Here is a 57,671-nt window from a genome sequence, read left to right on the forward strand (position 1 = left end):
CCTTGAGCTTCCTTCCGATTCCACGTCACCGTGGACACCGTTGCTTTTGGCTATGTGCTTACCGCTACTAGGTCGCACTCAGGACTTTCACCCGTTAGAGTTCGCCCATGCCGGGCGAACAAAAAGAAATAGACCATCTGGGTCTATTTCTTTTCTGTTAAACGATGAAGAATTAACAATTGATACGTATTACATAATATTAATGGTACGATCATTAACCAAGCGTAATCTCCATTTTCTGTACGCAATCCTGGAACCCACTCAATCGATGTAATCACAATCATAAAGAATAATGCTGGAATAAATGTTTTTTTGTTTGTTTCTTTTGCTTTAATACTTGCAACAAACCAGCTAAAAATAAATAAAGCAATTGCTGTTAACAAGAATGGTGTAATCGTGCCATCTTCCACACTTCTATAGCGGAAATAAACCAGATCGAAGAGGGCAAATACAATTAATACAACTTGAACTATTGGCCAGTAACTGCGAAAAACCCCTAAAGCAAATTGGTTAACCGTTAAATACGCAAAATAACCCATTTGACTTATTAAACTAAAAACAAAGCCTAACCCAATAAAGAAAATAAGCAACCCTAATATTTCAAACCAATTAATCGGATTAAAATTTTCAGCATAAACTCCTGCTTTTACAAAAAAGCTCGCAATAAGGGTAGAAAACCCTCCTAACAGTAAAGTAGAAAAAAACAATCGAACGACATTACGACTTTTCAAAATTAAATCCCCCTACATATATATATCGATAAATATTTTAACACGAACTTCAGTTTTTTTCGCTTGTCATACATATTAATTATAAATGACTCCATATTATAAATACAGGTTATTTTTTTATAAGAAAGGTAGCGGTAAAAATGAACCGATATATATATATATTGTTAATTAGCCTTCTATTGCTCACAAGTTGTGGCGGCGGTGGAGGCAATGCAGCTAACAAAGAAAGTGACGGCTATGAAGGAACCAAAAAAATGGTCGCAGATATTCTGAAAACTGATGAAGGAAAAAAAGCGATCACCGAAGTTTTAGCAAGTGATGATATGCAACAAACTTATGTGATCGATGCAAAAGTAGTAAAAGATGCTGTAAAAGAGACACTCTCTTCTGATAAAGGTAAAGAATTTTGGGAAAAAATGTTTCAAGATCCTAAATTCGTTAAATCCTTTGCCACTGCATTACAGGATAAACAAAAGGATGTAACAAAAAAACTAATGAGTGATCCAGAATATCAAAAGAAGCTTATGGAAGTACTCAGCAATCCAGAAATGGAAAAACAAACCTTGACACTGCTGACCAGCCAGCAATTCCGTAGCCATTTAGAAAAAGTGATGGAGGAAACCTTTAATTCCCCAATGTTCCAAGCAAAGATAACGGATCTGCTTTTAAAAGCAGCTAAAGAAATGAAACCATCAGGACAAGGCGGCGGTGGTTCAGGGTCTGGGTCTGGTTCAGGCTCAGGTGGTGAATCCTCTAGTGGCTCCGGTGAAAAACAGCAGGAGAAAGAACAAGAAGGACAAGGTCAGCAAGAACAAGGTAGCTAAAAAGAAGTGGAGCTTAAAAGGCTCCACTTCTTTATTAAAATTGGCTAATGATTTGTTTGGCAACCTCAAGATATTCTTTACCATTTGGATGGTCTTCTTGGTATACAGATGGTGCAAATACACCTTCTTCTTCGTATGGCTGGTTGAGTGACAGTCTACCAATTACTTTCGTATCCAGTACTTCCGCTAGCTTGTCTCCTCCACCTTTACCAAAAACATACTCTTTTTCACCGGTTACTTTACTCTCGAAATATGCCATATTTTCGATTACACCTAGAATTTCATGTTCTGTATTAATAGCCATTTGACCAGCACGGGCTGCAACAAATGCTGCCGTTGGGTGTGGTGTAGTGACAATTAATTCTTTAGATGAAGGAATCATGTTATGAACATCTAACGCTACATCTCCTGTACCTGGTGGTAAGTCTAATAAGAGATATTCGAGTTCTCCCCACTCCACTTCCTTGAAGAAGCTTGTCAGCATTTTACCCAATCTTGGTCCACGCCAAATAACAGGAGAATTATCTTCCACAAAAAAGCCCATGGATATAATTTTTACACCAAAACGTTCTACCGGGACTATTTTATTGCCTTTCAACTTCGGTCTTTCTTCAACACCCATCATATCCGGCACACTAAAGCCATAAATATCGGCATCAATAATTCCTACTTTTTTCCCTAGCCTAGCCAAAGCAACAGCAGTATTAACAGTAACAGTTGATTTTCCAACGCCACCTTTACCACTGGCAATTGCCAAGAATTTTGTTTTGGAATCTTTACTAAGTAAAGATGGATCTTTTTCTTTAGTTGGTTGGAATTTAGCGATCACTTCTTCAGGCAACTGACTAAAGCGCAGGCCAACCGTAGCCGCTCCTAACTGTTTCAACGCACCAACTAATTCTTGTTGTAATTGCATTTGCTCTGCTGTATTCGTCTTTGCAATCGCTAATTTGACACTAATATGATTCTTATCTTCCTTAATGGAGACCTCTTCAATACCATTAGTTTCTTTGAACGTTTTATGTAAGAAGGGGTCTTTCATTTTATGCAAAAGTTCGATTACACTTTGTTCTGTTAGCAAAATAGGTCACCTCAATTTAAACTATTTAATCCTATTTGCTAGTATAACACAAATTAACTATTATCTAAGTGAGATGCATCAAGGGCTGTCGGTTTGTTCTATAACATACTGCGAAGTTCCCTCATATATGCTCGCTGCCATTTTTTTCTGATAATTTTTAGATTTTAATAGCTCTTTTTCTTCTTCATTCGATAAAAAGCCGATTTCTACTAACGCACCTGTTGTTTCTGCGTATTTCAATATAAAGACCTGACTCATGGCTAATGCTTCTCGATTGGTATTCTCTAAATTACGACGGATTTCGGATTGAATGGCTTTTGCTAATAACTCATTTTGTTCTCTCCCAGGGTGATAAAAGGTTTGTGCCCCTTTCCATTGCTTCTCAGGTAAAGCGTTCAAGTGAATACTAAGAAAAAGGTCTGCTTCTTTCTCTTTGATAAAAGCTACCCGATTTTGAATGTCCTCTGTTTTTCTCCTAGATAAACCTTTTGTTCCATCCTGCGCCAAATCATAGTCGCCTTCTCGTGTAAGATATACAATTGCTCCTGCCTGCTGTAAATAATCTTTAAGCATATTTGATACATCTAGGGCAATGTCTTTCTCCTGTGTATCATCTGATGCTTCGGCACCTCCGTCAACACCGCCATGACCTGGATCTAGTACGATTGTTTTACCTGCTAATGGGAGTGACCATGTTTGCCATGAATCCAACGATCGCTGCATCGGGTATTGCATAAGAATAATTAATAAAAATAAACCTACTAACCACAGGACAACTTTAAATATCTTCGGCATCCGCTTTTCCCCCTATAATTCTCCTGTAACCACTATATGGGACAAGCGAGAAAGTTATGCCAGGTTATAAATATTTTATCATTTTGTTATAACCTCTAAATAAACAAAACCCTCTTCCGTAAAATGGAGAGAGGGTTTTTCATCATACAGTTTGCTCTTTATTTTTCTGATTCTTTGATAAAAATAACTGCAAGATGAAGATGATAGCAAGTGTCACTACTGCAATAATATCTGTCAGCAAATTATTTTGGATGAATAATAATGCAGTAATTAGAGCTAATATCCTTTCATACCAATGATATTTTCTAACTAACCAGTTTTGGATGAACGAAGCAAAGGCAACCATGCCAATTGTCGCTGTAATTATCGCCCAAATTATTTGATACCATGACGCATCGGTAAGCAAAAGAATAGTTGGGTTTAATGTAAAAACAAATGGCAATAACAATGCTGCTGAATCATATTTAAACCCTTGGATTCCAGTCGAAACTGGCCCCGCCTTGGCTATACCTGCTGTTGCGTAAGCAGGCAGATTGATCGGTGGCGTATCATCCGCTAACACCCCGTAATATAGTACAAACAGGTGAGCAATCAAAACATGAACACCCATATCTGTTAATACGGGAGCGACAATCGCTGCCAGGACAACATAGGTGGCCGTAGTCGGTAGACCTAAACCTAATAATAAACAAGCAAACACGGTTAATATTAATGCGAAATATAACTGTGTATTATCTGTTACTAAAAAGTTTGGCATCGCATTAGTCAGCGTTTCACTAAAGCCAATTACAATTCTGGTAAATTTAGTAGACAAGCCTGATGTTGTGATTATACCAATCAGAATACCTGCAGTCGCACATGCTACAATAATCGATAACGCATTTCGGGCAGCGGTTTCAAAGCCTGACAACATTTGCTTCCAACCAAAATGCACAGATGGTGAATCTATTTTCATTTTTTGCTGTGATAAAGCAAAGATAAATGCTATCCCTATACTAATAAGTAGTAATATTAAGATCTCTGACTTCCATCTGATCATCTCAGCACTAAAGAAATTAATATGAAAGATATCATTTAATGCGTGTAATCCTTGATTAATTGGGCCAATCAAAAATTGTAATAATACAGTTATCGCTATTACCGCCAGTGCAATGATAGAAGTACGACTAAGGTTATCTTTAAATCGCTGTACAAATAATGATAGAACCAATAACACAATAATCGAGAAAAAGGCAGAATTATTAACCGAAACCCGAACATAGACCAAATAATAGAGCAAAGCAATGATCGGTATTAATAAGTAGCCTTGTTGTACTAACAGTTGCCTACCTGATGCTAATTCACTTTTATCAATTCCGGTAATACCGTGTTTGGATGCTTCAAAATGCACCATAAATAAAATACCTACATATGCTAGTAGGGCTGGAATAATAGCACTTTGAATAATCTCATAATAGGGAATTCCCGTGAACTCCACCATAATAAAGGCAGCAGCCCCCATAATAGGAGGTAAGAATTGTCCACTTGAGGATGCCGCTACTTCTACTCCACCAGCTACATGCGGCTTGAAGCCAACTTTCTTCATTAATGGAATTGTGAAAGTACCAGTAGTGACCGCATTCGCTGTGGAACTCCCGGAAATACTCCCCATTAGCCCACTCGCTGCAACACTGGCCTTAGCTGGTCCTCCTTTAAAACGACCAAACATTCGCAATGCTAAGTCAATAAACATCTTTCCGGCACCTGTAGATTCGAGTATGGCACCAAAGAGAATAAATATAAATACAAATTGAGCAGAGGCATAAATCGGTGTTCCAAAGATACCATTGTTACGATACGTAATTTCGTACACAAACCGCTCAAAATCGCCTCGTGTATGATGAAATTGACCAGGCATATATTCACCTAAAAAGAAATAAGCAATAAAGATAAGAGCGATTATAACAAGCGGTTTTCCTACCACGCGGCGTGTTGCTTCTAGCACTAGAATTATTAAAGCTAAGCCAACCAATAAATCTAGATCTGTAGGACGCCCTGACATAATAGAAGTTGCCGTTTGTTTTTGGATAATATATGTACCAGCCGCTAAAGAGACAATAGCTAGTACAACATCATACCAAGGTATAGAGGTCTGACGGATACCTTTTTTGATCGGAAAAATACAAAAAACTAGTATTAATCCAATCGTTAAATGCAATATTAAAAATGTCTTAGAACCAATGCCTGGCAATCCAAATCCAGCCACATATAAATGGAACACTGATAAGAAAACACTAACAGCTAAAACAACACTACCCCAAAACTTGCGTAGTTCCCGATCACTTCCCTCTAATTCTTGCAGCATCTTCTTTTGGCGATCATCCATTTCCATCCCTCTCTTTATTCAGTCTCGAGCTTTCCCACCATGAAGAACGAATGACATCTATTTCAATCACACGGCCAACAAAAGGCTGTTTTGAAAGATAAATGGTCTGATTCTGAAATGAAAATGTATGCGGATATAAGTCAGAAGGCTTTATTCTTAATACATCTTCATGAATGGGACGATTTATATTTTTTAATACATAATAGCCATCCTGTAACGAAACCTCTCCTATCCTTTGATATGGCAGTCCCGCACCAAACGACTTTGTCCAACTTTCCATTGTCATCAATTTCCCAGCATCCGAAAATTCGAATACTTCTTTTACGGGAGACTTTTCTACTGAGTGAATATATCGATGAGAAAATCGATCTCCTTTTACAATTGTATCTGTCCATAAAATTCCCTTCGTTGTCATATCTCTAACAACCAATTGATAGTGAGACGGAACAAATAACAATAATCCAGCCACCAGCAAAAACACGACTGTAATGGTTGCAAGAAAGGCATTGCGACGTTGCAATGCCTTGTTTGTGCTATTATTGTTCATCAAAATAACGCTGTGCTCCCGGATGTAAGTCAATGGACATTCCGTCTAACGCTGAATCAATTGTTAAGTCTTTCCCGCGTTCATGTGCATTTTCCATCGCATCGATATTTTCAAATATTGCTTTTACCATTTCATAGACTTGGTCCTCTGGAAGATCATCACTAGCAATTAGCATGGATTGTGGCGCAATGGTAGTTGCAGTAGCATCAAAGTTTTCATACGTGTTCTCGTCTAATTCCACTTTGGTATAATACGGATATTCCTCAATTATCTGGTCAACTTTCTCTTCATTCATACTTACAATTCGAATATCTGCACTTGCAGCTAATTCCTGAATACTTCCAGTCGGCGTACCAGCGGTGACAAATGCAGCATCAATATTACCATCTTGTAGGTTAGTAGAAGCATCACCAAAGCCCATCCATTCAGCACTTAAATCATCAAATGTTAAATCGTGAGCCGCCAATATTTGACTTGCATTCGCTTCTGTACCAGATCCCACATCTCCAACTGCTACACGCTTCCCTTTCAAATCTTCAACTGTTTCAATACCACTGTCAGCCAATGTTACAATTTGAATAGTTTCCGGATAAATCGTAAAAACGCCACTAAATCCATCGACTACCTCTTCAAACATTTGCGAACCTTCATGAGCATAATAAGCAATATCATTTTGAATCAATGCCAACTGGGCTTGACCACCACTTACCTCATTTGCATTAACAACCGACGCGCCGCTAGTAATACCAGTTGCACTAACACCGTCGACATGCTCGTCGATAATTTCTGCCATTGCTACACCTAACGGAAAATAGACGCCTGCTTCACCGCCTGTTAAGACTGTAACATTCTCTATCCAGCCTTCTGTACTTGCTTCACTTCCCTTTCCTGAATCCTCTGATTCTCCCTCTCCAGTCTCCTCTGATGCTTCTGGCGATTCCTCACTTTCGCTTTCACCAGTATCCACCGCATCATCAGCAGCATCACCACATGCCATTAAAACCAATCCTAAAGTAAGTAATATGGCTAATAACCAAATCTTTTTCCCCATAAATGATCCCCCTGTTTTTCAAAAAATTCTTACTTTAAGATGTATGCATGAATTGAATGAAACATCCCTTTTTTGTAAAAAAATTTACACGAGAATATATTCCGAAATGAATATTTTACTTCCTTTCTGGTTATGGAAAGATAAAGCTAGTAATAGATCTGTTCACCCTTATTGGAATAGCGATTATCTTTGTTTATTCAACAAATCTTTGCTCTACCTTCTTGGATTTGTCGTTTATCTTGGTTTATTCAACAAATCTTCGCTCAATCTTGATGAAATTTCGTTTACCTCCATTTTGATGAAGCTAAGTCGCCTAGTTTTTGGGTGTTTTGAGCGAGGCTCCCGAGTAAGTTTTCTTGTCTTACAAGAAAAAACCCCTTCCCTCCAATAATGGAAGGAAAGGGCTATGCTATTGAGCTTCGCCTAAATCTTTTGTTTCAAAAAAAGATACAGATGGTCGATCCATTAAACAAGTGCAAATAGTAAAATAGGTTAAAGACAAACATCACCCTTTAGAGTTATCTAAAGAGGGTGTTTACTAAAAATCATATTTCGCTTCTTTTTCTGCTTGTATTTGCTTATACGTTTTCGTTAACGTCATGGTATCCTCAACTAGTCGCTCAATACGGAAGATAACATCATGATTGGTAATTTCCTTCCGATAGAAATCCACATCTTCAATGTAAACATAGCTTTGCACAACCTGCGCTTTCATATATCCCAAGATCGGTTTCAATTGCTGTTCCGGAATTAAATAATGCCGTTGAGATCCAGCCGTTACAATCATACTAGCCACTTTACCTTCTAGACCACCGACAGGCAATAGGTCAAAAATGTTTTTTAAAGTTCCAGGAATCGATGCTTGGAAAATGGGGGTCCCGATGATTAAAGCATCAGCCTCCATAATTGTTTCGGTTACTTTTTTTGTATCACCTTGATAATCTAGATAATTTCTTCCGTCACTAAACTGAAGATCATAATCTGCTAGGTCCAGTAACGTTACATCTGTATCCGGGTATTTATCTGATAGTTGATCTGTAGCATATTGAATGGCTGTCTTTGTTTTGGATCCGACAATCGAACCCGCTATTGCAACTACCTTCATCATAAACCTCCTTATTTTGCTGTGTACTTTCGAATCGCTGGTAGGACTTCTTTTCCGATTAATTCGATATTTTTTCGTAATTTGTCAAATGGAATACCACCAAAGTCCATTTGCGCAATATACCGTTGATGACCAAATGTCTCATGTTGATATAATATTTTTTCAATAACTTCCTGTGGGCTTCCGATGTTCATTACATCATGCGGATTGGCACCTTGGGCAAAGTGTTGTTTTGGATAACCTCTGCCATTCGTTTTTTGCATCCCTGCATTGATAAAAGGATAGGTTTCCCGTTGTGCTTGCTGCGTTGTTTCTGCCACATAGAAGAAACCAGCTGTGGATACCGGAAAATCTTTCGGATCATAACCTGCCTGCTCTAATGCATCTCGGTAGGAATCAACTGTTCGTTTAAAAAGTGTAGCCGGTCCACCTAACGTTGCTAGGAAAATAGGTACGCCAGCATATCCTGCCTTAACAGCGCTAGATGGATGCCCCCCAACCGCTCGCCAAATCGGTAAAGAACCGTTAAACGGTCTGGGCAAAACATGGGCATTTTTTAGTGGAGCACGAAACTGACCTTCCCAATCCACATATTCGTTTTGATTAATTTTTAATAAAAGGTCAAACTTCTCCTCATATAATTCTTCATAGTCATGCAAATCATAGCCTAACAAATCAAAATTTCCAACTCGAGAAGCTCTTCCCGCGATTATTTCTGTACGACCCTTTGAAATTAAATCAATAGTTGCAAAGTCTTCGTACACTCTGACAGGATCTAATGTACTGATAATAGTCGAAGAACTAGCGATCTTTATTTTCTCCGTCGCCTGCGCAATCGCTGCCAGAACGACAGAATGTGCCTGTGTCGTGAAATATTCCTGATGACTTTCCCCAACACTAAAGAAATCAAGTCCTGCATCTTCCGCTAATTTTGCCAACTCAATAATTTCATCTAGGCGCTGACTTGCCGGGATCCTTTCGCCTACTTCTGGATTTGGCAAATGGTCACCCAATGTATATAAACCAAACTCTAATCCCTTACCAGGATCAATACGATATTTCTCCATTTCAAACAACCTTTCTACATCAAAGTTTGCTATTTTATGTTATTATGAAGCATAGAAGCATAAAATGTAAGTACGCACTTAAAAGTAATATAGTATCCTAAAAGATACTGTTAGAAGATTTGATAGGGAAAAGAATGTGTTCAAAACAGAGGAGGTATCATTATGAAGTACGAACCTAATGCCTGTCGGGTAGAAGATGCTTTAAGTATTCTTGTCGGTAAGTGGAAACCAATTATTTTATTACACTTACTGAATCATGGAACACAACGTTTTAATGAACTTAAGAGAAGTATGCCCGGAATTACACAAAAAATGTTAACCAAACAATTACGTGAATTAGAAGCAGAAGATATTATCGAACGCGTCGTTTATCCAGAGGTACCTCCGAAAGTGGAATATTCAATGACGGAATATGGTAAGAGTCTTCAACCCATTTTGGAAGCCATGCACGAGTGGGGAGTAAAGCATACGTTGCATAAACAAGAGAAGTTAAAAGAGCAACATGAATAAGTGGCATTCATCTGATCAAAATGAATTTTGTATAGTAAAGGTGTGAAACCATTTGATAAATAATCTAAAAGTGCATCTGCAAGAACTCGAGGAAAGCCACCTTCAATTAGATGTTAGAAACGATAGTAAGAAATTAGCTCAAATACTTGCCGATGATTTTCACGAATTTGGAAGCTCAGGAATTTTGATTGATAAAAAGATGTGCCTGGAGCATGGAATTAACCTGGATGACATGACCCTCCACAACTATCAGATTGACCAATTGGCATCAGATGTTGTTCTGGCAACTTATTATGTTATTAATAAAACCAAAAACCGTAACACACTGCGGAGCTCCATTTGGAAGCATATTGACGGAAGATGGCAATTATCATTTCATCAAGGCACGATTACGAAACTAAGCTTAGAAAATTTAGAGTAGCTTAGGTTCCTTCATCATGACACCACCGTGATTAGTTTCAGTACATGAAATCATGTCTCCGAATCATACTAATGTTAGGAGGCTGGCCAACATATGAAAATTTCATGTTTAATGATTCTTTATTTATTTTTCAACCAAACCATTACACCTAGTGACTTAGTGGTGACATATAAAGGGGAACCAATTGCAAGTGTAAATCGAGCTGAATTTACGGCACCTATTTTGGGAGAACCATTACTTGATGAAGGCAAATATCTACAGTTTATAGAAGAACTTGATCAACAAATTTACCAAGAACCAAAAAATGCAACGATCGATAATAATGGAATGATTGTCTCTGGACAAGTTGGTTATAAATTACACCGTCAAAAATTCAAGGAATTGTTTTATACCTATTTTTTTGAAAAGGAAGCTTCACGAATAGAAGCTCCTATACTTAATATTCACCCAAATGTAGACAATGAATTACTGGCCAATATACGCACGCAACAAATTGGCTACTATACTACCTATTTTAATAAAAACAATGAAGAGCGATCCCATAATATTTCTCTTTCAGCTGAAGCAATTAATAATCATGTTGTATTTCCTGGTAAGACATTTTCATTTAACGAAGTTGTCGGAAAAAGGACAAAAGAGAAAGGGTATTTGCCTGCTCCTGAAATTGTAAAAGGAGAATTAACAGAAGGCATAGGTGGAGGCATTTGCCAGGTATCGTCCACTCTGTTTAATGCAGTTGACCGTGCTGGAGTAGAAATTTTAGAGCGATATTCACACAGTAAGAGGGTTCCTTATGTTCCACCTGGACGTGATGCAACAGTTAGTTGGTACGGACCTGACTTCACGTTTAAAAATAATTTTAATCAACCATTACTTATTCGGTCTAAAACAGTAGGTGGTAAAGTAATTGTAGAAATTTACTCTTCAGATATAGTTGATTACACTCCACGTAAAGTACCTGATGCTTCTGAGCAGCTACCTAAGGAAATACAGATATTCAATAATTAAAAAGAGGCGCTTATTAACAATCGCGCCTTTTTTATGCAAAAAAAGCAGTTTCTTACTTCGAATTCGCCTGTCCACGCATTCACTTACAAGTGGATTAAAATATTGATAAGTTTCCCGAACGGATCTCTAACATAAAATCGCCGCACACCCCATGGTTCCTTGGCTGGTCCATACTCAATTGGAATTCCCGCTTTTTTAATACGAGCTAGTGCATTATCAAGATCATCGACTTCAATTGACAAATCAGGTACTGGTGTTCCGGAGCCACCTTCTGAAAGGAAACTAATTTGAGTGTCCATTTTCTCATGTGATCCGTAGGTTGCAATAAATTCAAGATTCATTAATTGATCAAGTCCAAGTACATCCTCGTAGAAGTACCTTGCCTTGGTAATATCCTGTGTTTCCACATTGGCTACAATTCGTTTGACTTTCATTTCTTTCACCTCCTAGTTGCTATTAATTTCTACAATCACTATCGTTAATCCTTGTTAAATATCTATTTACCCAAATTATCCGATTGTTGAAAGATAGCACATGATAATCGAAGTTAAATTTATATCACTTGTATAATATTCAAATCAGACTGATAAACTAACAAGTAAAAATGGGTTGAAATATATGAACAATTTTGAAAAAGAATTAATTAATTTACAGAATGAGTATGCTTCTTTTATTTTTGATAATTGGATTAACTATGGACTATTTACTTGGAGCTGGTGGTTTCTCGCATTAGGTATATTCATACCATGGTTAATTTTCATAAAATATTTTGACCGAAATAGAGCCCTACCAATTTGGTGCGTTGGATTTATCGTAATAATTATTACAAGTTTTTTTGACGACCTTGGGAGTGAGTTAGGCATTTGGATTTACCCCGTAAAGTTTGTCCCGGTTGGACTAATAGCCTATCCATTCGATTTCTCTATAATTCCAGTGGGTTATATGTTAATTTATCAATTCTGTAATACATGGAAAAGCTTTGGTATTGCTCTTGTCAGTCTTGCTGCTTTTTTTGCTTTTATAGGAGAGCCTGTTTCGGTTTGGATAGGAACTGTTAAATATTTAAAATGGAACTACATATATTCTTTTATCTTTTATATTGTAACAGGTGTTATAGCTAAAGCTTTTATACAAAAAGTGTCTCCATAATTAGTAGTACACTTTAATTTAATATTGTAGAAGTCATACAGCCGGACATATGATTCGTTATTTGTATTAAAATAGCTATTTTCAAGGTGTAAGTGGACATCTAGTTCGTTATTTCCTTAAATTCCTAAGAAATCTACCTCTATTTTGCTAAATAGCGGAACAGATGTCCACGAACATCCCAATATCATTGTTTTCGTCAGTTATAACGGAATAAATGTCCGGTCAAAGTTATCTATGGGTTATGTGCACATTAAAGAAAAGGCAATAACCCATATGGATAGGTTACTGCCCTTATTTCGAACCCTAATTTTTCAATTCTTCGATAAATGATTCTGCATAATGGTTTAAATATGCACTTGCTAATGGGGTAATATTTTCTTCGTTTGTCTCTTTATTCAGTTGCTCTATATACTTCGATAAGAATTTTATTGCTTCTTGGGTTGAGCCTTTATCTAAATGATGATCTACTTGTTTTAAGGTGTTGGTTAGTTGAGACAGAACAGCACCTGTTAAATCTCCAGTTTGTTCATATTGCTGCATGTAGTTGGTTAAAACCGTCATTTGACCTGGTGTTACTTGTACTACATTTGATTTATCTGATTCTCCACTAGCATTTTCTGCTTTAATGTAATACGTATAAGAGACTCCTGGTTCTGCCGTACGGTCATAGTAAGTATCTACCTTAGCATATCCAAGATATTCAACTTCTCCTGCTGCTTCTCTATAAACATTGTACTGATTTGCACCACCATGTGCTGTCCAAGTCAAACCAACAAAATCTTTTCCTGTCAATGTAACTTTTAAATTGGATGGTGTTTCAGGCAGAGGCATGTCAATATTAAGCTCATCTGACAAATCTGACTCGCCCATTTCATTAACCGCCAGTATTTTGTAGCTGTAACCTGTACGACTGACACTTACAGTTTCATCGTTATAGCCAGGAGTATCTGTACTAGCTATTTTACTATAACCACTGTCTTCATTTGCCTTTCGATAGATATCATATCTCTCTGCATCTGCGACTGACTCCCATTGGATTTCAAATGCAGAAGTTGTTACGTCTCCAGCAGAAAGTCCTTGTGGCACCTCTGGAAGACTAATAGCCTCTTTAGTTGTTGTACTTACTTGATTCGACACTTCGGATTCTCCACCGATACCTGTTGCTGACACTTTATAGTAATAGGTTGTAGAAGGATCAACAGGTTTATCCGTAAAAGATGTCGTTGTAGTATTGGCTACTCTAGTAAATTCCCCTTCTGGATCGGTAGACCTGAAAATACCGTAACTTATCGCATCTTCTACTGGTTCCCATTCTAACTGAACCGTTATACTTTTTGTTTCGGTAATAGTTAGTCCGGTTGGTACAGCAGGTGCTGGTTCATCAGGATCATAGAAGAAGATTTCTGTTGGTTCTGACAGTCCAGATTCTCCCCCGCCATTTATAGCAGAAACCTTATACTGATAGTTAACACCTAATTCAACCGTATTATCCATGTAATTATTTGCTTCAGAGCTCGCAATCGCTCTAAAAGAAGGATCCTTTGATGAAGAACGATAGATTAAATATTCATCCGCTCCGTCAACAGTCGACCAAGTCAATGAAACCTGATCGTTTCCGACTTCTGCTTCTAAGTTTTCCGGACTTTCAGCAGGTGGTTCTTCCTGTTGATTTGTTGGTTTTATTAACACAAAATAATTCATCCGGCTACTGTTGTTATTTGGTCCCATAACAACAAAAGATCCCGCAGAATAATGCTTTTTATAAAGTTCAAACGTGACTGGTTGATCATCTTTCATTGTTTGACCTGTATTCTCATAGGCAGTTGATAACCATTCCGGTTTGGAACTTACTCTTGAATCATGAGCTACATAAACATCAGCATCGGCAGCTAAGTAAAAGGAAACTAAATCTTCACTCGTAGCACTTCTTGAATTCACAGCTGAACGAATCCATTCCACACCTTGTAATTCCTCTGGAATGGTGGTAAATCGATAGGAATCTCTATCTCCAGCTACCAAGTCTCCCACTTGTAGGTTATCTTCGACAGACCAATTACTTGCATTTTCTTTACCACCACTACTATTATCATTGATTACTACATTTTTCGTAATCTCTCCATCCATTACTGGTAATGGTTCCGGATCTGTGTCTGGTTCTGGCTCAGGTTCTACTACAGGTGGAACAAAAGGATCTTCCGTCCATACAGGCGGTTCCATTGGATAATTCTCTGGAAAAGTCGGAGCAGCTAATTCATTTAAATAATCCTCCAAATTGGTATAGCCGTTCCCACTTTTATCCCCATTTCTATCCTCTGGATTATTTGGATCAAGTCCTTTTGCTAACTCCCATTCATCAGGCATTCCATCCTGATCCGTATCTTGTGGAGCTGTTCCTTTTTCTAATACTGGAAAACCGCCAACATCATTTTCGTGTCCAATAATAGCTCCTGTTTGGTTTCTGACATCATGAATCACTCTTTGGTCCACACTGTCTCTTACTAAAGAAGATCCAGCATGTCCTAAAACGTGTTCATATGCCTCCTCAGGCTCCTCCGTATTAGTTAAAGGATATGCAAAACGTTCATCGACAATAACACTCGGTCTTTCCGCTTCCATCATATCTGTACCTGTGTCCGTTCCATCTAAAATGCCATTTTTGTTACTGTCAATCCGGTTGTTTTCAAGAAATAAGCTATAGTTTTCATTTCCACGTACTACGGCATATTCAGGATTGCCCGAATTAACACCTGCAATAAAGTAATTCCCCACAACATTTCCGTATCCTTTCGTACCTGATTCACCACCAGCGACATAAGGATACTGGCCCCAATTGTATACAACGTTATTTACAAAGTCGATTTGTCCTTTTGTTTTGGGATTTCTGTCATTATTATGGGCATAGAGATTATGGTGCATCGTTATGGTGTTCATTTCAATCAGTCCACCCATAGAATGTGTTAACAGACCTTCCGAGATGACCGACCATTGTACGGTAATATTTTTCGATTCTGGATTATCATAATCCTTACTTAATATAGATAAGTTTTCGTCCGTTCCCCAGGAAAAAGAGGAATGATCTATGATGACATTCTGACTATCTTCAAAATATAAGGCATCATCTTGGAAATCATTCTTCCCTAAACGAAAGCGCATATATCGGATAATTATGTCATTACTATCAATAAAACGAACATTATTCCCTTTTATGGTTACACCGTCTCCCGGAGCAGTTTGACCAGCTATGGTGATATTAGACTTATTTCTTACGATAATTTGCGGTATCGTAATATTCCCAGATATATCAAACACAATGGTACGGGGAGTATCTCCAGCAGTTGTCAGTGCATCATGAAAAGTGCCAGGACCTGTCAGCTCATAACTGGTCACATGATAGACTTCACCGCCACGGCCGCCTTTGGTATACTGCCCAAATCCTTCAGCACCCGGAAATGCTAGAAGCTGTGTATCCTCAGCAGCATTGACAATCGGATTAAAAATAGGCAGAATTGAAAAACAGATAACAAAACATAGCATGAAATAAAAAAGTCGCCTCATATTATACCTCCATTATTTAAATTGTCACTATTGGCAGCAGCTTCTATCGATATATAGTTTTGGAACTTTTGATAAGGAAAGCGACTCCTCCTCTCTATTTATTAGAGTGTTTAGATGGTTCTATTCCAGATTAAACGTTAATGTAAGCGGTAACAACTAACCGATCTTACAATTTATATACAAAAACAATTTAGATCGTTTGGAGGTACTGTTCATGGGTGTTGATTTTCTTTGAAGGAAGTGGAATTTTGGAGTTTACTAAAAAGAAAACCCGTAAGCCACATTTGACTCACGGGGAATGGTAATCTTTATGGCAATAGTTGAAGTGATTCTTCAATAAATGCCGGAAGATCATCTGGTTGTCTACTGGTAACCAATTGATCATCGCAAACTACGACTCTTTCATCGTGCACATTAGCGCCTGCATATTCTAAGTCAACTTGTATCGATTTAAAGCCTGTTACATCACGACCCTCCAATGCTTTGGCAGTAATTAATAACTGCGGACCGTGACAGATAGCAAATACAGGTTTCTTTTCATCCATGAAATCTTTAGCGAACTTCACAAAACGGTCATCCGCTCTCAGCATATCAGGAGAAAACCCTCCCGGTATAAACAGTGCATCAAAGTCCTCTGGTGACACATCATCGATTCCATAATCGATTGCCACAGTTGCATCACCTTGTTTACCTTTTACTGTCTTTCCTGCTTCTTTTTCTATCGTCAAAATTTTATGTCCTACACCCTCGAATTCTCGCGCTGGTGAAGTGTACTCGACATCTTCAAACATATCTGTAATTACTGTAGCTATTTTGGGCATTACCAAACACTCCTCCTTAGATAATAGAGTTAGTATTCTATTTGTATTGGATAATTCCACATGAAAGTTCATAGTAAACATTACAGATTTTTTACACACATATGGAAACTAACACATTACATATAAATGATGAAGTCATCACTGAATTTGGAGAACAGTCAGATTCAATCAAAAATTTACAATGAAATTTATAAGTCTAATTAGCTTATGTAAAAGTTTTGGTGTTAATAAACAATCGGCATTCAATAAACGTGCCATTTTGTTGAAGAAAAAGCCATTCCGTTTATGATAGAATCTAAATGGAATGATAATCATAAAATGCTTTAAAAAGTGAGGGTACACGATGATTGCAAAAACGGAAGAGGATTTTAATGGATTAAGAGAAATTGGTGAAATTTGTGGAGCGATACGAGATAAATTAGTCCAATGTACTAAACCTGGAATTACTACAAAGGAACTAGATGAAATGGCGAAACAGTTTTTTGAAAAAGCAGGAGCTCAATCTGCACCAAAAGGAGAATACGATTTCCCTGGATATACGTGCATTAGCATAAATGAAGAAGTAGCGCACGGGATTCCAAGGAATCGGATTATTCAAGAAGGGGACCTTGTAAATATTGATGTGTCAGGTTCTAAAAACGGTTATTTTGCTGATACTGGAATTTCCTTTGTTGTTGGGAAGGGTGAGATAATTTTACAGAAAATATGTGACGTTGCAAAAGAAGCATTCGAAGCTGGACTTGAGAAGGCAAAACCAGGTTCGAAAAAAAGCGCTCTTGGAAAAGCTGTACACAATGTGGCGAAACAGCATGGCTTAACTGTCATAAAAAATCTTACTGGACACGGTGTTGGACGCTCGATTCATGAAGCACCAGATCATATTTTCAATTACTTCTCTCGCTGGGATGATGAAATTTTAAAAGATGGTATGGTAATTGCCTTTGAGCCTTTTATCTCTACATTTGAAGAGGAAGTTTTCCAATCCAATGATGGATGGACCTTCCTAACCGATAAAAGCTTTGTAGCTCAATACGAACATACGATAATTCTTACAAAGGAAGGACCGATTATTACTACATTGTAAAAGAATTGTGGTGCAGGATGGGCTCTTGCGTTCTTTTAATCAAAGGATTTCATTGAGTTTCATCCATTTGAAAAAGGTTGTTGTTTCAAGATTTAAACATATTGTGAATTTAAAGTGATTTAATTGAATTCGAGTCGTTTTTTTAAATAAAAAAACCTCTCCATCATATAAAAATGAAGGGGAGGTTGAAATCTTGATATATATGGTTTTTAACGTTTTGAGAAATATACTTTTCAATTTAAATTATATTGAGTCCATTGAAATCCATTTATATCAACATTTTAGGAACCTTTATTTGAATAAAAATGTATGAAAAAGGATTTAAAATGATATTACTTGAACCAATTTGAACCAAAATGATAGATGTTAGTTGAATACAATACTAAGTATTATTTTATTTCTGACCATGACTTATACATTCTGATATTTCATATATTTCTCTACATAAACGATTAAGTCTTTCTTCTTCTCATGAAGAGGAAGAACACGCCACTTAAGAAGAGTAAAAACCCTGCTAATAAGTACTGATAGATTGTAGTGGCAGTTTCCGGTAGTTTTTGTCCGTCGTTCGTAACAGGCTGTTGTTCCATTGCTTCCTGTTCAAAAACGGTATAGGTGCTGAAATGATCGGTTTGTGCTGTCACGTTTCCAGCTTGCCATTCTCCGCCGATTGCTTCCCATTCTTCAAGTTCTGGATTCCAATAGAACAGTTGCACCTGATCTTTATCATTTACTTTGTCGCTATCAACAGAAAAAGTCAGTGTCACTTTTTCGTCGAAGGTATCCAATCGTTTTTCGCCTTGTTTGATTTCAAAGTCATAGACCACACTCAATGCTTGATCAATGTCAGCTAAACGCTCTAACTGGATTGTTGCAGCCTCGGATGCATTAGTGAAATTGGAGGAAACTAGTTGCAAGCTAACATTTTTTAACTGAATGATGATCGTTATACGATGCTCCTTCAGCCATTTTATTTGGTCAGAAGTAAATGCTAGGTTAACAGAATCATTATGATCATGTAAATCTATCCATAATTCACCTTGATCAGCCAGCTGATGGAGCGAGTCTGTTTCGATCGTTGCTTCGCCATTGGTAACGTCAGGTGTTAAGGTAACACTGGTTTGTTTCTCCGGGTCTTTTGAGTCCTCAGGATCTTCTGGATCAACAGAGTCTTTTGGATCTTCAGGATCTGGTGAAACTGGATCAGAACTATCGATTGCTTGGATATGTGCAACGACACTATTATTGTTATAAGTGACAGTTACCTCGTAATCATCTGCAGTTACAATATCGAATTTACCTTCCACCTTGTCGGCGGTCATTAAAGTAATATTTGCTGCCTTGTCTATTTTATAATTAGAAAGATCCAAATTCAGATCCCCACCATCAAGGTATAACAGTCCATCTACATTTAGTTGAGTTTTGTCATTATCCATTGCAATTTCTAGGTTTCCAGCTTCCATTGTTAAGTTACCATTTACATTCAAAGGTTCATCTACATTAACTAAAGCTGTACCATTTTCTACATAAAGATCGCCTTCACCAAAAGCAGTTTCAGAAGTAGCTTCTAACGTTCCTCCTTGTAGCAATGTGCCTCCTGAATAACTATTATTTCCTGTCAATGTAAGTGTTCCTGTCCCTTGCTTGGTAAGCATACCACTGCCAGTTATATCATTTCTCCACCAATCATGGGCATTAAATCTTCCTTTTGAAGCATCCATATTCACTGTTACATTACTTAAAAACGCACCATATCCATCAGATGCTGTTACCAAATCAAGTCTTCCCCAACCATTTGATTCGTCTATTACAGGGTAGCCTGATTCAATTTCTGTTGTATACAATACTTCTCTACGTTGTTTATCGGTCAAATAAGGCTGACGAGTTTCCAATAAAGCTTCAGCCCCTTTAGGTACTACAGGGTCTAAACCTTTTGTGCCTGTTTGCGGTAATCCGTATGTAAGTTTTTCCCGATAGAATGCTTTGTTTGCTTCATGATCTTCCCACTTTTCTTCATCGTACGCACTTTCAAACGTATAATCCTCTGTCACTGTATGTGCATATTCGTACAAGCTCATTTCTTTTGATGCAGCTAATTCACCGAATACTTCTCCAGCATTTTGATAAGCCTTATCCAATACCTCTTGGTTTTCTGAAAGATTGTATGCGTAGGCAATCATTGCTGTAGCTTGTATTCTTGCTCCTATAACATCAAGTGGAGAGTGCATGCCGGTCACTATTCTATTTTCTCCCATTTGAGCTGCTCTAGTTAAAAATTCAGCATATCTTTCCGGTGTTGCGTATGCAAATCCGAATGTTGATAAATATGATGCACTTGTATGCCCGCTTGGAAAAGCTCCGTCTTTACCTCTCCCGTCTTCCGCTTTTCTTTTTACATATTCTAATGCAGGAATTACTTCCACATTCGTTTCATATTGCTGGTAATGTCGTTCTCCCGTTTCTTTCTTACCACCTGAAGGTAATTCTTCTACTGTACTTTCACCACTGCCGATTGTGTCCCAAATAGGTAAACCGTTCTCATCAACAACTTCGTTCACTTCTCCATTTGAATTCATTCTGTAAGGTCTTGGAGAAGAAAAAAAGTATTTAGAAGGATTAGACGAAGAAGGATTCCTAAATCTAATTAAATGAACTAAATCCATTGCATCTTCTAGTGCAGATCCCTCCCATTGCCCCATCCCTTGGGCTTGGTCTTCAACAGTTGATTCTTCCAATACTTTATCCATGTCCTCTGCTGATCTGACAACACTTGTGATCGGGTTAACGATCTCTACGTAGGCATTAGCTAAAGGCCCATAAGCTTCCATCATACTATATATCTTATCTCTTTGATCATCATAATAGGCCGCTAACGCCTCTTCATCCGTTCTGTTTTTAGTAACCTCTTCTACATATTTGATATTAGCTTCCCAAGTCTCTGGATCTCTGATTTCTTCGTTTGCATATGTCTTCTTATATGTTACTACCTTTGTCTTATCATTTTTATATCCATCAAAATAAACGGTAGGTCCGTCACCATATTTTGCAACCTCACCATTTGCACCTGGTATAGTTAACGCTGTTCCGTCTCTCCAATCTGGTTGATTCATAGACCATATTTGATCAAAACCATCTAAAATATTTATAAAAGGATTAGTTCCAGCTATATTCTTTAAGATAGGATCGTTAGCATTTCCGCCATTATCCACTGCTGGTAAAGGTTGCTCAACTTCAGGAGCATCTGCATTTATTTCTTCAGTAGTCCCTTGTGGCTTTGAAGGTTTTAAATGCTCCTTTTCAGAATATTGACTAGCTGCCTGAACAGGAAACTCAAAAGATGCCATAGTTAGCACTGCAAGTAGTATTATTATCGATATTTTTTTCATGAATTTCATAACTTTTTTTCATTTCTCCTTTTCTGCTGCAGATTTGTAAATCACTTAACCACACTACTTTCACTTTAAGGACTGTATGTTAAATGAATGCAGGAAAAATGTTAAAATTATGTAATTTTTATGTAGAAGGGAAGAGACTTATTACGAAAATAAACGAGTTTGGAGAACCTTTCTTTCGGAATCTTTCGGATAGCTCTTTGAATATTATTTTCTCTGCTGATAAGTCATAAGGATTGCTGTTGTATTCAGCGAATATCTCTCATTAATAACCATGAATATGCCAAAATGAGTTATTACAACTACTACCATGAAAATGGAAGAAAGCGATGGAACAGCCATGTGATCGATGAAGCGAAGGAGAAAACAGGTGAGTTGTTTCAGAAATACATAAAAAAGCCCTCTCTGCTCCATAAGAGCAAAGAGGGTAAACCCCTGGTATATAAGATTTCCTAACGTTTTGAGAATTGTGGTGTCTTGTGAAATCAAGGATTTCAAACATCATAAAACACCTTTCATGGCATCTACCAGTACATTTAAGATCAATGCGGGCATCATTTCAGATTGTATGGATTCTGCAGCAAATACTTTTGGTGCTGATATTACAGAAACTGCAGCTAATGGGATTAACGACATGGTAAGGACTGAACACAATGAGAGGGGGAATGTATTTTGAAATTATGATATTTTGCAGGAATTTTGTTGGAATTTCTGTTATTAAATTTATAAGAAACAAGGCTTACATCTATACCAATATCCAATCTATACATAAATTGTTATTGTTATCGAATTTTTTCTGAATAGGAGTGTATGTATGGGAAAAAAAATGGATTGCAATAATGATGTAGGCGGTGTAGTCAGTAATGAAAATGGATGTGTCTGCGATGTTGTCCGCGCGATTGCGGATGCACAAGATAACGTTGCAGACCAACTATGTGATGTAAGCTGTTCACGTTCTATCCAAAATTTAGTATCACCTGTAGGAGGTAACGGCTTAGATACAGTACCATTTATTTTATATAATAAAAAAGGTAAACCGTTCAAAGGATTCGGAGCCGAAGTTAATGCTAATGGTGGGCCAGCTCGATTCGATTGCTTTAACAGCTTTATTTTCCGTGTAACTGAAGTGGATGATGACTGCTGTGCAGTATTAGAACTTTTAGTATTTAACAACGATGACACAACTTGTGGTGATCCTTGTGAGCAATTGGACAACGAGCAAGTTAATGATTTAGAACGTACTGGTATCTGTATTACAGTAGACTTAAATTGCTTCTGTGCTATTACTTGCTTACCTGCTGTTTCTGTACTTTAATGTTTTTTACTCTTCATGCAATAAAAACTAAGAATTTAAAAGCACCGGTTTTCCACGCCGGTGCTTTTAAAACTAGAGATAATTATTGCATTGATGACAAAGTCTCTTTTTATGCCTTTTTCCGCATTTTTGATGACAATGCTCTTTCTTCTTGTGACAACCACATGAATGCCTGTGTTTCTTTTTAAAGGAAGAAATAACATTCCCCTCCCTTCATATTTATTTTACGTATTGAAGAAAGGAGAAGATTGGACTAGTTTCGTAGTCATCAACATCATTTTTAAACCTGAGCACAGAGCTTTTTTAGGTGATCACATTACAACGGACCTTCGTTTAATCTACAACCACTAAAGCACTTCAAAAATACTAGTGTGATAAGTAATCATTATGAGGAAGCAAACAGGTTGCCTCTGTCTTCAAATTCGGTGGTTGTTGGTAATAATACTTTATCTGTAGAAAATCGTACATAAAGCCCAACCGAAGTAACATCTAAATCAAACATTAATTTAACTGATCCATCGGATGTGCCTAAATAATGAATAAATTAATACCCGCATTACTAGTATTAATGTATGAGTCTAAAGGGTCTAAATCGTCCCTTCCTCCATAAAAATTCATTCGGGCAGTTGAATAAGATGAAGTAGTCAAAATATAGTCACAAACGAATTTCAAGCATAGGAAAAGCACCTAAACCAAAACGGTAAAGGTGCTTTAATCGTTGATATATTAACGCTTTGAGAACTGTGGTGCACGACGAGCTTTTTTAAGACCGTATTTCTTACGTTCTTTAGCACGCGCGTCACGAGTTAAGAATCCAGCACGTTTAAGTGTTGTGCGGTATTCTGGATCAGCTTCTAATAATGCACGAGCAACGCCGTGACGGATTGCACCAGCTTGACCAGTGTATCCTCCACCATCAACGTTTACTAATACATCATAGCTACCTTCAGTTTCAGTAGCTGCTAATGGTTGCTTAATGATTGTACGAAGAGTTTCATATGGGAAGTAATCTTCCGCATCACGACTATTTACAACGATACGTCCAGTACCTGGAACTAAACGTACACGTGCAGTTGAAGTTTTACGGCGTCCGGTACCGTAGTATTGTACTTGTGCCACTATGTTAACCTCCTTTTAATTATCCGCGAAGTTCGTAAACTTCTGGTTGTTGTGCTTCATGTTTATGTTCTGCTCCACGATAAACATGTAGTTTTTTACCCATTTGGCGTCCTAATTTACCTTTAGGTAGCATCCCTTTAATTGTTAGTTCTAACATTTGTTCAGGATATTTTTCACGCATTTCACCAGCAGTACGTGATTTTAAACCACCTGGGTGATTAGAGTGACGGTGATATAACTTATCGCTAAGTTTTTTACCTGTAAGTTCAATTTTTTCCGCGTTGATAATGATCACATGATCACCAGTGTCAACATGCGGTGTATATGTTGGTTTATGCTTACCGCGAAGGACTGCAGCAACTTCACTTGCTAAACGACCTAACGTTTGACCTTCTGCGTCGACAACAAACCATTTGCGTTCAATATTATTTTCATTTGCCATGAAAGTTGTGCGCATGATCGTTACCTCCTAAATCAATCATTCTAAAAAATTTTCATTTTGTCTGGCTCTGAGCGCCCAAAAAACTAGTACCATAAAGCCTTCGTTTCTAACGGGCGCTTACGTTTTTCTATGTCCGAATTTATATTCTAACACGAGTAACTTTCCGGGGCTATTCGTGGTTTAGAAAATAAAATGCCATAGACCATAATATAATATACAACCCTAAATGTCAATAGATTGCACGCAAGGATTCGTTGTTTTTATCAACTTTTTTTATTATAAGTAACTTCCCATAAGTATAATCCTTGTGGAGGGGCGGTTTTGCCTGCTTTTGATCGATCTTGGGCAGCTATGATCTGTGTGATTTCCTCTGGTTCTCTGTTACCTAAGCCTATATCAATCAATGTACCAACAATAATCCGTACCATATTATATAAAAAGCCAGTACCTTTTACACGAACGATAATGTCTTTCCCCTCTTGCTCGATAGCAATATCCGTAATTGTGCGTGTCTTATCTCCTTTAACATTGCTGTTTGCTGCACAGAAGGAAGAAAAGTCATGGCTGCCAAGAAAAAATTGACTTGCTTTGTGCATGGCCACAAGATCCAAATCCTCTTGCACAAAATGGGTATAATATCGACGGAACAAATCCTTTTCCTTAGCATTCAAAATATAATAACGATATTCTTTCTCACTGACGTCATACCGAGCATGAAAGTCAGCTGGAACATCTGTAATCGACATAACTTCTACATCATCCGGGAGCATTGTATTTAATGCCCGTAACCAGTTTTCAAGTGGAATCTCTAATTCCGAATCAAAATGAATCACCTGACCTACCGCATGCACCCCCTGATCAGTTCTGCCCGAGGCCGTGACGCGCACATGATTGCCTTTATGCATTTTCGTCAAAACTTTTTCGATTACTCCTTGTATTGTCCGGCCCTTTGGCTGAACTTGATAGCCAGCAAAAAACGTACCATCATATCGTATGATTGCTTTTAATCTCATTTTACTTGCCCCTTACTGTCGTAAACTGAAAAAGATAAGTATGATTAATAAATAGATTGTCATCGCCATGTAATCTAACTTCTTAAACTGTAATTGTCTTAATTTCGTTCGTCCTTCACTTCCACGGTATCCTCTTGCTTCCATCGCCATCGCTAACTCCTCAGCACGTTTAAAAGCACTAATAAATAATGGGACTAGTAACGGAACAATGGCATATATACGATCTTTGATTGATCCCGTCCGTAAGTCAACACCTCGTGATGCTTGTGCTTTGGAGATTTTTTCTGTTTCATCCAGCAATGTCGGAATAAAACGGAGTGAGATCGACATCATGAGTGCTAATTCATGGACAGGTACCTTCATCTTCTTTAATGGCGCCAGCAGCTCTTCAATCGCATCCGTGATTTCCATCGGGGAAGTCGTTAAGGTTAACAGAGAAGTCACTAACACGAGCAAGAAAAAACGCAATGAGATCGTCAACCCTTGTTGAATTCCACCCTCATGTATTGAAAATCCACCTATTTCTATTATAACAGGTCCTTCCTTCGTAATCATGAGGTGAAGGATAAAGGTAAATATAATCAAAAACCAAACAGGTGTAATCCCTTTTAAAATATAACCGATACGCATCTTTGTTAATAATACTAATATAAGTGCAAAAAAAGTTAACCAGCCATAGCTCACACTATTGTTTGCAAAGAATACAATCATCACAAATGTAAAAATAACCATCAATTTTGTTCTGGGATCTAAGCGATGAATCACTGAATTACCTGGTACAAATTGCCCTATTATCATGAATGACTTCATAACCGCTTGTTCTCCCTTAATTTTTCCGCTATTTCTTTTGCTAATACAGCTGGTTCTTGACGTTTATACGTAATATCGGTATCAAACTTTTGATTGAAACGATTGATCAATGAAAGGATATCTGGCATATCAAGATTTGCTTTTTTTAATACATTCGCTTGCGAAAAAATTTGCTCAGGAGTTCCTTCCATATGAACACTGCCATCTGCAAGCACAAAGATATGATCTGCATACTTCAGAGCCTGGTTCATCTGATGTGTTACTAAAATCGTTGTCATATGTTTCGTTTTATGTAAATGATAAAACATATTCATGATATCTTGTTGTCCTTTAGGATCAAGTCCTGCTGTTGGCTCATCTAATATTAATACTTCCGGATTCATCGCAAGCACACCAGCAATCGCAACCCTTCGCATCTGTCCTCCGCTTAATTCAAAAGGAGACTTTTCTAAAATATCTTGCGAGAGATGGACTTTTTCCAAAGCACTGATGACTCTTGATTGTATTTCATCTTCTGGTACTTGAAAATTCTTCAAGCCAAAGCTTATGTCCCGTTCAACCGTCTCCTCAAACAATTGATGTTCTGGATATTGGAAAACAACGCCTACTTTTTCGCGCAACTTTTTCAAATCTTGCCTTTTGTTTTCTCTTGAGAGATAGAAATCTCCTACTTGTACTTGGCCTTCAGTAGGGAGAAGCAATCCATTGATATGCTGCAGGAGTGTTGATTTTCCAGAACCTGTATGGCCGACAATTGCTACATACTCACCGGTTTTAATATCGAGGTTAATATCTTTAAGCGCCTGATAGGAAAAAGGTGTATTCACTTGATAGGTATAGCTCACTTTTTCAAATTGAATGTCCATAATGCTTCCAAAAACTCCTCATTATCTAATGGATATGTTGCAAACTGATAGTCATATTGCTCTAATTCGACTGCAAGCTCAACAGTTAATGGTAATGATAAACCAATGGACTGCAACCCTTGGTGATCATTGTATAATTGGTCTGCTGTAGTATCTTTATAAATCTGACCTTCATTCATTACAATAACACGATCAGCTAACGTAATCTCGTGTAAATCATGGGTTATCATTACCATGGTAATCTCTAATTTTCCTTTCAGGTCATGAATGGTTGAAAGAATTTCCTTCCTGCCTCTTGGATCTAACATAGAAGTCGCTTCATCTAATAAAAGGATTTCCGGATATGTCGCCATAACACTTGCAATCGCAACCCGTTGTTTCTGCCCACCCGAAAGGTTGTGTGGTTCATGGTTTTGATAATTCTCCATTCCGACTTGGGTTAAAGCAGTATGAATTCGCTCGATCATTTCCTTGCGAGGTATACCACGGTTTTCTAAGCCAAAAGCTACATCGTCTCTCACCGTTGTTCCAACAAATTGGTTTTCAGGATTTTGAAACACCATCCCGATTTTTTGTCGTATTTCCCAAACATTTGTAGTCGTCAGTTTTCTATCATTGACCAAAATTTCTCCAGCTTGTGGAACTAGCAAACCATTTGCTAATTTAGCTATTGTCGATTTACCAGAACCATTATGACCAATAATAGCAACAGTCTCATTTACTTCCAATTTTAAGTTGAACTTTTTTAATACCCATGGGGCATCTTCATTATATCGAAAATATACATCACGAAATTCTATTGCAGGCATCATTGCTTCTCCTTAAAATCATTATTTCCCGGGTAATACTCATCAACTTCTATTGTATCATAATAGACCCTTTAGCTAACTCATCTAATCTGGTTAGATAAGATTTTTATAGTTAGTAGAAATATTCACTTAGTTACAGGCATATTCCTAGACTCATCGATAAAAGCAAGTCTATTCCAACACGTAAAAAAGGAGCCGACTCATGCCAACCCCTTTCCAGTTTTTTATTATGAGGAGGTTTGTTCTTTTAATTGGCGCATTTCCTCTACCCATTCATCTACTTCTTTTCTAATTTTTTTTGCTTCGTTATCTACTAGTGTTCTCTTCTCATCTCGTAATGTTTCATTTAGATCTTCAAGCATCTGTTTACGTTCGTCTAACATTTCATTCAACTGGTTCACTTTTTCTTCTGATAACCATTCTTCATTTTCTAGCAAGCTAACAATAGATCGGAAACGATGATCTTCTCTTGAGATAACAGCTGACCAGTCATTGCTTATATTATTTACTTCTTCTAATTTCCGTGTGATCTCCCAACCAACTGGTGCTAAGTTTACCGGCGCCCAGGCTAACTCTATCAGCGAAGGTAGCCATTCATACTCGATCGTGGATTTTAGCTCCTCACTATTATCTGCTGCGTAATACTCGCCATTCCCTGCATCAGCTACTGCTGTCAACTGTTCTTCAGCTTCTCGATCGACCTGAAAACCGATAATATTAACAGTACGCACACCATTGCTATTTTCGACAAAGCTCTTGGCAGCCTTAACCGGTTCTCCGTCACATGTTTCTACCCCATCACTAACAATATAAACGGTAACGTTCCCTTCTTGTTCCTTGCTTAACTCCATTACTTTCTCTATTCCAGCTGCCAATGGAGTCCAGCCTTTTGCTTCAATGGACGAAACCGCCTGATGGAACTTTTCGCCTTCATATTTTCCTAAAGGGTAAACCTCTTCTATACCTGAACAGGATTTTTCTTTGCCTGCTTCACTTTGGTCCCCCTTATGACCAAAAGCTACCAAAGATACTTTGCTAGATTCACCAATTGTTTTGGCAAAGCTTTCGACAGCTTCTTTGGCAATAGCCATTCGTTGTCTAGAATCACCATCAGATTCTAATAACATACTAGAACTGGCGTCTAACAGAATATAAGCATAATCACTTGCTTCGTTGCCCTTATCTTTTGATTTTTCTGGTCGAGGAAGTAATGGCTCCTGATAATTGGGTTGATAGCCTTCTAAATCAGCTAATAATTGACTGTGATACGGGGATCCCGCATAATAAATCAACGCCTTTAAAAGTGTTTCTGGATTATCTGACGCTGTAACAGTGGACTGAATTGCTTCCTTATATTCGTCTAGAAAGGCTTGGTCTAAATCGTCAATCCCCCATAATACACCTTCTGTTTCTTCTTCATAACTGAGGTCATCTGTTAATACCCCTGCCGATAACTGCTTGATCACCTCTGGATCACTTGCAATAGATATTTCCGATAGGCCGGGATATACCTCATCATTTGATTCCGATTTTTGCTCGTCTTTATTTACATTTACTTGTTCCTCTTTAGGTTCGTCTTCTACTATTTCTGATTGCTTAGCTTCTTCGTTACTACATCCCATTGTAATAACAACGAGTAGAAGCATCATATACTTTTTCATCTACTCACTTCCTTAATCCTTTATAAAACTATAACGTTTGAATAAGCTAAAATGTTCCACCTCTAGCCAAAATGAGTAAATAGTAACAGAAAACTAACTAAAGAAATGAACAAAAATTATTAACATAAGAACACAGTTCCATGCGTTCTTTTCTTATCATAAACAGAACCCCTAAAATAAGCGTAGTATTCTACCGTAGCGGTGACTTAACACTCTCTACAAAAAGATTGGAAGAAAGCAAAACTATGTTCACGTTTACTTCTCAGTTTATGTATTCCAGTTTATTGTTTTAATAGTACGAGAACATATTTTTTCACAAAACAAAAAAGGGCTTGGATGCACCTCTTAAAGAGATTTGCTCCTGCCCCTTGCTTTGTTTAGTATTTAATTATACTAACTCAATGACTGCCATTTCAGCCCCATCACCGCGACGAGGTCCTAATTTAAGCACTCGTGTATATCCACCTTGGCGATCTTCATAACGGCTTGCAATGTCACTGAAAAGTTTCTGAACAGCATCTTCATTTTCGTTCGCTTCTGCATTGTATAAGTATGATGCAGCTTGACGACGAGCATGAAGATCACCGCGCTTACCAAGTGTAACCATTTTATCAACAACTGAGCGTAGTTCTTTAGCCTTTGCTTCAGTTGTTTCCAAACGTTCATGAATGATAAGATCAGTTGCTAAACCGCGAAGCAAAGCCATACGTTGATCCGTTGTACGTCCTAGTTTTCTAGCCATGGAATATCCCTCCTTCGTTCCGAAATCTCTAAAAGGTGTCGTGATTAATCTTCGTTTCGTAGCCCTAGACCTAGATCTTCTAATTTATGTTTCACTTCTTCTAGTGATTTACGACCTAAGTTTCGAACCTTCATCATATCTTCTTCTGATTTATGAGCTAATTCCTGTACGGTATTAATTCCTGCTCGCTTCAAGCAGTTATAAGACCTAACAGATAGATCAAGTTCTTCGATCGTCATTTCAAGAACTTTTTCTTTTTGATCTTCTTCTTTTTCGATCATAATTTCAGCATTTTTCGCTTCGTCTGTTAAACCAACAAAAATATTCATATGCTCCGTGAAGATTTTAGCTCCTAGAGAAACTGCTTCTTCAGGACGAATACTTCCATCTGTTAATACATCAAAAGTAAGCTTATCATAATTGGCGTCTTCACCAACACGGGTATTTTCTACTTGATAGGTTACTTTTGACACTGGAGTAAAGATAGAATCCACCGGAATAACACCAATCGGACGATCCTCATGGTTATTAGAGTCAGCTGGACGGTATCCTCGGCCACTTTGTGCTGAAATTTTCATTTTTAAATGGCCATTACTACCAACTGTAGCAATACGAAGATCCGGATTTAAAATTTCGACATCACTATCAAAAATGATATCTGCAGCCGTAACTTCCCCTTCTCCCTGCACATCTACTTCTAGGGTTTTTTCTTCATCTGAATAGATTTTAAGAGCAAGTTTCTTTAAGTTTAAGATAATAGTTGTCACATCTTCGGCAATACCTTCAACCGTCGAAAACTCATGTAATGCTCCATCTATTTGAACAGATGTAACAGCAGCGCCAGGAAGTGAAGATAATAGGATACGACGCAAGGAGTTACCAAGTGTAGTACCATATCCACGTTCTAGTGGTTCTACAACGAATTTCCCATAAGTAGCATCATCACTGATTTCTACTGTTTCTATTTTTGGCTTTTCAATTTCGATCATCTATTAAACCCTCCTCTAAAACGTCGAAACCCCGGTTAGACTAAGGGTCTAACCGAAATTCCCCAGGTAGGCAGTTCCCGTTTCTGCACTATGCAATTGTGATTTTGTGTCTGTCGAAAGCAATGGTGTCATTAATAAACATTTAAAAAACTTTATTAAGCTATCATAAACCATTATAGACAGATTAACAAATAATATACTGTGATTATACTCGACGACGTTTTGGCGGGCGACAACCATTGTGAGGAACTGGTGTTACATCACGAATGGCAGTTACTTCAATACCTGCTGCTTGAAGTGAACGGATTGCTGCTTCACGTCCAGCACCAGGTCCTTTCACTGTAACCTCTAAAGATTTCACACCATGATCCTGAGCCCCTTTTGCTGCAGCTTCAGCAGCCATTTGCGCTGCGAAAGGAGTAGATTTACGAGAACCTCTAAAACCTAACGCTCCTGCACTGCTCCAGCTAACCGCATTTCCTTGGACATCAGTAATCGTTACGATAGTGTTATTGAATGTAGAACGAATATGTGCAATACCCGTGTCTATATTCTTTTTCACTCGACGTTTACGTGTATTAGTTTTACGAGCCATAAGTAAGCAAACCTCCTTTTTATCTTATTTCTTTTTGTTAGCCATCGTTTTTCTTGGGCCTTTACGAGTACGTGAGTTGTTTTTCGTTTTTTGTCCTCGAACAGGTAAACCACGGCGATGACGTACACCACGATAGGAACCAATTTCAATTAGACGTTTAATGTTTAAGGATACTTCACGACGAAGATCACCTTCTACAGAATAGCTGTCAATTTTTTGACGGATTTGTCCTAATTCTTCTTCTGTTAAATCGCGAACACGAGTGTTCTCATTAACACCAGCTTCTTCCAATACTTTCTTAGCAGTTGTTTTTCCAATACCGTAAATATAGGTTAAAGCAATCACTACGCGTTTATCACGCGGAACATCTACACCAGCAATACGTGCCATAGACTGATTACACCTCCTTATCCTTGTTTTTGTTTATGCTTAGGGTTTTCGCAAATTACCATTACTTTTCCTTTACGACGAATAACCTTGCATTTTTCACAGATTGGTTTTACAGATGGTCTTACCTTCATCTTCCATACCTCCTCTTGTGTCGGAGCATTTTATTTATAACGGTACGTAATACGACCTCTTGTTAAATCATATGGAGAAAGCTCAACCGTTACTTTGTCACCAGGTAAAATACGAATGAAGTGCATTCTAATTTTACCAGAAACATGCGCCAATACGGTGTGGCCATTCTCTAATTCTACTTTAAACATTGCATTCGGTAATGTATCAATTACAGTACCTTCGACTTCAATTGCATCGTCTTTCGCCATCGAGTTGATCTCCCTTCTTCAAATCTGTCTGAAATTCTTCGACAAATTTATTAATAGCATAACGCAACTTCCCATTGGTTACGCGCCCTGTTTCGAGAAGGCTTCTTTGAACTTCAGGAGATATAAAGCTTGTAAACGCAATATGTTGAAGATTTTTCTTCTTTGGTCGATCATATTTGCGCTTATCTCCATCCGCCAACAACACAAAACGACTGTCTACTTTTCCAATTACAATTGCAAACTGACCTGCTTCGCGCCCTTGTAGGATTTGAACAATCTGACCTAATTCCGGACAACTCTCCGATTCGCTCAACCATCATCACCTTCATTTAGGTTTTACGTTATACCTATTTTCGTTGTTAGTAACATTATACCAACTTTGATGATATTTTAATTAAGAAATTGTTTTTAATTTCTCATCAATATCGTTAAATACTGTGTCAATTTCTTGAGAGCCATTAATTGTCACTAAGTCACCTTTATTAGAATAAAAGTCTAACATTGGTTGTGTTTGTTCAAGATTAACCTCTAAACGATTTTTTACTGTACTAGGTTGATCATCTTCACGTTGAATAAGTGTTGCACCATCTTTGTCACATATCCCTTCAACCTTAGGAGGATTGAATAGTACATGATAAGCAGTGCCACATTCCGGACAAATGCGTCGTCCTGTAAGACGTTCTACTAATTCATCCTTATCAACATCTACGTGTAAAACATAATCAATCGAACGATTCATGCTAGAGAGTAGATCATCTAACGCTTCAGCTTGTGCTAAAGTACGTGGGAAACCATCTAACAAGAAACCTTTTTGACAGTCATTTTTACTTAATCTTTCTTTTACGATACCAATTGTTACTTCGTCTGGAACAAGAGCACCTTCATCCATGTAGCTCTTTGCTTTTTGTCCAAGCTCTGTTCCTTCTTTAATAGCTAACCGAAACATATCTCCAGTTGAAATATGAGGGATGTCATATTTTTCTACAATTTTCTCTGCCTGTGTACCTTTTCCAGCACCAGGTAGTCCCATAAGGATTAGATTCAACGATTTTCCCCTCGCTCTCTGTCTGATCCGATCTATAAAAACTTTACTTAATAAAGCCTTTATAGTTACGTTTTACTAGCTGCCCTTCTAGTTGTTTCATTGTTTGTAATGCTACACCAACAACAATTAGAAGTCCTGTTCCACCAATTTGGACGGATTGTGGTAAACCTGCCACATCACCCAAAATTAACGGTAAGACAGCTACCGCAGCTAAGAATAATGATCCAACAAATGTTAGTCGATACATAACACGTGTTAAATAAGTCTCCGTTGTTTTACCTGGACGTATACCAGGAATATAGCCACCTTGCTTCTTCAAGTTATCAGCCATTTGTTCTGGGTTAACTTGAACAAATGTATAGAAATACGTAAATGCGATGATTAGTACAACGTAAATAATCATACCAGATACGTTTGAATAATCGAATACATTGGCGATTGTCATCGCAATTTCATTATTTTCAAAGAAGCCTGCTATCGTACGTGGTGCAATGATAAATGAAATCGCAAAAATGACTGGAATTACCCCAGCAGCATTCACTTTTAACGGTAAATGTGTAGAGTGTCCTCCTACTGGTGAACGATTCACTAAGCGCTTCGCATATTGTACTGGAATTTTACGTAAAGCTTGTTGGATAAAGATAACACCTACTGTTACTGCAAGTACGAGCAATACAATTAACAGAACAATTACGATATTTAGGAATAGATCATCTTCTACACCAGATCCAAAGTATTGTGCGTAAATTTGATTAATGCCATTTGGAATGGCTGCTGCGATACCGGCAAAAATAAGGATGGAGATACCATTACCTACACCATTTGCAGTAATTTGTTCCCCTAACCACATTAAAAACGCAGTACCACTTGTTAATACAATGGCGATTACTAGAAATTTGCCTACACCAGGGTCGCTAATTAACAACCCTTCTGACATAGCATTAAAACCTACTGACATTGCACAAGCCTGAACAAATGCTAACCCGATTGTTGCATAACGTGTAACCTGTGCTAACTTTTTACGTCCCATTTCACCTTGCTTTTTCCATTCGGAGAATTTCTGAACGACATCCATTTGCAACAATTGCATAATGATTGATGCCGTGATGTAAGGCATAATCCCCATCGCGAAGATGGAGAAGTTTTTTAATGCTCCACCACCAAATGTATTAAGTAAACCAAATACATTTTGTTCATTCATAAAGTCAATAGCAGTTCGATCTGTGAATGGAACTGGAATAAACGTTCCGATACGAAATACTACTAACATGAGAAGTGTAAAAATAATCTTTTGTCTAATATCAGCCACACGCACAAAATTGGAGATTGTACGAAACATTAAATCACCTCAGTTTGACCGCCCGCTGCTTCAATTTCATTTTTAGCTGAAGCAGAAAACTTATGAGCTTTTACGGTTAATTTCTTTTCTAACTTGCCGTTTCCAAGAATCTTAACGCCTGATTTGACTTTGCTAATGGTACCTGTCTCAAGTAAAAGCTCAGGTGTCACTTCAGTACCTTCGTCAAAACTATTCAATGTTTCAAGGTTAACAATTGCGAAATCTTTACGGTTAATGTTTGTAAAACCACGCTTTGGTAAACGTTGGAAAAGTGGCATTTGTCCACCTTCAAATCCTGGACGTACACCTCCACCAGAACGTGCTTTTTGACCTTTATGGCCACGTCCAGATGTTTTACCATTACCTGATGACATACCACGACCAACGCGGTTACGTTCTTTCTTCGCTTGTGATGGTTTTAATTCATGAAGTTTCATGCGAGCACCTCCTCTTAAAACTAATTTTATTAAACTTCTTTCACGTCAACTAAATGTGATACTTTGTTAATCATGCCTCGCACGACAGGAGTATCTTCACGGACTACTGATTGATGAATCTTTTTAAGACCTAGTGTTTGAACAGTAGCTTTTTGTACTTCTGATCTACCGATGACACTGCGCTTGAGGGTAATTTCTAATTGATTAGACATTTGTTTTCCCTCCTTATCCTAACAATTCTTCTACAGACTTGCCACGAAGTTTTGCTACTTCTTCAGCACGTTTTAATTCGCTAAGTCCATTGATTGTTGCACGAACCATGTTGATTGGTGTGTTAGAACCTAATGATTTAGATAAGATATCTCCTACACCTGCAAGTTCTAATACGGCACGTACGGGTCCACCAGCGATAACTCCGGTACCTTCAACAGCAGGTTTCATTAAGATGTTACCAGCTCCGAATTGTCCGTGAATTTCGTGTGGAATTGTAGTACCAACGATCGGTACATTGACTAAGTTTTTCTTTGCATCATCAATTGCTTTTTTAATAGCATCTGGTACCTCTTGAGCTTTACCTGTACCAAATCCGACATGACCATTTTTATCTCCGACTACGACCAATGCAGCAAAGCGAAAACGACGTCCACCTTTTACTACTTTTGCTACACGGTTAATTGTTACAACGCGTTCTTCTAAATCTAATTTGTTTGGGTCGATGTTAGTACGCAACATATGTCCCTCCTTTTTTGATTAAAATTCAAGACCTGCTTCACGAGCAGCATCTGCTAGAGATTTAACTCGACCATGATATAAATATCCACCACGATCAAAAACAACATTTGTAAATCCTTTATCGACAGCACGTTTAGCAATAAGCTCGCCAACTTGCTTTGCAGACTCTACATTTCCAGTTGCTTCTAAGTTTAAATCCTTATCTACTGTAGATGCACTAACTAAAGTTACGTTGTTCACGTCATCGATTAGTTGTGCGTAGATGTGTTTATTTGAACGAAATACGTTAAGACGTGGGCGCTCCTGTGTTCCGAATAGGTTCTTACGGACACGCTGATGTCTTTTTTTACGTACACTATTTTTATCAGGCTTTGTGATCATCTAGGTCACTCCTTTCTGCTTGTTACCTATCCTTACTTAGCAGTCTTACCTTCTTTACGACGTACATATTCACCTTCATAACGGATACCTTTACCTTTATATGGCTCAGGTGGGCGAATAGCGCGGATGTTTGCTGCAACAGCACCAACTAGTTCTTTGTCGATACCTTTTACAACTACTTTTGTATTAGATGGAACTTCAATTTCAATTCCGTCAATTGGTTCTACTTCTACAGGGTGAGAATAACCAGCATTAACAACAAGTTTGTTTCCTTGTTTTTGTGCACGGTAACCTACACCTTGGATCTCAAGACCTCTTTCGAAACCTTTATGGACACCTTCAACCATATTACCGATTAGGCTTCTAGTTGTACCATGTAATGCTTTGTGCTGTTTAGAGTCACTTGGACGCTCAACAGTTAGTACATTATCCTCAATATTTACTTTCATTTCACTGTGGAAAGAACGGCTTAATTCACCTTTTGGTCCTTTAACAGTAATGTCATTTCCATCTACTTTGATTTCCACACCTTGTGGAATTTCTAGTAATTTTAAACCTATACGAGACATGCTACTACACCTCCTGTCTTCTAAGAATATCTTACCAAATATATGCTAGCACTTCGCCACCGATTGCTTGTGCACGTGCTTCTTTATCAGATAATACCCCTTTTGAAGTAGAAACGATCGCAATACCTAAACCATTTAATACTTTAGGAAGCTCATCTGCTTTTGCATAAACACGTAAACCTGGTTTACTGATTCGTTTTAAACCTGTGATTACACGCTCTTCGTTTGTACCATACTTCAAAAAGATACGAAGGATTCCTTGTTTGTTATCTTCTACATATTCATAGTCACGGATAAAACCTTCACGCTTTAAAATATCTGCAACTTCTTTCTTTAGATTCGACGCTGGGAACTCCAATTTTTCATGGCGTACCATGTTAGCGTTACGAATACGAGTAAGCATATCTGCAATTGGATCTGTCATAACCATTTCTCATTACCTCCTTCCCTATTCGGGGATTTACCAGCTTGCTTTTTTAACACCAGGAATTTGACCTTTATACGCAAGTTCACGGAAACAAATACGGCAAAGCTTGAATTTGCGGATTACAGAATGTGGTCGTCCACAACGTTCACATCTAGTGTATTCTTGCACTTTGAATTTCGCTTTGCGTTGTTGCTTTGCGATCATTGATTTTTTAGCCACTCTTTTCCCTCCTTATTTTAGCTTTTCGCTTATTTTTGGAAAGGCATGCCAAGTTGTGTTAAGAGTTCCGCAGCTTCTTCGTCAGAATTAGCTGTTGTTACGATAACAACGTCCATCCCTCTCACTTTGTTTACTTGGTCATAATTAATTTCTGGGAAAATTAATTGCTCTTTTACACCTAAAGTGTAGTTACCACGGCCATCAAATGCTTTATTAGAGATACCACGGAAGTCACGTACACGTGGTAGTGATACATCAATAAGCTTTTGAAGGAAGTCATACATACGCTCACCGCGTAATGTTACTTTCGCACCGATTGGCATTCCTTCACGTAAGCGGAAGCCAGCGATTGATTTTTTTGCTTTTGTTATTACAGGTTTTTGACCAGTGATTTGAGACAATTCCTCTACTGCAGCATCAAGTGCTTTAGAGTTCTGTACTGCATCACCCACACCCATGTTCACAACAATTTTTTCGACCTTAGGTACTTCCATTACAGAATCATAATTAAATTTCTCAACTAATGAAGAAACAATTTCATCATTGTATTTTTCCTTTAAAGTGTTCATCACGTAAACCTCCTTTCACCGCTAAGACTATTTATCTAAAGATTCACCAGATTTTTTAGCGATTCGAACTTTCTTTCCATCACGTACTTCATACCCAACGCGAGTTGGTTCGCCAGACTTAGGATCTAATGGCATTACATTTGATACATGAATCGCTGCTTCTTGATTCAAGATACCACCTTGTGGGTTTTCTTGAGAAGGTTTAGCGTGTTTTTTTACAACATTAACACCTTCTACAAGCACACGATCTTTTTTCGGAAATGCAGCTAAAACTGAACCCTGCTTTCCTTTATCTTTACCTGAGATTATTTGTACTTTATCACCTTTTTTGACATGCATGCTATCCGCACCTCCTTACACGGTTTTTCCGTAACGTGCTTATAATACTTCTGGAGCTAGAGATACGATTTTCATGAATTTCGCATCACGCAATTCACGTGCAACTGGTCCAAAAATACGAGTACCTCTTGGACTTTGGTCATCACGAACGATGACAGCTGCATTTTCATCAAATCGAATATAAGAACCGTCTTTACGTCTTACTCCGCTCTTAGAACGTACGATTACTGCTTTTACTACTTCACCTTTTTTAACAACGCCTCCAGGTGTTGCTTGTTTCACCGAGCAAACAATTACATCACCAATATTCGCTGTTTTGCGACCAGAACCACCTAGTACTTTAATCGCTTGTACCTCACGAGCACCAGAGTTATCTGCTACTTTTAAACGAGATTCTTGTTGGATCATATTCGTGTACCCTCCCTTCGGAACTTATCCGAGCGAACTTTAATTAAATAATTACTGCTTCTTCCACAACTTCAACTAGACGGAAACGTTTTGTTTTAGATTGTGGTTTAGTTTCCATGATTCGAACAACATCGCCGATTTTTGCTTGATTGTTTTCATCATGTGCTTTGAATTTTTTAGAGTATCTAACACGTTTGCCATATAAATTGTGAAATTTATACGTCTCAACTACTACAGTGATAGTCTTATCCATCTTGTCAGATACGACACGTCCGGTATAGACCTTACGATTATTACGCTCACTCATCTGAGGCTAACCTCCTTTATTATCAGTTATTTACGCTTAGCTCTCTTTCGCGAACAACAGTCTTCATACGTGCGATTGATTTGCGTACTTCACGTAGACGTGCTGTGTTTTCCAATTGACCAGTTGCAAGTTGGAAACGCAAATTGAAAAGCTCTTCTTTTAATGACTTGATCTTTTGTTCAATTTCGGCAGTGGTTAGTTCTCTAATTTCATTAGCCTTCATTGATTTCACCACCAATTTCTTCTCGTTTTACGAATTTCGTTTTGATTGGCAATTTATGAGATGCAAGACGAAGTGCTTCACGCGCTACCTCTTCTGATACACCCGCAATCTCAAACATTATCTTACCAGGTTTAACAACTGCTACCCATCCTTCAGGAGCACCTTTACCAGAACCCATACGAACCTCTAGAGGCTTAGCTGTATAAGGTTTATCTGGGAAAATTTTAATCCAAACTTTACCACCACGCTTCATATAACGAGTCATCGCTATACGAGCTGCTTCGATTTGACGGCTAGTAATCCAAGCGGAATCAACAGCCTGTAGGCCGTATTCACCGAATGCTACTGACGTACCGCCTTTCGCTTTACCTTTCATATTACCACGATGTTGCTTACGATGTTTTACACGTTTTGGCATTAACATAATGCTTTGCCCCCTTCCTTATTTATTGTTTTTAGTTGGAAGGACTTCTCCACGATAAATCCATACTTTAACACCTAGTTTACCGTAAGTTGTGTCTGCTTCTGCAGTTCCATAATCGATATCTGCACGCAAAGTATGAAGTGGAACAGTTCCTTCGCTATAGCTTTCCGCTCTTGCCATATCTGCACCGCCAAGACGACCTGATACTTGTGTACGAATACCTTTCGCACCTGCACGCATTGCGCGTTGGATCGTTTGTTTTTGTGCACGACGGAATGATACACGGTTTTCTAATTGACGAGCAATGTTTTCAGCTACTAATTTAGCATCTAAATCAGCTTTTTTCACTTCAACAATGTTGATGTGTACTCTCTTACCAGTTAGTTGGTTAAGTGATTTACGTAGTGCTTCTACTTCAGAACCACCTTTACCAATTACCATACCTGGTTTAGCTGTAGAAATAGAAATATTCACACGATTAGCTGCTCTTTCGATTTCAACTTTAGATACAGCTCCATCTTTCAAACGTTCTTCGATATATTCACGAATTCTAATATCTTCATGTAAAAGATCCGCATAATCTTTACCTGCGTACCATTTTGATTCCCAATCACGGATAACTCCGACACGAAGACCAGTTGGATTTACTTTTTGACCCATAGATTATCCCTCCTTCTTCTCAGATAGAACCACTGTGATGTGGCTAGTTCGTTTATTAATTTGTGTTGCACGACCTTGTGCACGTGGACGGAAACGTTTCAAAGTAACACCTTCGTTTACAAACGCTTCTGACACTACTAAGTTATCAGGGTTCATTTCATAATTGTGCTCTGCATTTGCGATCGCAGAGTTTATTAACTTCTCCACAACTGGTGAAGCACCGCGTTGTGTATGTTTTAAAATCGCAATTGCTTCTCCTGCCTCTTTGCCACGGATTAAATCGATCACTAGGCGGACTTTACGAGGAGCAATACGAACTGATTTTGCAACAGCTTTTGCTTGCATTAGGAGTACCTCCTCTCAATTAACGTTTTGTTTTTCTGTCGTCTCCAGCATGCCCTCTATACGTGCGAGATGGAGCGAATTCACCTAATTTGTGTCCAACCATATCTTCTGTTACGTATACTGGCACATGCTTGCGACCATCATATACCGCAATCGTATGACCAACAAAGCTTGGGAAAATAGTAGAGCGACGAGACCAAGTCTTCACCACTGTCTTTTTATTATCTTCGTTCAATTTGTCGATCTTTTTTAATAAATGGTCATCTGCGAAAGGTCCTTTTTTTAAGCTACGACCCATGGATAAGCCTCCCTTCGCGATTGTCGGACGGGTATTAATGCCCGTCGTTCAACCCCGTTATTTTTTGCGTTTACGTACAATAAATTTATCAGATTGCTTGTTACGCTGACGTGTTTTGTAACCAAGTGTTGGTTTGCCCCAAGGTGACATTGGTGATTTACGTCCGATTGGCGCACGTCCTTCACCACCACCGTGTGGGTGATCGTTAGGGTTCATTACAGAACCACGAACTGTTGGGCGCTTGCCTTGCCAACGAGAACGTCCAGCTTTACCTACGCTGATTAATTCGTGCTCTAAGTTACCTACTTGACCGATTGTTGCACGACAAGTCGCTAAGACTAAGCGTACTTCACCTGAAGCCAAACGTACTAATACGTATTTACCTTCACGACCTAGGATTTGTGCTTGAGCACCTGCGGATCTTGCTAATTGTGCTCCACGACCTGGTTTTAATTCGATGTTATGAATGATTGTACCTACTGGGATATCTCCAAGTGGTAATGCATTACCTAGTTTAATATCTGCGTCTGAACCAGATACGATTTCTTGACCTACTTGAATACCTTTTGGTGCAATGATATAACGTTTTTCTCCATCTGCATAATGGATTAGTGCGATGTTTGCAGAACGGTTTGGATCGTATTCGATTGTAGCAACTTTGCCTGGTATTCCATCTTTGTCACGTTTGAAATCGATAATACGATACTTACGCTTGTGTCCACCGCCTTGATGACGAACTGTTAATTTACCTTGATTATTACGTCCACCACGTTTGCTCAATGGTGCAAGTAGTGTTTTTTCCGGTTCATTAGTAGTGATTTCTGCAAAATCAGATACTGACATACCTCTACGACCATTGGAAGTTGGTTTATACTTTTTAATCGCCATCTGTTTTCCCTCCTTTTTTATTCAAATTATAACGTTTCAAAGAAATCTAATTCTTTACTGTCTTCAGATAACTGAACAATTGCTTTCTTACGGTTAGAGCGGTATCCGCCATAACGTCCCATACGCTTGAACTTACCTTTTTTGTTCAATGTATTTACATTCTCAACTTTCACAGCAAAGATCTCTTCTATCGCATCTTTGATTTGAGTTTTGTTCGCTTCTTTACTCACTTCAAAAGTGTATTTCTTTTCTGCCATTAAATCTGCAGAGTGTTCTGTAATGATAGGGCGCTTAATAATATCACGTGCATCTGCCATTATGCAAGCACCTCCCCTACTTTTTCAGCTGCTTCTTTCGTTAAGATCAGCTTGTCATGCGTAAGCAAGTCTAATACATTCACTTCGCTTACTGTTAATACTTTTACGTTTTGAAGATTATTAGCTGATTTTGCTAATACATCGTCTTTGTCTGCTGTAACGATCAATGCTTTTGCATCTACATTTAATGAGGAAAGCATAGAAACAACTTCTTTTGTTTTTGGTGTTTCGATAGCGATTCCTTCTAATACTACCAAGCTATCTTCTTTTACCTTAGAAGAAAGAGCAGATTTAAGCGCTAATCTACGAACTTTCTTAGGTAGTTTGTAGCTATAGCTTCTTGGAGTAGGTCCGAATACTGTTCCACCACCTACCCATTGTGGTGAGCGAATTGAACCTTGACGTGCACGGCCTGTTCCTTTTTGGCGCCATGGTTTACGTCCACCACCACGAACGTCAGAACGGTTTTTCACCGCATGTGTACCTTGGCGTAAAGATGCGCGTTGCATCAAAACAGCGTCGTGTAGTACATGTTCGTTTGGCTCGATTCCGAATACCGCATCGTTGATTTCTACATCACCAACTTGTGATCCACTTTGATTATATAGTGCTACTTTAGGCATGACATATCCTCCCTTCGATTAATAATTAGTTAGCCTTTATTGCACTCGTAACTTTCACGAATGATTTTTTTGCACCTGGAACGTTACCTTTGATTAATAGAAGGTTACGCTCTGCGTCAACTTTTACTACTTCTAAGTTTTGGATTGTAATTTGCTCTCCACCCATTTGTCCTGGTAGGTTTTTACCTTTAAATACGCGCATTGGGTCAATTACACCCATCGCACCAGGGCTTCTATGATAGTGAGAACCGTGTGACATTGGTCCACGGGATTGGTTGTGACGCTTGATAGCACCTTGGAAACCTTTCCCTTTAGAAGTACCTGTTACATCAATTTTATCTCCCGCTTCAAAAACCTCTACGCTTATCTCTTGACCTAAATCATATTCATCAAGATTTACGTCACGGACTTCACGAACGAAGCGCTTAGGAGTAGTATTTGCTTTTTCAGCATGTCCTTGTTCTGGTTTATTAGTACGATTTTTCTTTTCATCGGCAAAACCAATTTGGATTGCTTCATAGCCATCATTTTCTTCTGTTCGCTTTTGCAGCACAACGTTTGGTTCAGCTTCAATTACAGTTACAGGGATTAATTCGCCTTCTTCTGAGAATAGCTGAGTCATGCCGATTTTGCGACCTAAGATTCCTTTCGTCATCCGTTACACCTCCTAGATTGTTAAATTTATATTATAGTTTAATTTCAATATCTACACCTGACGGTAAATCAAGACGCATTAATGCATCAACCGTTTTTGGTGTCGGACTTACAATATCAATTAGACGTTTATGTGTGCGCATTTCGAATTGCTCACGAGCATCTTTATATTTGTGAGTCGCACGTAAGACTGTGTATACCGATTTTTCCGTTGGTAACGGAATCGGACCTGAAACTCCTGCACCAGATCTTTTTGCAGTATCTACAATTTTATCTGCAGATTGATCTAAAATACGGTGATCATACGCTTTTAAACGAATTCTGATTTTTTCTTTTGCCATTATTTTCCCTCCTTTACGCCCATTTAGATAATAGACTTTCTCCGCGAAAATTCCTTGGTGCACCCGCCATGGCAAAGGGGCCGGGTGTGCCAACAACCTTCCGCATCATCGCCTGTTTTATGACCAACATTGTTTATTATATAGAAAACAGCAGGCAAATGCAACATTTTATGCATATTTTTTAAGATTTTTTTAATCATCTAATCCGGAGCCATTTTAACACTGATAATTCAAACAGAACCCAACACACATTTCCAAATAAAATGCTACATGTTATACCAATAATAAGGATTATGTTCAGTAGACTTTAACGTTGTAGTAATCTTGAAATGTATGTTCTGCTTAAAATCCGCTCCGGTTGCCCGCTTCCCTTTCCGCGGGGTTTTCTCTTCAGCTAACTTTTCCAAGCAAAAAACGCTTGGAAAAGTGGATCTTCAGAGAAAACAGTCCCGCAGGAGTTGAAGCGGGCGGCCTCCACTATTATAAGTTCTACATTTCGTGTAAGGATTAGAATATTGATTTAATTATCAGTGTATATAAAAGACTTCCGTGCAATCATTGTGCATAATATTCAAAGTATTAACTGTCATAATCTGTGTATAGCAATTTATAGCGGAGGCCGATTGCGTAGACTCCGCATGCGTTCAGGGCGAGCTGAAGATCCATTTTAAAAAATAAATAACATTTATTTTTTAAAATTAGCTGAGGCTGTCCCCACGGAAAGCGAAGCAATCGACCGAAGCGGTAATAAAAATCTATCCTCACAATATTAATACATAGAAAAATAGTAGTCTACTGAACATAATCCTTACTATGGTCAGTAAATAACTTTGGTATAACATGAGTGAGGTAAGGTTTCAAATATCTTTTTAACTAAAAAGCAGGTAGCGCTTGGCTACCTGCTTTTTTATATGTCATTGATTACTCAATGATTTCTGCTACGACACCTGCACCTACTGTACGTCCACCTTCACGGATTGAGAATTTAGTTCCATCCTCGATCGCGATAGGAGAAATAAGAGATACTGTCATTTCAATGTTATCACCAGGCATTACCATTTCCACGCCTTCTGGTAACTCGATTACACCAGTTACGTCAGTTGTACGGAAATAGAATTGCGGACGATAGTTTGAGAAGAATGGAGTATGACGTCCACCTTCGTCTTTAGATAGTACATAAACTTCTGCACGGAACTTAGTATGTGGCGTGATAGTACCTGGCTTAGCTAGTACTTGACCACGGTTGATGTCTTCACGTGCAACACCACGAAGTAATGCACCAATGTTATCCCCAGCTTCTGCATAGTCAAGAAGCTTACGGAACATTTCCACACCAGTGATTGTTGTTTTAGATGGTTCTTCAGCAAGACCGATGATTTCGATATCGTCACCTACTTTTACAACACCACGCTCTACACGTCCTGTTGCAACAGTACCACGACCAGTGATTGAGAATACGTCCTCAACTGGCATCATGAATGGTTTTTCAGTATCACGGTCTGGACGAGGAATATAATCGTCAACTGCTTCCATAAGTTCAAGGATAGCGTTAACGTATTGCTCTTCACCTTCAAGTGCTTGAAGTGCAGAACCTTTGATTACTGGTACATCATCACCAGGGAAGTCATATTCACTTAATAGATCACGTACTTCCATTTCAACTAGTTCTAGAAGTTCTTCGTCATCTACCATATCACATTTGTTTAAGAATACAACGATCGCTGGTACACCTACTTGACGAGAAAGTAAGATGTGCTCACGAGTTTGTGGCATTGGACCATCAGCAGCAGATACTACAAGGATAGCGCCGTCCATTTGTGCAGCACCAGTGATCATGTTTTTAACATAGTCAGCGTGACCTGGGCAGTCAACGTGCGCATAGTGACGGTTGTCTGTTTCATACTCAACGTGTGCTGTTGAGATTGTGATTCCACGTTCTTTCTCTTCTGGAGCACCATCGATTTGGTCGTATGCACGAGCTTCCCCGCTACCATATTTGTTGAAAAGAACGTTTGTAATTGCTGCAGTTAAAGTTGTTTTACCATGGTCAACGTGTCCAATTGTACCAATATTAACGTGGTCTTTGGAACGGTCAAATTTTTCTTTAGCCATGTATATTTCCTCCTTTAAGTAAGTAAAAAGTTTTTTTATATTTTCATGTATCATGGCTTAGAAATTTGTTATCTAAGCCTATAATACAAGTTATACTTTAGATTAAGAAAAAAATCAATTATTCACCAGCATTTTTCTTAATAATTTCTTCTGAGATGCTCTTAGGAACTTCTTCGTAGTGATCGAAGTGCATTGTATAAGTACCACGACCCTGTGTATTAGAACGAAGTGCAGTTGCATAACCAAACATTTCTGCAAGTGGAACAAATGCTTTAACTACTTGAGCAGGTCCACGTGCTTCCATTCCTTCTACACGTCCACGACGGGAAGTTACATCACCCATAATGTCACCCATATATTCTTCTGGGATAACAACTTCAACCTTCATCATAGGTTCAAGGATTACTGGGTTACATTTGTTTTTCGCTGCTTTAAGCGCCATAGATGCTGCTACTTTAAATGCTGTTTCGTTAGAGTCAACATCATGGTAGCTTCCATCATAAAGTGTCGCTTTTACATCAATTAGTGGATATCCCGCTACTACACCATTTTCCAATGATTCTTTAATACCAGCTTCAACGGAAGGGATGTATTCACGTGGTACTACACCACCAACGATTTTATTTACGAATTCAAATCCTGCACCTTCTTCGTTAGGTTCAAATTTAACCCAAACGTGACCATATTGACCACGACCACCAGATTGGCGAACGAATTTACCTTCTACTTCCGCAGAGCCACGGAATGTTTCACGGTAAGATACTTGTGGAGCACCAACGTTAGCTTCTACTTTAAACTCACGCTTTAGACGATCCACGATGATATCAAGGTGTAACTCACCCATACCAGAGATGATCGTTTGACCAGTCTCTTGGTTTGTCTCTGTTCTGAAAGTAGGGTCTTCCTCTGCAAGCTTACCTAACGCAATAGCCATTTTATCTTGATCAGCTTTTGATTTAGGCTCGATTGCTACAGAGATAACTGGTTCAGGGAATTCCATTGATTCTAGGATTACTAGACTTTTCTCATCACATAATGTGTCACCAGTACTAGTATCTTTCAAACCAACAGCTCCCGCAATATCCCCAGCGTAAACTTCATCAATTTCCTCACGAGAGTTTGCGTGCATTTGTAGGATACGTCCTACACGCTCACGTTTATCTTTCGTAGAGTTTTTCACGTATGAACCTGATTTCAATGAACCAGAGTATACACGGAAGAATGTAAGTTTACCAACAAATGGGTCTGTTGCTACTTTAAATGCTAAAGCAGAGAATGGTTCTTTATCGTCTGCTTTACGAACTACTTCCTCTTCTGTTTGAGGTACATGACCTTCAATTGGAGGAATATCTAATGGTGATGGTAGGTAATCTACTACACCATCAATTAGTAGTTGTACACCTTTGTTTTTGAAGGCAGATCCACAGAATACCGGGTAGAACTCAACACTTAAAGTTGCTTTACGGATAGCACTTCTTAACTCATCGTTAGAGAACTCTTCACCTTCTAAGTATCGTTCCATTAGATCTTCATCTAATTCAGCAACTGCTTCAACTAGATTTGTACGATATTCTTCAGCTTGCTCTTTGTACTCATCAGGAATAGGCTTCGCTTCTGCACGAGTACCTAGATCATCAAGGTAGTAGTAAGCTTCCATTGAGATAAGATCAATGATTCCTTCAAATTCATCTTCAGCACCGATTGGAAGTTGTACCGGGTGAGCATTTGCTCCCAAGCGATCTCCCAATGTTCCTACTGAATAAAGGAAATCTGCACCGACTTTATCCATTTTGTTTACAAAAACGATACGTGGTACACCATATGTTGTTGCTTGGCGCCACACTGTTTCTGTTTGTGGTTCTACACCAGACTGTGCATCTAGAACAGCTACTGCACCATCAAGTACACGTAATGAACGTTCAACTTCCACTGTGAAGTCTACGTGTCCAGGTGTATCGATGATGTTGATGCGGTGACCTTTCCACTGAGCAGTTGTTGCTGCAGAAGTGATGGTAATACCACGTTCTTGTTCCTGCTCCATCCAGTCCATTTGAGAAGCACCTTCATGTGTTTCCCCAATTTTGTGGATACGTCCCGTATAAAACAAGATACGTTCTGTTGCAGTTGTTTTACCAGCATCGATGTGTGCCATGATACCGATATTACGTGTTTTCTCCAAGGAGAACTCTCTAGGCATGAATCTTTCTCCTTCCTAAATAAAAGATTGTTTTTTGGATGATTACCAGCGATAGTGAGCAAATGCTTTGTTTGCTTCTGCCATCTTGTGCATATCTTCTCGTTTTTTAACAGATGCACCTGTATTATTTGAAGCATCTAGAATTTCATTCGCTAAACGCTCTTCCATTGTTTTTTCGCCGCGAAGACGAGAATAATTTACAATGTAACGTAAACCTAGTGCTTGACGACGTTCTGGTCTTACCTCTACTGGTACTTGGTAGTTAGAACCACCAACACGACGAGCGCGTACCTCAAGTACTGGCATAACATTTTTCATTGCCTGTTCAAATACTTCCATAGCGTTTTGACCGCTACGTTCTTGAACTAATTCGAATGCACGATACAAAATCTTTTGCGCTTTACCTCTTTTTCCATCAATCATAATTTGATTGATTAAACGAGTAACTAGTTTTGAGTTGTATAACGGATCTGGTAAGACATCACGCTTTGGTACTGGTCCTTTACGTGGCATATCTCCCCCTCCTTCCTATTGTGTTTTTATTAGAAATGCTTATTTTTTAGGTTTTTTCGCACCGTATTTTGAACGTCCTTGCATACGTCCTTCTACACCTGAAGTATCAAGTGCACCACGAACGATATGATAACGAACCCCTGGTAAGTCTTTTACACGACCACCACGAATTAATACAACACTGTGTTCTTGCAGGTTATGACCAATTCCAGGAATATAAGCTGTAACCTCGATTTGGTTTGACAAACGAACACGCGCATATTTACGAAGTGCAGAGTTCGGTTTCTTTGGTGTTAATGTACCTACACGAGTACACACTCCACGTTTTTGTGGGGAAGATTGGTCAGTCGCAACTTTTTTACGACTATTGTACCCTTTATTTAAAGCAGGTGAGTCTGACTTTTTAGACTTAGTCACACGACCTTTACGTACTAATTGATTAATAGTTGGCATCTATTTTTCCTCCTCTCTGTTCTTGAGATGTAATACCACACATCCAGGTGGTTCATAATAGAGCAAAAAACAAAGTCTTCGCAAATAATTGCCAAAACTTTATTGTTTGATCACTACTGTTGCTGCTCCAACATCTATTCCACAAACTTTTCCAAGCTCTTTCATAGAGTCTACATAGAAATAAGGGACATTATGTTCAGATGCAACTCGTGAAACTTTACTAGTAATGTGTGTATCAGCATCACTAGCAATAATCACTTCTTTTGCATGACCATTTTTAATGGCTTTTAAGACTTGTTTCGTTCCGATTATCTTTTCAGTATTTACCTGCGCCACTTTTTCATAAGACATCTGCATATCCTCCAAAGTAACAAGGATAACGGAAGCACCTTAAATATACTATCATCACAAAAAATTAATGTCAACTTTTATTTGTAAAAATAAATAATTATTTAAAGTGTTCACCCTTGTTTTCTTTCAAGTAAATGTAATTAGTGGATTACCTGCAATTTATTATGCAGGTAATCCGTGCTATTTGTTGTCCAGCCCCAGTGCTTTCTTATTACTGAATTACTTCTTCTGAGTCTGTTTCTTCAACTTTTGTTGGATCAACAGCTAGTTTTTCCTGGATGCGACGATAACGTTGCATACCGGTACCTGCTGGCACAAGTTTACCAATAATAACATTCTCTTTCAGACCAAGTAATTCATCTCGTTTACCTTTGATCGCTGCATCTGTTAAGACTCTTGTTGTCTCTTGGAAGGAAGCAGCAGATAAGAATGAATCTGTTTCAAGAGATGCTTTTGTAATACCCAACAACACCGGACGACCAACTGCTGGTTGACCACCTGTTACTAAGACTTGCTTGTTTGCATCTTTGAATTGGTGTATTTCCAGTAGTGATCCTGGTAATACTTCTGTGTCTCCGGAATCAGCAACACGCACTTTACGAAGCATTTGTCGTACCATTACTTCGACGTGTTTATCGCCGATTTCCACCCCTTGCATACGGTATACTTTCTGTACTTCTTTTAATAAGTAAGATTGAACACCGTCAATACCTTTAACTTTTAATAATTCCTTAGGATCGATAGAACCTTCTGTCAGTGCTTGACCTGCTTCTACCTCATCACCTATAGAAACTTTAAGTCGCGCGCCATATGGTGCTGTATATGTTTTGGTTTCTACTGTACCTTGAACAACGATTTCTTGTTTGTCTTTCACTTCCGTTACATCTTGGACAGTACCGAAAATTTCGGAGATAACTGCTTGACCTTTCGGGTTACGCGCTTCGAAGATCTCTTGAATACGCGGTAAACCTTGGGTAATATCGCTACCCGCAACCCCACCAGTGTGGAATGTACGCATCGTTAACTGTGTACCTGGTTCACCGATAGATTGAGCGGCAATAATACCTACAGCTTCACCCACTTCTACTTCTTCACCAGTAGCTAAGTTACGACCATAACATTTTTTACATGCACCATGTTTTGTATTACATGTGAAGACAGTTCGGATTAAGACATCATCAATTCCTGATTCTACAATTTCTTTCGCTGCGTCTTCAGAAATGACATCATTTTTCGCAACGATTAATTCGTTAGTTTCAGGATGTTTCACATTTTGGAATGCCGTTCTACCAATCAAACGATCGATAAGTGGCTCAATCATTTCTGTACCTTCTTTAATAGCAGATACAGTTAAACCACGATCTGTTCCACAGTCTTCCTCACGGATAATCACATCTTGAGCAACATCAACAAGACGTCTTGTTAAATAACCAGAGTCTGCTGTCTTAAGAGCTGTATCGGCAAGACCTTTACGAGCACCGTGTGTAGAAATAAAGTATTCTAGTACTGTTAGGCCTTCACGGAAGCTTGACTTGATCGGTAATTCGATAATTCGACCTGCTGGGTTTGCCATTAATCCACGCATACCTGCTAACTGAGTAAAGTTAGATGCGTTACCACGCGCACCGGAATCACTCATCATAAAGATCGGGTTACGCGGGTTCAAGGATTTCATTAGTTTCTCTTGAATGGTGTCTTTTGCTTGTGACCATACAGAAATGACACGGTCATAGCGTTCTTCATCAGTAATTAAACCTCTACGGAATTGCTTCAATACCTTATCTACTTTATCTTGTGCTTCTGCCAAGATCTCTTCTTTCTCAGCAAGAACAACGATATCTGATACACCTACTGTGATACCAGCTTTGGTTGAGTAAGCAAATCCTAAATCTTTCATACGGTCAAGCATTTTTGAAGTTTCACTAATCTTGAACTTCTTGAATACTTCGGCAATGATATCTCCAAGAATTCCTTTTTTGAATGGTGGAAGAATTTCTCGTTCAGCAATTACTTCCTTGATGTTAGCTCCAGGCTCAACAAAATACTTATCAGGTGTTGCTATTTCTAAGTTTTGCTGCGTTGGTTCATTCATATATGGGAATGATTCTGGTAACATATCGTTAAAGATTAGCTTACCAACAGTTGTGATCATTAATTTATTTTTTTGTTCATCAGTAAATGCTTCTTTATTTAATGAAACTGGTTGAATCGCAACACGTGTGTGTAAATGCACATAACCATTTTGATAGGCGATTAATGCTTCATTTAAGTCTTTAAACACCATACCTTCACCAATCGCGTTCTCACGTTCCATTGTTACGTAATAGTTACCAAGTACCATATCCTGTGATGGTGTAACAACTGGTTTACCATCTTTAGGATTCAGAATGTTTTGTGCTGCAAGCATTAAAATGCGTGCTTCTGCTTGTGCTTCTGCTGATAAAGGAACGTGTACTGCCATCTGGTCACCGTCGAAGTCCGCATTATATGCCGTACATACTAGCGGGTGCAAGCGAATTGCTCGACCCTCTACAAGTGTCGGTTCAAATGCTTGAATACCTAAACGGTGAAGGGTTGGTGCACGGTTTAGCAGTACAGGGTGTTCTTTAATAACATCTTCTAATACATCCCATACCTCTTCATGCAATCTCTCAATTTTACGTTTTGCCGACTTGATGTTATGAGCTAAACCTCGCTCTACTAACTCTTTCATAATAAACGGCTTAAATAACTCTACAGCCATTTCCTTTGGCAGACCACATTGATACATCTTTAAGTGTGGGCCTACGACGATTACGGAACGACCTGAATAGTCAACACGTTTACCTAGTAAGTTTTGACGGAAACGACCTTGTTTCCCTTTTAACATATGAGACAGAGATTTTAATGGACGGTTACCTGGTCCAGTTACCGGACGTCCACGGCGTCCATTATCAATCAAGGCATCTACTGCTTCCTGAAGCATACGCTTTTCGTTTTGTACAATAATGCTTGGTGCTCCAAGATCAAGAAGTCGTTTCAAACGATTGTTACGGTTGATTACACGACGATATAAATCATTCAAGTCAGATGTTGCGAAACGACCACCATCTAATTGCACCATTGGTCTTAATTCAGGTGGAATGATAGGTAATACGTCCATTATCATCCAGCTTGGATCATTTCCAGAGTTACGAAATGCTTCTAATACTTCTAAACGCTTGATTGCACGCGTTCTGCGTTGACCCTGTGCAGATTTTAATTCTTCACGTAACAATTCTACTTCTTTATCAAGATCAATATCTTGTAAGATTTTTTTGATTGCTTCAGCACCCATTGCAGCTTGGAAGGAACTACCGTATTTATCACGATAAGCACGGTATTCTTTTTCAGATAATAATTGTTTTTTCTCTAAGGCTGTATCGCCAGAATCTGTCACAATATATGCTGCGAAGTAAATCACTTCTTCCAGGGCTCTAGGTGACATGTCTAATACTAGCCCCATTCGACTTGGGATACCTTTGAAGTACCAAATGTGTGATACAGGTGCAGCTAATTCAATGTGACCCATACGTTCACGTCGAACTTTTGCTTTGGTTACTTCCACACCACAGCGGTCACATACGACACCTTTATATCTTACACGCTTATACTTTCCACAATGACATTCCCAATCTTTTTGAGGACCGAAAATTCGTTCACAAAATAAACCATCTTTCTCTGGTTTTAGTGTACGGTAGTTAATAGTTTCAGGCTTTTTCACTTCACCAAATGACCATGAACGGATTTTATTTGGTGATGCTAATCCGATTTTCATAAATTCAAAATTATTTACATCTAACAAGGGTAAACCTCCCTTTTAGTCTTTGGGTTTTCGTTCACTCTAAGCTTTATAGACAATTCTTACCTGATCAATCTTGCCGAAAGAATGATCAGGTTTGAATTTTGACCGTGTTGTTTAACTAGTAGTTTCTTCGATTTCTAGATTGAAGTTATCTGCAGATTGGGAATCATCTTCTTCGTCATCACGAAGTTCGATTTCTTGCTCATCCCCAGATAACATTTTCACATCCATACCGAGACTTTGTAATTCCTTAATTAATACTTTGAATGATTCTGGAATTCCAGGTTCAGGAACATTGTCGCCCTTAACGATTGCTTCGTATGTTTTCACACGACCAACTGTATCATCTGATTTAACCGTTAATATTTCCTGTAGTGTATAGGCTGCACCATAGGCTTCTAGTGCCCATACCTCCATCTCACCGAAACGCTGACCACCAAATTGTGCTTTACCACCTAGTGGTTGTTGTGTAACTAGTGAATATGGACCTGTTGAACGAGCATGCAATTTATCATCTACCATGTGTGCCAGCTTGATCATGTACATCACACCAACAGAAACACGGTTATCAAAAGGATCACCTGTACGTCCATCGTAAAGGATTGTTTTCGCATCTCTTGGCATACCAGCTTCTTCAAGGGTCTCCCAAACATCTTCTTCACGTGCACCATCAAATACTGGTGATGCAACATGAATACCGAGTTGTCTTGCTGCCATACCCAAGTGTAGCTCAAGCACCTGTCCGATGTTCATACGAGATGGTACCCCTAATGGGTTTAACATAATATCGATTGGTGTACCGTCTGGTAAGAATGGCATATCTTCTTCTGGTAAAATTTTAGAGATAACACCTTTGTTACCGTGACGGCCAGCCATTTTATCCCCTTCGTGAATCTTACGTTTTTGAACGATATATGCACGAACTAACTGGTTTACACCCGGCGGTAATTCATCACCGTCTGCACGGTTAAAAATTTTAACATCTAGTACAATACCACCAGCACCATGAGGTACTCGAAGCGATGTATCACGAACCTCACGTGCTTTCTCACCGAAGATTGCGTGTAACAAACGTTCTTCAGCTGATAATTCTGTTACCCCTTTAGGTGTAACTTTACCAACTAACAAGTCACCGTCTTCTACTTCAGCGCCTACGCGGATAATGCCTCGCTCATCTAAGTCGCGCAATGCATCTTCCCCAACGTTAGGGATGTCACGTGTGATTTCTTCTGGCCCTAATTTAGTATCACGTGCTTCTGATTCATATTCTTCAATATGAATAGAGGTATAAACGTCATCTTTTACAAGGCGCTCACTCATGATGATCGCATCCTCATAGTTATAACCTTCCCAAGTCATAAAGCCGACGAGTACGTTTTGGCCAAGTGCCAATTCACCTTTTTCCATTGAAGGACCATCAGCCAATATTTCACCTTTAGTTACACGGTCACCTTTCGATACGATCGGGCGTTGGTTGTAGCAAGTACCTTGGTTGGAACGAACAAATTTTTGTAGACGGTAGCGATCTAAATCACCTTCAACTTCTTTACCATCCACTTCTGTGATACGACGAACAAGAACTTCTTTCGCCTCCACTCTTTCCACGATACCTTCATGCTTACAAATAACAGCTGCACCTGAGTCTTTTCCTGATACATATTCCATACCTGTACCAACAATTGGTGATTTAGGCTGCATAAGCGGTACTGCTTGACGCTGCATGTTTGCACCCATTAACGCACGGTTTGAGTCATCATTCTCCAAGAAAGGAATACATGCTGTCGCAGGAGATACAACCTGCTTAGGTGAAACATCCATGTAATCTAATTTCTCACGTTTTACAATCGTGTTTTCACCACGGAATCTTGCAATTACTTCCTCGTCAGTAAACGTTCCATCTTCATTCAGTTTTGCGTTCGCCTGTGCAACAACATAGTTATCTTCTTCATCTGCTGTTAAGTAGTCCATTTGGTTTGTAACCCGACCTGTTTCAGGATCCACTCTACGATAAGGAGTTTCAATAAAACCAAATTTATTTACTTTCGCATAAGATGATAACGAGTTGATCAAACCAATGTTTGGTCCCTCTGGTGTCTCGATTGGACACATACGACCATAGTGAGAATAGTGAACATCACGCACTTCAAAACCTGCACGTTCACGAGTCAAACCACCTGGCCCTAAGGCAGATAAACGTCTTTTATGTGTTAGTTCTGCTAATGGGTTTGTTTGATCCATGAACTGGGATAACTGTGAACTACCAAAGAATTCTTTGATAGATGCAATTACCGGACGTATATTGATTAACTGTTGTGGAGTGATAGAAGATGTGTCTTGAATAGACATTCTCTCACGAACCACTCGTTCCATACGTGATAGTCCAATTCTGAATTGATTTTGTAATAACTCTCCTACTGAACGTAGACGACGATTTCCTAAGTGGTCAATATCGTCGGTGTCTCCAACTTGATGCAAGATGTTAAAGAAATAACTGATTGCAGAAAGAATGTCAGCTGGTGTAATGTTTTTAATGCTATCTTCGACATTACAATTCCCTAGTACGTTAAGCGTTCTTTCTCCTTCAGGATCAGTTGGATCCATAATTTTAATGGATTGAACTCGAATTGGTTCCTCTAGCACACCTTCATTTGGGTCTAGCACTCTTTCACCAAATCGATTTTCATCAGAGTCTAGTATCGGTAATATTTTATCTAACAAGCGTCTATCTAACTTATCTCCCTTGTTTGCAATCACTTCACCCGTTTCCGGATCTACTAATGGCTCTGCGAGAATTTGATTAAATAAACGATTTTTCAAATGTAATTTTTTGTTTATTTTATAACGGCCAACATGTGCTAAATCATATCTTTTTGGATCAAAAAACCTTGAAACCAATAGACTTTTAGCATTTTCTACTGTTGGTGGCTCTCCAGGACGAAGGCGCTCGTAAATTTCTAACAATGCCTTTTCACTTGTTTCCGTGTTGTCCTTTTCCAGAGTGTTTTTTAGATATTCGTTTTCTCCAAATAAATCTAATATTTCTTGGTCATCTCCGAAACCTAACGCTCTAAGTAATACCGTAATAGGTAATTTTCTAGTACGGTCAATACGTACGTGTACAACATCTTTTGCGTCTGTTTCAAATTCTAACCAAGCACCTCTATTCGGAATAACAGTAGCACCATAACCACGTTTACCATTCTTATCAATTTTTTCATTAAAGTAAACACTAGGTGAACGAACAAGCTGCGAAACGATAACACGTTCTGCACCGTTAATGATAAACGTACCTGTTTCTGTCATTAACGGAAAATCACCCATAAATACTTCTTGCTCTTTCACTTCACCCGTTTCGTTATTCAATAAACGAACCTTTACTCGAAGAGGAGCGTTGTATGTTACGTCTCTTTCTTTGGATTCATCGACTGGATACTTGGGTTCTCCAAGGCTATAATCGACAAATTCTAATGACAAATTGCCGGCAAAATCCTCGATTGGAGAAATATCTTGGAACATTTCTCTTAAGCCTTCATCTAGGAACCATTGATAGGATGCAGTTTGAATCTCAATTAAATTTGGTAATTCTAATACCTCGCTGATACGCGCATAGCTTCTGCGTTGGCGGTGTCGTCCGTATTGAACTAGTTGACCTGTCAACTGATTCACCCCTCGATCAATATTAAAGATAGTTGCTATAAAAATAGCAGAAATGAAACCACACTTACTATTTATACGTAACTTACTATAGGCATTTGACATTTTTCTATAGATCGTATAAATTTAGTAAGTGTTAAACACATGCCCGGTTAACATACCGAACAAACCTGTGATCTTTTTAGGACACAAGCTTTTATATAGACATTTGCAATAAGCAAATGTTATTCAATTACTAATAGTTCTGTGGAAAATAATAAATGGATTTCTAAAAAAGGTTAAGTAGACAATCTCTATTAGCTAATAGCCGTTTGATAGTACATAGATATGCCAAGCTATAAAAGTCATCATGTTGAGTAGTTTTGCCTATTTTTTAAAAAAATATA

The 57,671-nt window shown here is 38.5% G+C and carries 63 protein-coding genes; 7 read left to right on the top strand and 56 right to left on the bottom strand.

Features of this window, described 5'->3' with window-relative positions:
* Positions 1–143: 143 nt before the first annotated feature.
* Positions 144–731, bottom strand: a complete 588-nt coding sequence (locus ACTWP4_RS20015; RefSeq protein ID WP_443130564.1) for a KinB-signaling pathway activation protein — start codon at positions 729–731, stop codon at positions 144–146.
* Between the two features lie 140 nt (positions 732–871).
* Here ACTWP4_RS20015 and gerD point away from each other — a divergent pair, with 140 nt between their 5' ends.
* Complete coding sequence (gene gerD / locus ACTWP4_RS20020; protein ID WP_443130565.1) at positions 872–1,555, top strand: spore germination lipoprotein GerD; 684 nt, start codon at positions 872–874, stop codon at positions 1,553–1,555.
* Positions 1,556–1,589: 34 nt separating this feature from the next.
* Here the strand turns inward: gerD and ACTWP4_RS20025 are convergent, their stop codons facing one another.
* From ACTWP4_RS20025 to ACTWP4_RS20055, 7 genes are all read right to left on the bottom strand, one after another.
* Positions 1,590–2,636 carry a P-loop NTPase gene (locus tag ACTWP4_RS20025; protein WP_443130566.1) on the bottom strand — a complete coding sequence of 349 codons (1,047 nt, stop codon included), beginning with the start codon at positions 2,634–2,636 and terminating at the stop codon, positions 1,590–1,592.
* Between the two features lie 78 nt (positions 2,637–2,714).
* Positions 2,715–3,431 carry an N-acetylmuramoyl-L-alanine amidase CwlD gene (gene cwlD / locus ACTWP4_RS20030; protein ID WP_443130567.1) on the bottom strand — a complete coding sequence of 239 codons (717 nt, stop codon included), beginning with the start codon at positions 3,429–3,431 and terminating at the stop codon, positions 2,715–2,717.
* A 142-nt stretch (positions 3,432–3,573) separates the two neighbouring features.
* Positions 3,574–5,796: a TRAP transporter permease gene (locus tag ACTWP4_RS20035; RefSeq protein WP_443130568.1), complete on the bottom strand. Its 2,223-nt coding sequence runs from the start codon at positions 5,794–5,796 to the stop codon at positions 3,574–3,576.
* Positions 5,789–6,343 carry a DUF1850 domain-containing protein gene (locus tag ACTWP4_RS20040; RefSeq protein ID WP_443130648.1) on the bottom strand — a complete coding sequence of 185 codons (555 nt, stop codon included), beginning with the start codon at positions 6,341–6,343 and terminating at the stop codon, positions 5,789–5,791. The genes ACTWP4_RS20035 and ACTWP4_RS20040 overlap by 8 nt, the downstream gene beginning before the upstream one ends.
* Positions 6,333–7,394: a TAXI family TRAP transporter solute-binding subunit gene (locus ACTWP4_RS20045; protein ID WP_443130569.1), complete on the bottom strand. Its 1,062-nt coding sequence runs from the start codon at positions 7,392–7,394 to the stop codon at positions 6,333–6,335. Before ACTWP4_RS20045 ends, ACTWP4_RS20040 begins: the two co-directional genes overlap by 11 nt.
* Positions 7,395–7,932: 538 nt before the next feature.
* Positions 7,933–8,499: an NADPH-dependent FMN reductase gene (locus tag ACTWP4_RS20050; RefSeq protein ID WP_443130570.1), complete on the bottom strand. Its 567-nt coding sequence runs from the start codon at positions 8,497–8,499 to the stop codon at positions 7,933–7,935.
* A gap of 11 nt (positions 8,500–8,510) precedes the next feature.
* Positions 8,511–9,566, bottom strand: coding sequence for an LLM class flavin-dependent oxidoreductase (locus ACTWP4_RS20055; RefSeq protein WP_443130571.1), 1,056 nt, complete (start codon positions 9,564–9,566; stop codon positions 8,511–8,513).
* Positions 9,567–9,728: 162 nt separating this feature from the next.
* Here ACTWP4_RS20055 and ACTWP4_RS20060 point away from each other — a divergent pair, with 162 nt between their 5' ends.
* The 3 genes from ACTWP4_RS20060 to ACTWP4_RS20070 all read left to right on the top strand — a co-directional run bounded on the left by ACTWP4_RS20060 (position 9,729) and on the right by ACTWP4_RS20070 (position 11,505).
* Positions 9,729–10,076 carry a winged helix-turn-helix transcriptional regulator gene (locus tag ACTWP4_RS20060; RefSeq protein ID WP_443130572.1) on the top strand — a complete coding sequence of 116 codons (348 nt, stop codon included), beginning with the start codon at positions 9,729–9,731 and terminating at the stop codon, positions 10,074–10,076.
* A gap of 52 nt (positions 10,077–10,128) precedes the next feature.
* On the top strand, positions 10,129–10,497 hold the full coding sequence (locus ACTWP4_RS20065) for a nuclear transport factor 2 family protein (protein WP_443130573.1): 369 nt from the start codon (positions 10,129–10,131) through the stop codon (positions 10,495–10,497).
* A 93-nt stretch (positions 10,498–10,590) separates the two neighbouring features.
* Positions 10,591–11,505, top strand: coding sequence for a VanW family protein (locus ACTWP4_RS20070; RefSeq protein WP_443130574.1), 915 nt, complete (start codon positions 10,591–10,593; stop codon positions 11,503–11,505).
* 83 nt (positions 11,506–11,588) lie between these two features.
* Here ACTWP4_RS20070 and ACTWP4_RS20075 read toward each other — a convergent pair whose 3' ends face one another.
* A complete protein-coding gene (locus ACTWP4_RS20075; protein ID WP_443130575.1) occupies positions 11,589–11,939 on the bottom strand; it encodes a VOC family protein in 351 nt (116 codons plus the stop codon).
* A gap of 184 nt (positions 11,940–12,123) precedes the next feature.
* On the opposite strand from ACTWP4_RS20075, the gene ACTWP4_RS20080 reads away from it, so the two are divergent.
* A complete protein-coding gene (locus ACTWP4_RS20080) occupies positions 12,124–12,654 on the top strand; it encodes a CBO0543 family protein (RefSeq protein WP_443130576.1) in 531 nt (176 codons plus the stop codon).
* A 303-nt stretch (positions 12,655–12,957) separates the two neighbouring features.
* Here the strand turns inward: ACTWP4_RS20080 and ACTWP4_RS20085 are convergent, their stop codons facing one another.
* Both ACTWP4_RS20085 and ACTWP4_RS20090 read right to left on the bottom strand, forming a co-directional pair.
* Complete coding sequence (locus ACTWP4_RS20085) at positions 12,958–16,209, bottom strand: fibronectin type III domain-containing protein (RefSeq protein ID WP_443130577.1); 3,252 nt, start codon at positions 16,207–16,209, stop codon at positions 12,958–12,960.
* Positions 16,210–16,517: 308 nt separating this feature from the next.
* Positions 16,518–17,030, bottom strand: coding sequence for a type 1 glutamine amidotransferase domain-containing protein (locus ACTWP4_RS20090; RefSeq protein WP_443130578.1), 513 nt, complete (start codon positions 17,028–17,030; stop codon positions 16,518–16,520).
* Between the two features lie 343 nt (positions 17,031–17,373).
* Between ACTWP4_RS20090 and map the strand changes: the two genes are divergently transcribed.
* Positions 17,374–18,114 (top strand): type I methionyl aminopeptidase, encoded by a 741-nt coding sequence (gene map / locus ACTWP4_RS20095; RefSeq protein WP_443130579.1) that lies wholly within the window; start codon positions 17,374–17,376, stop codon positions 18,112–18,114.
* Between the two features lie 452 nt (positions 18,115–18,566).
* On the opposite strand, the gene ACTWP4_RS20100 is transcribed toward map, so the two are convergent.
* Positions 18,567–21,509: a phosphatase PAP2 family protein gene (locus ACTWP4_RS20100; RefSeq protein ID WP_443130580.1), complete on the bottom strand. Its 2,943-nt coding sequence runs from the start codon at positions 21,507–21,509 to the stop codon at positions 18,567–18,569.
* Positions 21,510–22,332: 823 nt separating this feature from the next.
* Here ACTWP4_RS20100 and ACTWP4_RS20105 point away from each other — a divergent pair.
* A complete protein-coding gene (locus ACTWP4_RS20105; RefSeq protein ID WP_443130581.1) occupies positions 22,333–22,821 on the top strand; it encodes a CotY/CotZ family spore coat protein in 489 nt (162 codons plus the stop codon).
* A 726-nt stretch (positions 22,822–23,547) separates the two neighbouring features.
* On the opposite strand, the gene rpsI is transcribed toward ACTWP4_RS20105, so the two are convergent.
* The 44 genes from rpsI to rpoB all read right to left on the bottom strand — a co-directional run bounded on the left by rpsI (position 23,548) and on the right by rpoB (position 57,288).
* Positions 23,548–23,940 carry a 30S ribosomal protein S9 gene (gene rpsI / locus ACTWP4_RS20110; protein ID WP_443130582.1) on the bottom strand — a complete coding sequence of 131 codons (393 nt, stop codon included), beginning with the start codon at positions 23,938–23,940 and terminating at the stop codon, positions 23,548–23,550.
* Positions 23,941–23,959: 19 nt separating this feature from the next.
* On the bottom strand, positions 23,960–24,397 hold the full coding sequence (rplM, locus tag ACTWP4_RS20115; protein WP_443130583.1) for a 50S ribosomal protein L13: 438 nt from the start codon (positions 24,395–24,397) through the stop codon (positions 23,960–23,962).
* Positions 24,398–24,645: 248 nt separating this feature from the next.
* Positions 24,646–25,395, bottom strand: a complete 750-nt coding sequence (truA, locus tag ACTWP4_RS20120) for a tRNA pseudouridine(38-40) synthase TruA (RefSeq protein ID WP_443130584.1) — start codon at positions 25,393–25,395, stop codon at positions 24,646–24,648.
* Between the two features lie 12 nt (positions 25,396–25,407).
* Positions 25,408–26,205, bottom strand: a complete 798-nt coding sequence (locus tag ACTWP4_RS20125; RefSeq protein WP_443130585.1) for an energy-coupling factor transporter transmembrane component T family protein — start codon at positions 26,203–26,205, stop codon at positions 25,408–25,410.
* Entirely contained in the window at positions 26,202–27,071 is an 870-nt protein-coding gene (locus ACTWP4_RS20130) for an energy-coupling factor ABC transporter ATP-binding protein (RefSeq protein ID WP_443130586.1), read from the bottom strand. The genes ACTWP4_RS20125 and ACTWP4_RS20130 overlap by 4 nt, the downstream gene beginning before the upstream one ends.
* Entirely contained in the window at positions 27,047–27,880 is an 834-nt protein-coding gene (locus ACTWP4_RS20135) for an energy-coupling factor transporter ATPase (RefSeq protein ID WP_443130587.1), read from the bottom strand. The genes ACTWP4_RS20130 and ACTWP4_RS20135 overlap by 25 nt, the downstream gene beginning before the upstream one ends.
* Positions 27,881–28,107: 227 nt before the next feature.
* A complete protein-coding gene (locus ACTWP4_RS20140; protein WP_443130588.1) occupies positions 28,108–29,541 on the bottom strand; it encodes a vWA domain-containing protein in 1,434 nt (477 codons plus the stop codon).
* A 388-nt stretch (positions 29,542–29,929) separates the two neighbouring features.
* Entirely contained in the window at positions 29,930–30,283 is a 354-nt protein-coding gene (gene rplQ, locus ACTWP4_RS20145; protein ID WP_443130589.1) for a 50S ribosomal protein L17, read from the bottom strand.
* 44 nt (positions 30,284–30,327) lie between these two features.
* The gene (locus tag ACTWP4_RS20150; RefSeq protein WP_443130590.1) at positions 30,328–31,272 is read right to left on the bottom strand and encodes a DNA-directed RNA polymerase subunit alpha; all 945 of its coding nucleotides are present in this window, start codon (positions 31,270–31,272) and stop codon (positions 30,328–30,330) included.
* Between the two features lie 205 nt (positions 31,273–31,477).
* Positions 31,478–31,867, bottom strand: a complete 390-nt coding sequence (rpsK, locus tag ACTWP4_RS20155; RefSeq protein WP_100362604.1) for a 30S ribosomal protein S11 — start codon at positions 31,865–31,867, stop codon at positions 31,478–31,480.
* Between the two features lie 24 nt (positions 31,868–31,891).
* Positions 31,892–32,257, bottom strand: coding sequence for a 30S ribosomal protein S13 (rpsM, locus tag ACTWP4_RS20160; RefSeq protein WP_443130591.1), 366 nt, complete (start codon positions 32,255–32,257; stop codon positions 31,892–31,894).
* Positions 32,258–32,274: 17 nt separating this feature from the next.
* Positions 32,275–32,388 (bottom strand): 50S ribosomal protein L36, encoded by a 114-nt coding sequence (rpmJ, locus tag ACTWP4_RS20165; RefSeq protein ID WP_003156543.1) that lies wholly within the window; start codon positions 32,386–32,388, stop codon positions 32,275–32,277.
* A 30-nt stretch (positions 32,389–32,418) separates the two neighbouring features.
* Positions 32,419–32,637 carry a translation initiation factor IF-1 gene (gene infA, locus ACTWP4_RS20170; protein ID WP_018934234.1) on the bottom strand — a complete coding sequence of 73 codons (219 nt, stop codon included), beginning with the start codon at positions 32,635–32,637 and terminating at the stop codon, positions 32,419–32,421.
* Positions 32,615–32,950 (bottom strand): KOW domain-containing RNA-binding protein, encoded by a 336-nt coding sequence (locus ACTWP4_RS20175; RefSeq protein ID WP_443130592.1) that lies wholly within the window; start codon positions 32,948–32,950, stop codon positions 32,615–32,617. Before ACTWP4_RS20175 ends, infA begins: the two co-directional genes overlap by 23 nt.
* An 81-nt stretch (positions 32,951–33,031) precedes the next feature.
* Positions 33,032–33,682, bottom strand: coding sequence for an adenylate kinase (locus ACTWP4_RS20180; RefSeq protein ID WP_443130593.1), 651 nt, complete (start codon positions 33,680–33,682; stop codon positions 33,032–33,034).
* A gap of 43 nt (positions 33,683–33,725) precedes the next feature.
* Positions 33,726–35,021 (bottom strand): preprotein translocase subunit SecY, encoded by a 1,296-nt coding sequence (secY, locus tag ACTWP4_RS20185; protein WP_443130594.1) that lies wholly within the window; start codon positions 35,019–35,021, stop codon positions 33,726–33,728.
* On the bottom strand, positions 35,021–35,458 hold the full coding sequence (gene rplO, locus ACTWP4_RS20190) for a 50S ribosomal protein L15 (RefSeq protein ID WP_443130595.1): 438 nt from the start codon (positions 35,456–35,458) through the stop codon (positions 35,021–35,023). The genes secY and rplO overlap by 1 nt, the downstream gene beginning before the upstream one ends.
* A 29-nt stretch (positions 35,459–35,487) precedes the next feature.
* The gene (gene rpmD, locus ACTWP4_RS20195) at positions 35,488–35,670 is read right to left on the bottom strand and encodes a 50S ribosomal protein L30 (RefSeq protein ID WP_100362610.1); all 183 of its coding nucleotides are present in this window, start codon (positions 35,668–35,670) and stop codon (positions 35,488–35,490) included.
* Positions 35,671–35,683: 13 nt separating this feature from the next.
* A complete protein-coding gene (gene rpsE, locus ACTWP4_RS20200) occupies positions 35,684–36,190 on the bottom strand; it encodes a 30S ribosomal protein S5 (protein WP_018934228.1) in 507 nt (168 codons plus the stop codon).
* Positions 36,191–36,208: 18 nt separating this feature from the next.
* Complete coding sequence (gene rplR, locus ACTWP4_RS20205; RefSeq protein WP_443130596.1) at positions 36,209–36,571, bottom strand: 50S ribosomal protein L18; 363 nt, start codon at positions 36,569–36,571, stop codon at positions 36,209–36,211.
* Positions 36,572–36,603: 32 nt separating this feature from the next.
* A complete protein-coding gene (rplF, locus tag ACTWP4_RS20210; protein ID WP_443130597.1) occupies positions 36,604–37,140 on the bottom strand; it encodes a 50S ribosomal protein L6 in 537 nt (178 codons plus the stop codon).
* 31 nt (positions 37,141–37,171) lie between these two features.
* Complete coding sequence (gene rpsH / locus ACTWP4_RS20215; protein ID WP_443130598.1) at positions 37,172–37,570, bottom strand: 30S ribosomal protein S8; 399 nt, start codon at positions 37,568–37,570, stop codon at positions 37,172–37,174.
* 30 nt (positions 37,571–37,600) lie between these two features.
* On the bottom strand, positions 37,601–37,786 hold the full coding sequence (rpsN, locus tag ACTWP4_RS20220; RefSeq protein WP_018934224.1) for a 30S ribosomal protein S14: 186 nt from the start codon (positions 37,784–37,786) through the stop codon (positions 37,601–37,603).
* Between the two features lie 29 nt (positions 37,787–37,815).
* Positions 37,816–38,355: a 50S ribosomal protein L5 gene (gene rplE / locus ACTWP4_RS20225; protein WP_443130599.1), complete on the bottom strand. Its 540-nt coding sequence runs from the start codon at positions 38,353–38,355 to the stop codon at positions 37,816–37,818.
* Between the two features lie 27 nt (positions 38,356–38,382).
* Positions 38,383–38,694: a 50S ribosomal protein L24 gene (gene rplX, locus ACTWP4_RS20230; RefSeq protein WP_443130600.1), complete on the bottom strand. Its 312-nt coding sequence runs from the start codon at positions 38,692–38,694 to the stop codon at positions 38,383–38,385.
* A gap of 39 nt (positions 38,695–38,733) precedes the next feature.
* Entirely contained in the window at positions 38,734–39,102 is a 369-nt protein-coding gene (gene rplN, locus ACTWP4_RS20235) for a 50S ribosomal protein L14 (RefSeq protein WP_018934221.1), read from the bottom strand.
* A 43-nt stretch (positions 39,103–39,145) separates the two neighbouring features.
* Positions 39,146–39,409: a 30S ribosomal protein S17 gene (gene rpsQ, locus ACTWP4_RS20240; RefSeq protein ID WP_443130601.1), complete on the bottom strand. Its 264-nt coding sequence runs from the start codon at positions 39,407–39,409 to the stop codon at positions 39,146–39,148.
* 22 nt (positions 39,410–39,431) lie between these two features.
* On the bottom strand, positions 39,432–39,632 hold the full coding sequence (gene rpmC / locus ACTWP4_RS20245) for a 50S ribosomal protein L29 (protein WP_018934219.1): 201 nt from the start codon (positions 39,630–39,632) through the stop codon (positions 39,432–39,434).
* Positions 39,622–40,056, bottom strand: coding sequence for a 50S ribosomal protein L16 (gene rplP, locus ACTWP4_RS20250; RefSeq protein WP_443130602.1), 435 nt, complete (start codon positions 40,054–40,056; stop codon positions 39,622–39,624). Before rplP ends, rpmC begins: the two co-directional genes overlap by 11 nt.
* 18 nt (positions 40,057–40,074) lie before the next feature.
* Complete coding sequence (rpsC, locus tag ACTWP4_RS20255) at positions 40,075–40,716, bottom strand: 30S ribosomal protein S3 (protein ID WP_100362618.1); 642 nt, start codon at positions 40,714–40,716, stop codon at positions 40,075–40,077.
* Positions 40,717–40,719: 3 nt separating this feature from the next.
* Positions 40,720–41,061, bottom strand: coding sequence for a 50S ribosomal protein L22 (gene rplV / locus ACTWP4_RS20260; protein ID WP_443130603.1), 342 nt, complete (start codon positions 41,059–41,061; stop codon positions 40,720–40,722).
* A gap of 19 nt (positions 41,062–41,080) precedes the next feature.
* Positions 41,081–41,359, bottom strand: a complete 279-nt coding sequence (gene rpsS / locus ACTWP4_RS20265) for a 30S ribosomal protein S19 (protein WP_443130604.1) — start codon at positions 41,357–41,359, stop codon at positions 41,081–41,083.
* Positions 41,360–41,416: 57 nt separating this feature from the next.
* Complete coding sequence (gene rplB, locus ACTWP4_RS20270) at positions 41,417–42,247, bottom strand: 50S ribosomal protein L2 (protein ID WP_443130605.1); 831 nt, start codon at positions 42,245–42,247, stop codon at positions 41,417–41,419.
* Between the two features lie 26 nt (positions 42,248–42,273).
* Complete coding sequence (gene rplW, locus ACTWP4_RS20275) at positions 42,274–42,564, bottom strand: 50S ribosomal protein L23 (RefSeq protein ID WP_443130606.1); 291 nt, start codon at positions 42,562–42,564, stop codon at positions 42,274–42,276.
* Complete coding sequence (rplD, locus tag ACTWP4_RS20280; RefSeq protein ID WP_443130607.1) at positions 42,564–43,187, bottom strand: 50S ribosomal protein L4; 624 nt, start codon at positions 43,185–43,187, stop codon at positions 42,564–42,566. Before rplD ends, rplW begins: the two co-directional genes overlap by 1 nt.
* A 25-nt stretch (positions 43,188–43,212) precedes the next feature.
* Positions 43,213–43,842 carry a 50S ribosomal protein L3 gene (gene rplC / locus ACTWP4_RS20285; RefSeq protein ID WP_443130608.1) on the bottom strand — a complete coding sequence of 210 codons (630 nt, stop codon included), beginning with the start codon at positions 43,840–43,842 and terminating at the stop codon, positions 43,213–43,215.
* A 31-nt stretch (positions 43,843–43,873) separates the two neighbouring features.
* Entirely contained in the window at positions 43,874–44,182 is a 309-nt protein-coding gene (rpsJ, locus tag ACTWP4_RS20290) for a 30S ribosomal protein S10 (RefSeq protein WP_443130609.1), read from the bottom strand.
* Between the two features lie 921 nt (positions 44,183–45,103).
* Positions 45,104–46,294, bottom strand: coding sequence for an elongation factor Tu (gene tuf, locus ACTWP4_RS20295; RefSeq protein ID WP_443130610.1), 1,191 nt, complete (start codon positions 46,292–46,294; stop codon positions 45,104–45,106).
* Between the two features lie 118 nt (positions 46,295–46,412).
* Positions 46,413–48,491: an elongation factor G gene (fusA, locus tag ACTWP4_RS20300; RefSeq protein ID WP_443130611.1), complete on the bottom strand. Its 2,079-nt coding sequence runs from the start codon at positions 48,489–48,491 to the stop codon at positions 46,413–46,415.
* 42 nt (positions 48,492–48,533) lie between these two features.
* Positions 48,534–49,004 (bottom strand): 30S ribosomal protein S7, encoded by a 471-nt coding sequence (rpsG, locus tag ACTWP4_RS20305; RefSeq protein ID WP_443130612.1) that lies wholly within the window; start codon positions 49,002–49,004, stop codon positions 48,534–48,536.
* A gap of 39 nt (positions 49,005–49,043) precedes the next feature.
* Complete coding sequence (gene rpsL, locus ACTWP4_RS20310; protein ID WP_443130613.1) at positions 49,044–49,457, bottom strand: 30S ribosomal protein S12; 414 nt, start codon at positions 49,455–49,457, stop codon at positions 49,044–49,046.
* 99 nt (positions 49,458–49,556) lie between these two features.
* On the bottom strand, positions 49,557–49,808 hold the full coding sequence (locus ACTWP4_RS20315; protein ID WP_443130614.1) for a 50S ribosomal protein L7ae-like protein: 252 nt from the start codon (positions 49,806–49,808) through the stop codon (positions 49,557–49,559).
* 211 nt (positions 49,809–50,019) lie between these two features.
* Positions 50,020–53,631 (bottom strand): DNA-directed RNA polymerase subunit beta', encoded by a 3,612-nt coding sequence (rpoC, locus tag ACTWP4_RS20320; protein WP_443130615.1) that lies wholly within the window; start codon positions 53,629–53,631, stop codon positions 50,020–50,022.
* Positions 53,632–53,745: 114 nt separating this feature from the next.
* Positions 53,746–57,288 carry a DNA-directed RNA polymerase subunit beta gene (rpoB, locus tag ACTWP4_RS20325; protein ID WP_443130616.1) on the bottom strand — a complete coding sequence of 1,181 codons (3,543 nt, stop codon included), beginning with the start codon at positions 57,286–57,288 and terminating at the stop codon, positions 53,746–53,748.
* Between the last annotated feature and the right edge of the window lie 383 nt (positions 57,289–57,671).

The sequence above is a fragment of the Gracilibacillus sp. D59 genome, assembly GCF_052246695.1.
Classification (GTDB): Bacteria; Bacillota; Bacilli; order Bacillales; family Amphibacillaceae; genus Gracilibacillus.

Excerpts from the sequence above, each read along its gene's own strand:
- ACTWP4_RS20125 (WP_443130585.1), bottom strand. The coding sequence starts at position 26,205 with ATGAAGTCATTCATGATAATAGGGCAATTTGTACCAGGTAATTCAGTG.
- rplW (WP_443130606.1), bottom strand. The coding sequence starts at position 42,564 with ATGGCAGATGCACGTGATATTATTAAGCGCCCTATCATTACAGAACAC.
- ACTWP4_RS20055 (WP_443130571.1), bottom strand. The coding sequence starts at position 9,566 with ATGGAGAAATATCGTATTGATCCTGGTAAGGGATTAGAGTTTGGTTTA.
- rplE (WP_443130599.1), bottom strand. The coding sequence starts at position 38,355 with ATGAACACTTTAAAGGAAAAATACAATGATGAAATTGTTTCTTCATTA.
- ACTWP4_RS20090 (WP_443130578.1), bottom strand. The coding sequence starts at position 17,030 with ATGCCCAAAATAGCTACAGTAATTACAGATATGTTTGAAGATGTCGAG.
- rplX (WP_443130600.1), bottom strand. The coding sequence starts at position 38,694 with ATGCATGTCAAAAAAGGTGATAAAGTACAAATAATCTCAGGTAAAGAT.
- ACTWP4_RS20140 (WP_443130588.1), bottom strand. The coding sequence starts at position 29,541 with ATGAAAAAGTATATGATGCTTCTACTCGTTGTTATTACAATGGGATGT.
- fusA (WP_443130611.1), bottom strand. The coding sequence starts at position 48,491 with ATGCCTAGAGAGTTCTCCTTGGAGAAAACACGTAATATCGGTATCATG.
- rpsM (WP_443130591.1), bottom strand. The coding sequence starts at position 32,257 with ATGGCACGTATTGCTGGTGTAGATGTTCCGCGTGATAAACGCGTAGTG.
- ACTWP4_RS20070 (WP_443130574.1), top strand. The coding sequence starts at position 10,591 with ATGAAAATTTCATGTTTAATGATTCTTTATTTATTTTTCAACCAAACC.
- rplC (WP_443130608.1), bottom strand. The coding sequence starts at position 43,842 with ATGACGAAAGGAATCTTAGGTCGCAAAATCGGCATGACTCAGCTATTC.
- secY (WP_443130594.1), bottom strand. The coding sequence starts at position 35,021 with ATGTTTCGTACAATCTCCAATTTTGTGCGTGTGGCTGATATTAGACAA.
- truA (WP_443130584.1), bottom strand. The coding sequence starts at position 25,395 with ATGAGATTAAAAGCAATCATACGATATGATGGTACGTTTTTTGCTGGC.
- ACTWP4_RS20080 (WP_443130576.1), top strand. The coding sequence starts at position 12,124 with ATGAACAATTTTGAAAAAGAATTAATTAATTTACAGAATGAGTATGCT.
- infA (WP_018934234.1), bottom strand. The coding sequence starts at position 32,637 with ATGGCGAAAGACGATGCAATTGAAGTCGAAGGTACTGTAATTGATACA.
- ACTWP4_RS20050 (WP_443130570.1), bottom strand. The coding sequence starts at position 8,499 with ATGAAGGTAGTTGCAATAGCGGGTTCGATTGTCGGATCCAAAACAAAG.
- rpsG (WP_443130612.1), bottom strand. The coding sequence starts at position 49,004 with ATGCCACGTAAAGGACCAGTACCAAAGCGTGATGTCTTACCAGATCCG.
- ACTWP4_RS20105 (WP_443130581.1), top strand. The coding sequence starts at position 22,333 with ATGGATTGCAATAATGATGTAGGCGGTGTAGTCAGTAATGAAAATGGA.
- rplP (WP_443130602.1), bottom strand. The coding sequence starts at position 40,056 with ATGTTAATGCCAAAACGTGTAAAACATCGTAAGCAACATCGTGGTAAT.
- ACTWP4_RS20100 (WP_443130580.1), bottom strand. The coding sequence starts at position 21,509 with ATGAAATTCATGAAAAAAATATCGATAATAATACTACTTGCAGTGCTA.
- rpsH (WP_443130598.1), bottom strand. The coding sequence starts at position 37,570 with ATGGTTATGACAGATCCAATTGCAGATATGCTTACTCGTATTCGTAAC.
- cwlD (WP_443130567.1), bottom strand. The coding sequence starts at position 3,431 with ATGCCGAAGATATTTAAAGTTGTCCTGTGGTTAGTAGGTTTATTTTTA.
- rplD (WP_443130607.1), bottom strand. The coding sequence starts at position 43,187 with ATGCCTAAAGTAGCACTATATAATCAAAGTGGATCACAAGTTGGTGAT.
- map (WP_443130579.1), top strand. The coding sequence starts at position 17,374 with ATGATTGCAAAAACGGAAGAGGATTTTAATGGATTAAGAGAAATTGGT.
- ACTWP4_RS20045 (WP_443130569.1), bottom strand. The coding sequence starts at position 7,394 with ATGGGGAAAAAGATTTGGTTATTAGCCATATTACTTACTTTAGGATTG.
- ACTWP4_RS20150 (WP_443130590.1), bottom strand. The coding sequence starts at position 31,272 with ATGATCGAAATTGAAAAGCCAAAAATAGAAACAGTAGAAATCAGTGAT.
- rpsE (WP_018934228.1), bottom strand. The coding sequence starts at position 36,190 with ATGTTGCGTACTAACATCGACCCAAACAAATTAGATTTAGAAGAACGC.
- rplM (WP_443130583.1), bottom strand. The coding sequence starts at position 24,397 with ATGCGCACAACTTTCATGGCAAATGAAAATAATATTGAACGCAAATGG.
- rpmD (WP_100362610.1), bottom strand. The coding sequence starts at position 35,670 with ATGTCTAATCAATTAGAAATTACCCTCAAGCGCAGTGTCATCGGTAGA.
- rpsQ (WP_443130601.1), bottom strand. The coding sequence starts at position 39,409 with ATGAGTGAGCGTAATAATCGTAAGGTCTATACCGGACGTGTCGTATCT.
- rpmJ (WP_003156543.1), bottom strand. The coding sequence starts at position 32,388 with ATGAAGGTAAGACCATCTGTAAAACCAATCTGTGAAAAATGCAAGGTT.
- ACTWP4_RS20040 (WP_443130648.1), bottom strand. The coding sequence starts at position 6,343 with ATGAACAATAATAGCACAAACAAGGCATTGCAACGTCGCAATGCCTTT.
- rpsJ (WP_443130609.1), bottom strand. The coding sequence starts at position 44,182 with ATGGCAAAAGAAAAAATCAGAATTCGTTTAAAAGCGTATGATCACCGT.
- rpsK (WP_100362604.1), bottom strand. The coding sequence starts at position 31,867 with ATGGCTCGTAAAACTAATACACGTAAACGTCGAGTGAAAAAGAATATA.
- ACTWP4_RS20135 (WP_443130587.1), bottom strand. The coding sequence starts at position 27,880 with ATGCCTGCAATAGAATTTCGTGATGTATATTTTCGATATAATGAAGAT.
- rplV (WP_443130603.1), bottom strand. The coding sequence starts at position 41,061 with ATGCAAGCAAAAGCTGTTGCAAAATCAGTTCGTATTGCTCCTCGTAAA.
- ACTWP4_RS20075 (WP_443130575.1), bottom strand. The coding sequence starts at position 11,939 with ATGAAAGTCAAACGAATTGTAGCCAATGTGGAAACACAGGATATTACC.
- gerD (WP_443130565.1), top strand. The coding sequence starts at position 872 with ATGAACCGATATATATATATATTGTTAATTAGCCTTCTATTGCTCACA.
- rpsL (WP_443130613.1), bottom strand. The coding sequence starts at position 49,457 with ATGCCAACTATTAATCAATTAGTACGTAAAGGTCGTGTGACTAAGTCT.
- ACTWP4_RS20060 (WP_443130572.1), top strand. The coding sequence starts at position 9,729 with ATGAAGTACGAACCTAATGCCTGTCGGGTAGAAGATGCTTTAAGTATT.
- rpsS (WP_443130604.1), bottom strand. The coding sequence starts at position 41,359 with ATGGGTCGTAGCTTAAAAAAAGGACCTTTCGCAGATGACCATTTATTA.
- rpsC (WP_100362618.1), bottom strand. The coding sequence starts at position 40,716 with ATGGGTCAAAAAGTAAATCCAACTGGTCTTCGTGTCGGAGTTATCCGT.
- rplB (WP_443130605.1), bottom strand. The coding sequence starts at position 42,247 with ATGGCGATTAAAAAGTATAAACCAACTTCCAATGGTCGTAGAGGTATG.
- ACTWP4_RS20315 (WP_443130614.1), bottom strand. The coding sequence starts at position 49,808 with ATGTCTTATGAAAAAGTGGCGCAGGTAAATACTGAAAAGATAATCGGA.
- ACTWP4_RS20035 (WP_443130568.1), bottom strand. The coding sequence starts at position 5,796 with ATGGATGATCGCCAAAAGAAGATGCTGCAAGAATTAGAGGGAAGTGAT.
- rplF (WP_443130597.1), bottom strand. The coding sequence starts at position 37,140 with ATGTCTCGTATAGGTTTAAAATTACTAGAAATTCCACAAGGTGTGGAA.
- rplO (WP_443130595.1), bottom strand. The coding sequence starts at position 35,458 with ATGAAACTTCATGAATTAAAACCATCACAAGCGAAGAAAGAACGTAAC.
- rplR (WP_443130596.1), bottom strand. The coding sequence starts at position 36,571 with ATGATCACAAAGCCTGATAAAAATAGTGTACGTAAAAAAAGACATCAG.
- tuf (WP_443130610.1), bottom strand. The coding sequence starts at position 46,294 with ATGGCTAAAGAAAAATTTGACCGTTCCAAAGACCACGTTAATATTGGT.
- rpmC (WP_018934219.1), bottom strand. The coding sequence starts at position 39,632 with ATGAAGGCTAATGAAATTAGAGAACTAACCACTGCCGAAATTGAACAA.
- ACTWP4_RS20085 (WP_443130577.1), bottom strand. The coding sequence starts at position 16,209 with ATGAGGCGACTTTTTTATTTCATGCTATGTTTTGTTATCTGTTTTTCA.
- ACTWP4_RS20130 (WP_443130586.1), bottom strand. The coding sequence starts at position 27,071 with ATGGACATTCAATTTGAAAAAGTGAGCTATACCTATCAAGTGAATACA.
- rplQ (WP_443130589.1), bottom strand. The coding sequence starts at position 30,283 with ATGGCTAGAAAACTAGGACGTACAACGGATCAACGTATGGCTTTGCTT.
- rplN (WP_018934221.1), bottom strand. The coding sequence starts at position 39,102 with ATGATCCAACAAGAATCTCGTTTAAAAGTAGCAGATAACTCTGGTGCT.